Consider the following 57,671-nt stretch of genomic DNA (forward strand, 5'->3'; position numbering starts at 1 on the left):
TCTCTTTGGTTACTTTCTCTTTGGGCCAGCAAAGAGAAAGTGACCCGGGCGCCGGCAGGCGCACGGAATGCCCGCTGCATAAGCGGCCAAATCGCGGCCACGCGACAACCGAGCGATACAGAAACCGGATCCCGGCCTACGCCGGGATGACGAGTAGGAGTGGCCACGCCAGGATCACGAGCGCCCCACATCTCGCCAACACAAAAAAGAGGCCCGCTTACGCGGGCCCCAAAACCAAAACCATCCAAATAACCGTTACGCCCCGTGCGCCTTCAGCCACGCATCGATCGCGGGCAACCGCTCACCCTTCACCTTGACGCGATACTCAATATTCGCCACCGCCGTATCCGCATCCCGACGCGACCCCGCCGCCACATACTTCTCCGCGTAAGCCTTCACCTTGGCGATCATCGAAGGATCCAGCGACCGCGAAGCCAGCTGCGGGTAATAGCGGCTGCTTGCGCTGGAATCCACCTTCTTGTCCACCTCGGCCTTGTGCGCCACGGCGAAATCGAACGCCAGCTCCGGATGCTGCCCGGACACCACGCTGATCATGCTGGCGCTGTTGGTGGCGCCGGGCTCGTCGGTCAGCGCCAGGTCCAGCGCCTTCTGCGCCAGCGCCTTGTCGCGGCTGATCGACAGCAGCGTGTACAGCTGGTCCTTCACCAGCGGGGTCTTCTCGGCCTTGGCCATGGCGTGCAGGCGGTCCCAGGTGGCGGCGTCCGCGTTGCGGGCGACCACGCCCAGGATGGTGCGGCGCAGGGCGGCCGGCATCGCCTTGGGATCCTTGTCCTGCGCATCGAAGCGGCGCTGCGCTTCCTTGAGCACGGCCGGATCGCCGAGGTTGCCGAGCGTGCCGATCAGTTCCATGCGCTGGATCTTGACCGGATCGGCCTCGCCTTCCTTCGGCTCCCAGCCGACCTTGGCGAACACCGGCGCCAGCTTGGCCACGGCGAACTTGCGGAACGCGGCCTGGCGCGCGGCATCGCCCTGGTAATAGCCGTCCAGACCGCTGAGGTCACCGGCGATATCGCCCCAGATCTGCGGATCGGCGTCGGTCGGCGTCGCCTGCACCAGGTCGAGGAAGTCCGAGGACGGACGCTTGCCGGCCATGCCCAGCGCCCAGGTGTCGCCCAGCGTACCGAGCTGGTCGATCGGCTGCAGCTTGGCGAAGTTGTCCTTCAGCGCGGCGAACTGCTCGGCGCCGTACAGCGTGCGGTAGTAGCCGCTCTGGCCGGCGTTGACCACCACCGGGCCGCAGCCGGGCACTTCCAGCGTGGCCTTGCCGCCGGTCACCAGCGTGCGCGCGGGGGCCCCGCCGACGGTCTGCGCGATCACCGGCACGCGCCAGGACAGCGGCTTCTTGTCGGGGCGGTCGCGGGTGAATTCGCCCTGGCTCAGCTTCAGCGTGGTCTTGCCGCCGGCGCAGCTGGCGGAGTCGACGGTAATGAGCGGAATGCCCGGCTGCAGGGTGAAGTCGTGCGCGACGTCGGAGATCGGCTTCTTCGAAGCCTGCTCCACCGCGCGCCACAGATCGTCGGACACCGTGTTGCCGTAGGCGTGCTGCTTCATGTACAGGCGCACGCCGTCGCGCCATGCGTCGGAACCGACGTAGCCCTCGAGCATGCCGATCACCGCCTGGCCCTTGGAATAGGTGATGGCGTCGAAGGCCTGGCTGGCCTGCTCCACCGTCTCCACGTGCTGCACGATCGGATGCGTGGTGGCGATGGCGTCGCGATTCATCGCGCCTTCGCGCACATTGACCTGTTCCAGCTTGGTGTTCCATTCCGGATGCAGCTTCTCGGTGGTGCGCGCTTCCATCCACGAGGCGAAGCCTTCGTTGAGCCACAGGTCGTCCCACCAGCGCATGGTGACCAGGTCGCCGAACCACTGGTGCGCCATCTCGTGCGCCTGCACCGAGAACACGTTCTGCTTGTCGGCCTGGGTGGAGATGGTGGGGTCCAGCAGCAGCACGTATTCGAAGGTGTAGATCGCGCCCCAGTTTTCCATCGCGCCGAAGAACTGGCTGCGGCCCGGCGAGGCGATGTTGTCCAGCTTGGGCAGCGGATACGGCGTGCCGAAGTAGTCGTTGTACTCGGCCAGGATGGTCTTGGCCGAATCCAGCGCGAAGTTGGCCTGCGACAGCATGCCCTTCTGCGTGACCACGCCGACCTCGGTCTTGCCGGCCATCGCGGTGGCGCGCTCGAATTCGCCCACGCCGAAGAACAGCAGGTAGGTGGACATCTTCGGCGAGGGCTGGAACTGGATCGTCACCAGGCCGTTGCCGGCGTCGCTCTTCTTCGCCACCGGCATGTTGCTCACCGCCATGTCATCCGCCGGAACCGTGGCGGTGAGGCTGAAGGTGGCCTTGTAGTTCGGCTCGTCCCAGGACGGGATGAAGCGGCGGGCGTCGGAGTTCTCGAACTGCGTGTACAGCGCGCGCTTCTTGCCGGCCTTGGTGTCGTAGTCGATGGCGAACAGGCCGTTGGCCTGGGTGCCGATCTTGCCGGTATAGGTCATCGCCAGCGTGTAGCTGCCCTTGGGCAGCGGCTTGTCGAAGCTGAAGGTGGCGGTCTGCTTGTCTTCGTCCACGGCCACCTTGGCCGCCTGCGCCTTGCCGCCGGCCGCGGCCAGGGTGACTTCGGAGAAGCTCATGCCCATCGCGTTGAGGGTGATGCTGCTGGTCGGCTCCAGCACGTCCACCTTGATGGCGACCTTGCCGTCGAAGCTCAGCTTGTCCGCGTGCGGCGTCACCGCCACGTCGTAATGCGTGGGGCGCACGTTGCGCGGCAGCTGGGTGGTGGTCTGCTCGACGGCGTGCTTGGCCGCGGGGACGGCGGCGGCAGCGCTCATGGAAGCGCTTGCGAGCGCCAGGACGATCGCGGAAACCAGGGTGGAACGGCGCATGTCAGCTCCTTGGGAAAGGCGTGGGGTCCGGCGGGTGCCGGCGAGGCATTCGGGAGGCGGCCGGCGAAGCTCCCCTTCTACGGCACGTCCCCATGATGGTCGCCGGCCATGCCGGGCGGGAGCACGGCCCGGAAGTCATGGCGGGGTGCGGCGATGCTCGCGGGAGGGGCCGTCGGCAAAAAACGCGCGGCCACTGAAAAATCGACTTAGCGCGGGCTTAGCAAATACTTAGGCGGAGTTTGCGCGAAGCATTCGAATAAATAAGCGCCGTGCGCCATATCGCTATTTTTGAAACGCAATTAATTGCCCATCTAAAACGATTACGCAAAAAATCCATGCACACCGCTTTCACCGGCCGCGAAAGCTTCGCGCAACCCTGAAAACAGGCCGGCGTGCGCAACCGCGCGACGACTGGCGCGCCACCGCAATGAAAATAGCTTTGCGAAGCATTATCTGCGCAAGAAACCCGCGCACGAACTTGCGCAATTTCACGGAAATTAATCGCAACAAAAAGCCGGAAAAAATGCCCTGAAAATCCAATTGACCGGTGCTCCGCCGGTATTTATATCGTCGTCAATTCGCCGGCCCGGGGAGGGGTTGACGAATATCCCGGTGGAGGCGCCGCTGTGGCACGCGTCGGCTCGCCGCGCCAAGGGAAGCGGACCGGGATCCGCGGGGAGCAAGGCCGAAACCAGGTCCGGCCCAAGCCGGGCATCCACTTGTGCATGGGGTCCGAGCGGCCGCATCGGGCGCGCTTGTCCCCAGAAATCTCAACCGGGGAGTCATTCATGAAGACGTGTTCCATCGCAGTGACCGCCATGACCGCGCTGCTCGCCCTGAGCGGCGGCGCCATCGCGGCCGGCGGCAGTCCCGCCGCGGCTGGCCAGGCCGCCAGCAGCCAGGTCGCCAATCCTTACGCGCCCAACTACGACCACCCATACCGCCACGGCGCCGTGCCGACGCGCGAAGCGCACGCGCAGATGAAGCAATGGGCGGCCTTCCATCTGGCCACGCCCGCGGCCACCGGCACGCAGACGCTGAGCTACGGCGGCGGCATCGACGGCATCGGCGTCACCAGCGGTACGCCCAAGGTCTACCTGGTGGTGTACGGCAGCCAGTGGGGCACCGCCGGCACCGACGCCAACGGCAACATGACCTTGTCCGGCGACTCCGCCGGCGCCGTGCCCTACCTGCAGCAGATGTTCAAGGGACTGGGCACCAACGGCGAGCTGTGGTCCGGCGTGATGACGCAGTACTGCGACGGCGCCGGCGTGTCCTCCGGCGCCACCGCCTGTCCCACCGGCGCCTCGTATGTCGGCTATCCCACCGGCGGCGCCACCCTCGCCGGCGTGTGGTACGACAACTCGGCAGCTTCGCCGAGCAATGCCACCGCCGCGCAGCTCGGCCAGGAAGCGGTGAAGGCCGCGGGCCACTTCGGCAATACCACCGCCGCATCCAACCGCTATGTGCAATACGTGATCCTGTCGCCCACCGGCACGCATCCGGACGGCTTCAACACGTCCAGCGGCCAATTCTGTGCGTGGCACGACTACAACGGCGACGTGGGCGTGAGCTCCTCGTACGGCGACATCGCGTTCACCAACATGCCCTATGTGCTCGACATGGGTTCCAGCTGCGGACAGAACTTCGTCAACAGCGGCAGCGCCGGCAATCTCGACGGCTTCTCGCTGGTGAACGGCCACGAATACGCCGAGACCATCAGCGACCAGAACCCGGCCGGCGGCTGGACCAACCACACCGGCTCCAGCTACAACGGCCAGGAAAACGCGGACGAATGCGCGTGGCTCAGCTCCGGCCAGGGCGCCAGCGCGAACGTGGCGATGAGCACCGGCAACTTCGCCATGCAGAGCACCTGGTCCAACGACACCAATCGCTGCGACCTGGCGCATCCGGTAGTCGGCGGCGGCGGCGGTGGCGGCGGCACGCCCACGGCCAACTTCAGCTACACCACCAACGGCCTGACCGCGAACTTCACCGACAGCTCCACCGACAGCGGCGGCAGCATCACCGCGCACGCGTGGACCTTCGGCGACGGCGGCACCTCCAGCGCCACCAACCCGAGCCACACCTACGCGGCCAACGGCACCTACAGCGTGACTGAGACCGTGACCGACGGCGGCAGCGGCAAGACCAGCAGCAAGACGGCGTCGGTGGCGGTGTCCAGCGGCGGTGGTGGCGGCAGCCAGCTGATCGTCAACCCCGGCTTCGAGACCGGCACGGCTTCGCCGTGGTCGATGAGCTCCGGCGTGCTGTGCAGCAACTCCAGCTGCAGCGGTGAAACCGCGCATGGCGGCACCTGGTTCGCGTGGCTGGACGGCTATGGCAGCAGCCATACCGACACCGTCTCGCAGAGCGTGGCCATTCCCAGCGGCAAGACCAGCGCGACGCTGACGTTCTACCTGCACATCGACACCGCCGAGACCACCACCACCACGGCGTACGACAAGCTGACGGTGCAGGTGCTCAACAGCAGCGGCACCGTGCTGAAGACGCTGGCGACGTACTCCAACCTCAACAAAGCGTCGGGCTATACGCAGCGTTCGTTCGACCTGAGCGCGTACATCGGCCAGAGCGTGACCATCAAGTTCACGGGCACCGAGGACAGCTCGCTGCAGACCTCGTTCGTGCTGGACGACGTCAACCTCAACGTGCAGTAAGACGCAAAGCTGGGGCATGAAACGCGACGGGCCCGGTCCATGACCGGGCCCGTTCTGCGTCGATGGAAGCGGTCTAGGTCTGGTCTGACTTTATGGCCGAACAGGCCTCCGGCCGACCGCGCCGGCCTTAATCTGACCTGCCCTTCCGAGCACGCCAGCCCCTTCGCCATGCGATCACCGGCGAGAGCCAGGCAATAGGTCGGGGCAAATTTCGTTTATTTCGTATATTGCATTTATTTCGATTTTGGAGGAGCATCCGCCATGAACGTAGTCAGGATCGACCGCTGGAGAGCTCCCATGACCATGCCGCGCCAAGACATCCCCTCGCTGCCACCCACCCCCGAAGAAGCCGAAGCCGCCCGCGCCAGCGGCCGCCTGCTGGCCGCCTACCTCGGCGACGGCGGCAACGGACGCATCAAGGTCATCGACGGCGACGCCACCATCGACGTGCCGGTCAGCGCCCTGCGCATGCTGGTGGAAATCCTCGCCAACATGGCCGAGGGCAAGGCGGTCAGCATCATTCCGGTGAAGGCTGAGCTGACCACCCAGCAGGCGGCCGACTTCCTCAACGTGTCCCGGCCGCATCTGGTCTCGCTGCTCGAAGCCGGCGACATCGCCTTCCACAAGACCGGCACGCATCGGCGCATCTACGCCAGCGACCTGCTGGCCTATCGGCACAAGCGCGATGCGGCGAGCAGGAACGCCCTCGACGAGCTGGCCGCGCAGGCGCAAGAGCTGGGCCTTGGATACTGACCGTGCCCTTTCCGGTGATTTACGACGCCTGTGTGCTGTACCCGGCACCCTTGCGCGACCTGCTCATGCGCCTGGCGCTTACGGGCCTGTTCCGCGCGCACTGGACCGAGCGCATCCATCACGAATGGATGCGCTCGGTGCTGGCCAGGCGTCCAGAGCTGAAGCCGGAAGCGCTGCAGCGCACGCGCGAGCTGATGGACTCAGCCGTGCCCGACTGCCTGGTCGCGGGCTACGAACAGCTCGAGGCAGGTCTGGCGCTTAAAGACCCGGACGACCGCCACGTGCTGGCCGCGGCCATCCGATGCCATGCCGGCGTGATCGTCACGTTCAACCTCAGGGACTTTCCGCAGCACGCGCTCGAACCCTTCCACATCGAAGCGCAGCATCCCGACGAATTCATCCATCACCTGTTCGACCTGCAGCGCGGCAGCGTCTGCGCGGCGGTCAAAGCTCAACGCGAAGCGCTGAAGAACCCGCCGAGAACCGTCGAGGAATGCCTGGCTACGCTGCTGGCGCAGGGGCTGCCGACCACCGTGGCGGCGCTGCGCCCGATGACGGCCTTGCTGTAAGCACGCGCAGCGGCTTACTCCCTCCCTGCCCGCAGCACCGCCAGGCCAAGCGCCGCGAACGGCGCCAGCACGGCCTCTGCCGTATCGCCCTCCACCACCAGGGTCTGCGCGGCCTGCACCGGCGCGATCACATACGGCGAGGCCGCGTGCAGTTTCTCCGCCGAAGCGAGCACCACCACTTCGGCCGCGCGTTCGATCAGCGCACGCTTCACGCTGGCTTCCTCGAAATCGCCGGTGCTCAGGCCAGCGGTGGGATGCACGCCGGTGACGCCCATGAAGTACAGGTCGACGCGCACGCGCCCGATCGCCTCCATCGCCGCGGCGCCCACCGCCACCACCGAATGCTTGAACAGGCGTCCGCCGATCAGCACCACCTCGATGCCCGCGTGATCCACCAGTTCCACCGCGATGCTGGGACTGTGCGTGACCACCGTGGCGCGCAGCGCCTGCGGCAGGCTGCAGGCGAGCTGCACGCAGGTGGTGCCGCCGTCGATGAAGACCACCTGCCCGGGCAGCACCATCTGCGCCGCGCGGTGCGCGATGGCGGATTTCGCCTCCGGGCCGATGTGCTGGCGATGGCCGAAGTCCGCCATCGCCGGCGAGGCTGGCAGCGCGCCACCATGCACGCGTTGCAGCAGGCCTTCGGCGGCCAGCTCGCGCAGGTCGCGGCGCACGGTGTCTTCGGACACGCCGAAGGTTTCGCTCATCGCTTTGGCGACGACCTGCCCGTCCCGTTGCAGGGCGGCGAGGATGGCTTGCTTGCGCTGGCTGGTCAGCATGGCGTTTGCACGAATTTAATTGACTTTGCACGAAACTGCACGATACGGTAACCAGTGTCCCCTGTCCAGCTGGATTCCCCCATGTCCACCACCGCCGACCGGGTCCGCGTGATCGACAGCCAGGTGCTGTCGAACGACTGGTACCTGCTCAAGAAGACCATTTACGACTTCCGCCGCGCCGACGGCAGCTGGCAGCGCCAGCAGCGCGAGACCTACGACCGCGGCAACGGCGCCGCCCTGCTGCTGTACCAGCGCGAGACGCGAAGCGTGGTGCTGGTGCGGCAATTCCGCTTCCCCTGCTTCGTCAACGGCCACGACGGCATGCTGATCGAAGCACCCGCCGGCCTGCTCGACCAGGCCACACCCGAGCAGCGCATCCGCGCCGAAGCAGAGGAGGAGACCGGCTACCGCGTCGGCGAAGTGCGCAAGGTGTTCGAGGCTTTCATGAGTCCCGGCTCGGTCACCGAGAAGCTGCATTTCTTCGTCGCCGAATACGACGCCTCGCAGAAGGTGGGCGACGGCGGCGGGCTGCCCGGCGAAGGCGAGGACATCGAAGTGCTGGAGCTGCCGTTCGACGACGCCATGGCCATGCTCCGCCGCGGCGAGATCGTCGACGGCAAGACCATCATGCTGCTGCAGTACGCGGCGATGCATGTATTCGGGACTTGAGCGAACGCGGCGCGAAAAAAAAGCAGGGTCGCCGTAGCGGCCCTGCTTCTGCCGGAATAGGTCCGTCGCGCGTGGGTGGCATCGCTCGGGTAACGATGCCCGCGTGACGGAGGGGAGAAACCATGCGCGAGCCAAGAGCACAGACGCACTCCGGCCCGCTGACCATCTCCGGCCGCCTGGAGCCGACCATGGCTGCGCGCAACCTTAGGTTGCGATCGATGCCTCGACTTATATCCAGCTCACAAAGCGGCCAAGAACCGGCGCGGTGGGGCTTGCAATGGTTGTGATTGTGCAGGGGCGCACATCCGGTTCACGCGCTGGATCGCATCGGTCTTCACGGCGCCTTACCGCGCGCTGCGCAGAACACGCAGGCTATACGGATAGGCGCAGCGTCCGTTCGTCATCTGTCGCGCCACGCCTTGACCCGTACGCCGGACTGATAGCTGTCGCCCACGCCCGGCTCCGGCAGCTCGCCATCCGGATCGACCGCACGCCCAAGCATCTGACTGCCCGCATCGTCGTCGAACGAGCGATGCGCCCTCGCCTGCCCCGTGCCGCTGCGCCGGCCGACACCGCCCTCCGGGGCGATCGCACGCTCCGGCGGCGTCGCCGCGCTCGCCGTGGACGACTCACCGTCACCGCCGGTCGAGCCCGACTCGTCTTCGTCCTCGTCTTCGCGCGGCAGCTGCTTGGTGGGCAATTCGCCTCCCTGCTTCGGCTCGTCCTCGGGGGCGGTATCGCGGCGGGGATGCTTGTTGTCTGCGTTGGCCATGGCATGCGCTCCTGCTGCGGAGGGCTCATGGTCCAACCTGGATGATCAGCACGGCGTGGAAGCGGCGTGGTGATTGCGGAACGGCACAGTGAACGCGCTGCTTGAGTCCATAAAAAAAGCCCCGCATTGGCGGGGCTTTCTTCGTGTCGGGCAAGCACGCCCGATCAGGCAAACGGATCATCCAGCACAATCGTGTCGTCACGATCCGCACCCGTCGCCACGATCGCCAGGCGGCAACCGGAAAGCTCTTCCACGGCGCGCAGGTAAGCACGCGCCGCGGCCGGCAGCTTGTTCCAGTCGCGGATGCCGGCGGTGGATTCTTCCCAACCCGGGAATTCCAGATACACCGGCTTGCATTCCGCCCAGCCGTCCGCGTCCAGCGGGGCCAGCTCGCGGCGCTTGCCGCGGTATTCGTAGGCGATGCAGACCTTGATGCTGGGCAGGCCGTCGAGCACGTCGAGCTTGGTGATGGCCAGGCCGTTGATGCCGTTGATCTGCACCGCGCGCTTGAGCGCCACCAGGTCGATCCAGCCGCAGCGGCGCGGACGGCCGGTGCTGGCGCCGAACTCGTTGCCGACCTTGCGCAGGCGCTCGCCCATCTCGTCGTGCAGCTCGGTGGGGAACGGACCGCCGCCGACGCGCGTCGCATAGGCCTTGCAGATGCCCAGCACGTAGTCGATGTCGCCCGCGCCCACGCCGGTGCCGGCCAGCGCGCCGCCGACCGTGGTGTTGGACGAGGTGACGTAGGGATAGGTGCCGTGGTCAATATCCAGCAGCGCGCCCTGGGCGCCTTCATACAGGATGTGGCCGCCTTCCTTGCGCACGTCGTGCAGGATGGTGGCGACGTCGTCGACCATCGGGCGGATGAACTCGCCATAGGCCAGCGCGTCATCCAGCACCTGCTGGTAGTCGACCGCCTCGGCCTTCAGCCACTGGGTGAGGATGAAGTTGTGGTACTCGACCGCGGTCTTCACCTTCTCCGGCAGCTCGTGCGGATACATCAGGTCGGCCACGCGGATGGAGCGGCGGGCGACCTTGTCCTCGTAGGCCGGGCCGATGCCGCGGCCGGTGGTGCCGATCGCGCTCTTGCCGGCGGCGGCTTCGCGCGCCTTATCCACGGCGATGTGGTACGGCATGATCAGCGGGGTGGCCGGGCTGATCTTCAGGCGCGAGCGCACTTCCACGCCCTGCGCTTCCAGTTCCTCGATCTCGGTCTTCAGCGCCTGCGGTGACAGCACCACGCCATTGCCGATCAGGCAGAGCGCGTCGTCGCGCAGGATGCCGGACGGAATCAGGTGCAGCACGGTCTTCTTGCCGCCGATGACCAGCGTGTGGCCGGCATTGTGGCCGCCCTGGAAGCGTGCGACCGCCCGCACCTGCTCGGTCAGCAGGTCGACGATCTTGCCCTTGCCTTCGTCGCCCCATTGCGCGCCGAGGATTACGACTGACTTGCCCATGATCTTTCTCGCTCGTAGGTCGTGGCCCCATCGGGGGGCCGGAGGATGTTGAATCGAAAACGTTGCAGGCAACCGCGCGTCAATGCACCAGCTGCAGGAACAGCAGTCCGGCCGCCATGACCACCGCGCCGCAGATGCGCAGGCTCCGCGGCTCCATCTTCAGCGCCTCGCGCACCATGCTCTGCCAGCCGCGCGGCGAGGCGAACAGCACCAGTCCCTCGATCACCAGGACGAGGCACAGCGCGGCGGCGAGGTCGTGCGACATGCCCGGGCTGCCTCAGCGCTTGCTCGCGCCGTCGTTGAAATACTTCAGGAACTCCGAATCCGGCTTCAGCACCAGCACGCCCTTGCCGTCGTCGAACGACTTACGGTACGCGCCGAGGCTGCGGTAGAAGGCGAAGAATTCCGGATCCTGCCCGTAGGCCTGCGCGTAGATCGCCGCGGCCTGCGCGTCGCCTTCGCCGCGGATCTTGGCCGCGTCGCGCTCGGCTTCGGCGCGGATCACCTGGCCCTGGCGGTCGGCGTCGGCCTGGATGGTTTCGGCGGCCTGGCGGCCGGTGGAGCGCAATTCGTTGGCCAGCTGCAGGCGCTCGGCGCGCATGCGCTTGTACACCGACTCGCTCACTTCGTCCGGCAGGTCGATGCGCTTGATGCGCACGTCGACCACGGCGATGCCGAGGCTCTTGCGCGCGGTGGCGTCGGTCTGCTTGCGCACGCGCTCGGTGATGTCCTTGCGGCCGCCGGCGATCAGTTCCTGCAGGGTGCGGCCGTTGAACTCGAAGCGCAGGGCGTCTTTCACGATCGGCGACAGGCGGTTGGCGGCCTGCAGCTCGGCGCCGGCGGTGGCGCGGTAATAGGCGGCGTTGTCGGCGATGCGCCACTTCACGTAGAAGTCGACGTTGACGCTCTTCTTCTCGGAGGTGAAGTAGCGCTCCGGCTGCGCCTCCAGGGTGAGGATGCGGTTGTCGAACAGGATGGCCTGCTGGATCAGCGGCAGCTTGAAGTGCAGGCCCGGCGTGTCGCCCGTGCGCACGATGCGGCCGAACTGCAGCACCAGCGCGCTCTGCCCTTCGTGCACCACGTAGGCGCTGTTGAAACCGAGCAGGACGGCGATGACGACGATGATGCCGGCGAGGAATTTCATCACTGCTTCTCCTTGCCCGAGTCGGCGGCCGGCGCCACCGTGCCCACGCCCGGCAGGTCGCGCACGGCGGCGCGGTCCAGCGGCAGGTAGATCATGTTGCGGCCGCCGGTGCCGTCCAGCACCTTGGGATTGTTGGACATCACGTCCTCGACGGTTTCCAGCCACAGGCGGCGGCGGGTCACTTCGGGCGCGCCGCGGTATTCCTTGAGGATGAGATTGAAGCGGTCGGCGTCGCCGGTGGCGCGCGCCACGCGCTCGGCCGAGTAGCCCTGCGCCTGGGCGGCGATGCGCGAGGCTTCGCCGCGTGCTTCGGGCACCACCTTGCTGGCGTAGGCGCGGGCGTTGTTCTCGGTGCCCTGCTTGTCTTCGCGCGCGGCGTTGACGTCGTCGAAGGCGTCCTTCACTTCCTGCGGCGGCGACACGTTCTGGAAGCTCACGTCGGTGACGGCGAGGCCGGCGTCGTAGCTGTCCAGGGTGGCCTGGAGGATCTCGCGGGTCTGCTGCTGCAGCGTGTCGCGCGTCTGCGCGGCGGCGGCGGCCTGGGTCACGGCGGCCTGGGCGGCGGCGACCGGCGCGGCCGCGGTGGACGGCGCGGCGGGCACGGCGGCCTGCTCCGGCGCGGAGCTGGTGAGGATGTTGTCCATCACATTGGCGCCGACCACGGAGCGTACCGCGGCCTCGGCGGCCTGGCGCAGCGTATCTTCCGGCTGGCCGCTCAGCGAGAACAGGAATTTGCGTGCGTCCGACACCTGGTACTGCACGTTGAAGTCGACCGAGATGATGTTCTCGTCGCTGGTCAGCATGCGCACCTTGTCGGACACCGAGCGCACCTCGGTCGTGCTGACCTTGGTGACGGTCTCCAGCGGACGCGGCAGCTTGAAGTGGAAGCCCGGCTGCAGGGTGCGGGCGTACTGGCCGAAGCGCAGCACCACGCCGGCCTGGCGGGCGTCGACGATGGTGTAGCTGCTCAGCAGCAGGGAGGCCAGCAGCAGGGCGAGCACGATGGTGAGCACGCCGCCGGGGCCGCCGCCTAAGCGGGACAACCGGTTCTTCAACTGCTTGAAAGCATCGTCCAGACCGGATTTACCGGGGTTCTGGCGAGGCTTGCCCCAGGGGTCACGTTGCCCGTTACCGGGTTCGTTCCAGGCCATTGTCAGTCTCCTTGAGGCCGCTGGGAGGCCGGCAGCAATAGCCGGAAGCACCTTGGTCGGAAAGCATCATGGTGGCGAGTCGCGTCCGGGCAAGGGTCCTGCCCGGCAGGGAAGCGGCACAAACGGCGGGCATTCTAGCAGAGGCGGACGGGCGAAGGCCCGTCCCGCCTCGCTCACGGCTCGTCGCGGGGCTCGCCCAGCAGGCCGCGCAGCAGCTCGGCCTCGGCCGGGCTGCCGCCGCTCAGCGGGGCGATGACGCTGCGCGGCGCGTCGATGCGCAGGCGCCAGCCATCCTCGTCCACGTCCTCGCCGGCGATGGCGCCGGCGGCCTTCAGCCGCGCATGCAGGCGGCCGGCGGTGAGCGGCAGGCGCAGCTCGGACTGCACGCGCTCGCCGCCGAGCAGTTCGCCCAGGGCCTGGCACAGCAGGTCCAGGCCCTGCCCCGTGGCGGCCGACAGCCACACGGTGGCCGGGCGGCCTTCGTCGTCGCGGTCGATGCGCGGCTCGGTGCCGGCCAGGTCGATCTTGTTCATCACGCGCAGCTGCGGCACGTCGCCGGCGTCGATTTCCTCCAGCACGCCGTCGACCACCTTGTGCAGGTATTCGCGTTCCTCGTCGGCGGCGTCGCTCACGTGCAGCAGCAGGTCAGCGTCGCGCGCCTCGGCCAGGGTGGCGCGGAACGCGGCCACCAGGTCGTGCGGAAGATCGCGGATGAAGCCCACGGTGTCGGCCAGTACGGCCGGGCCGCAGCTGAGGTCGTCCAGCTTGCGCACGGTGGGGTCGAGCGTGGCGAACAGCAGGTCGGCGGCGAACACCTCGCCGGAAGTCAGCTTATTGAACAGCGTGGACTTGCCGGCATTGGTGTAGCCCACCAGGGCCACCCGCGGCACCGTGTTGCGCAGGCGCGCGCGGCGCTGCTGGGTGCGCTGCACCTGCACCTTCTCCAGGCGCTTGCTCAGCATCTTCACGCGCTCGGCGAGCAGGCGGCGGTCGGTTTCCAGCTGGGTTTCGCCCGGGCCGCGGTTGCCGATGGCACCGCCGCGCTGGGCGTCCAGATGGGTCCAGCCCCGCACCAGGCGGGTGGCGACGTGCTTGAGCTGGGCCAGCTCTACTTCCAGCTTGCCTTCGTGCGAGCGGGCGCGCTGGGCGAAGATGTCCAGGATCAGGCCGGCGCGGTCGACCACGCGGGTCTTCAGGTGCTTCTCGAGGTTGCGCTCCTGCACCGGGCTGAGGGTGTGGTCCACCAGCACCAGGTCGGCTTCGAGCGCGCGCACCATCTCGGCGACCTCGTCGGCCTTGCCGGAACCGATGTAGTAGCGCGGGTTGGGGTCCTCGACGCGGGCGGCGACGCTGCCCAGCACTTCGGCGCCGGCGGATTTCACCAGCTCGGTGAATTCTTCGGCGCGGCGCACGGTGTCGCCCTCGCCACGGGAATGCGGCAGCACCAGTACGGCGCGCTCGCCTTTCTTTTGTCTATCGAACACGGATGCGGAATGACCTGTGCGGAATGGGCCCGGCACCGGGCCGGACGGCCGCGACGGGGCGAATGCGAAGTGTAGCGTCGCCAGCGGCCGCGGGGGTCGGAAACGACCAAGCGGCGGGACCTTAAGGCCCGCCGCCTCTTACACATGGGTCATTCCAGGCCCGTTTCAACCTTCCGTTTCGGGCGCCGTCGTAGCCTCGACGTGGCCCTCGTGGCCGGTCCCCATCCGCACGTTGCGGCTGGGCACCACGGTGGAAATGGCGTGCTTGTAGACCATCTGGCTGACCTGGTTGCGCAGCAGCACCACGAACTGGTCGAACGACTCGATCGTGCCCTGCAGCTTGATGCCGTTGACCAGGTAGATGGCAACCGGGACGCGCTCGCGGCGCAGTGCGTTCAAAAACGGATCTTGCAATGACTGCCCTTTGGACATTGTTGTTCTCCCCTCGCATCGGACGGGCCGGATAAAAGACGCTCGCGCGCCCCGGCCCAAGGCTTCGGAATATTAACCACTTTTAAATCGTTGATGAAAGGCTCCGCGCCCGCGTTGGAAAGCCTTTCCGGCAGGCTGCCCGGGAAGCGCGAACCCGTTCGCCAAAACCGCGCGCCAACCTTAGCCGGAAGCGCCCAGGAACAGTTCCAGCGCGTCGACGGCCCGGGCCTCCAGGCCGGGGCGGTCGGGGTCGAAAGTCCGCGCGTCCAGCTCGCCGCGCAGCCAGGTGATCTGGCGCTTGGCCAACTGGCGGGTGGCGAACACGCCGCGGTCGCGGAATTGTGCGGCGTCGGTGGCGCCATCCAGATGCTCCCAGGCCTGCCGGTAGCCGACCGCGCGCATCGAGGGCAGGTCCGGATGCAGGTCGCCGCGCGCGCGCAGGCCGCGCATCTCGTCGAGGAAGCCGTCGCGCAGCATGGCGTCGAAGCGTTCGGCGATGCGCGCGTGCAGCGGCGCCCGGTCCGCCGGCAGCAGGGCCAGCTTGAGCACCCGCCAGGGAAAGCGCTCGCCGCTGCCGCCGCGCTGCTGTTCGGACAGCGGGCGGCCGGTGAGTTCGATCACTTCCAGCGCGCGCTGGATGCGCTGCGCATCGTTCGGCCCGATCCGCGCGGCGGCGGCGGCATCGGTCCGGCGCAGCCGCTCGTGCATGGCGGGCCAGCCGATCAGTCCGGCCTCTTCGGTGAGGCGTTCGCGGATCGCCGCGTCGGCCTCCGGCAAATGTGACAGCCCATGTTGCAGCGCGCGGAAGTACAAGCCCGTGCCGCCGACCAGCAGCGGAACCTTGCCGCGCGCCGTGATGTCTTTCATCGCCTGCAGGGCGTCGGCGCGGAAATCCGCCGCCGAATACGGCTCGGCCGGATCGCGGATATCGATCAGCGCGTGCGGATGGCGCGCCAGCGTCGCCGCATCCGGCTTGGCCGCGCCGATGTCCAGGCCGCGGTACACCAGCGCGGAATCCACGCTCACCAGCTCAACCGGAAAATTCTCGCTCAGCGCACACGCCAACGCGGTCTTGCCCGACGCCGTAGGGCCCATCAAGAAAATGCTGGGGTGACGCGAGTCGGCAGGCATGTACGCTTCCGGAGGGCTCAAGGTGACGTGCTGGGTCAGGCTGGCATGCAGCGTTTTCCCGCCCAACGGCAACGCAACGCCATTTGGACGGTATGGGCACGTGCCTTGCTTCACATTTTGGACGAGAATCACGGTGTCTTGCACGATCGCAACCGTGGTCAGCCACAGCGAACCGCCGAGACAACGTTGAACGGGGGGAAGTACGGAATGAACAAACGCAAGTACATGGTGGCCGAACCCGGCAACCGCGCCTCGGCACCCGCTGCCGCCGCCAAGCCCGCGCGCGCGGGCGACGATGGCGCGCCACCGGTGTGGCACAAGGACAACCGCGGTTTCTGGTTCGTGGTCTGCGTCGCGGCCAGCCTGGTTTTCGCGCTGATCTATTCGGCGCTGCGCTGAGCCGCCGTGCAGGTTGGGGGGAGCGCAGCGAACCCCAACGCGGCCGCGACGCCCGGCCTTCCCTTTGATAGGACGACCTGAAACGTCTGTTGGGGTTCGCTGCGCTCACCCCAACCTACGTTCGCCGTCGGCGCGGCATCACCGCGCCGGCACGCCCAGCTCCTTCAGCAGCCACGGCGCCGGATACACCTTGTCCATCAGCCAGCGCATGTAGCGCATGTCCACGTGGATCGCGCGCTTGTAGCGCGGATCGAACATCCAGCTCGCGCTCACCGCTTCCCAGTTGCTGTCGAAATTCAGCCCCACCAGCTGGCCGTGCGCATTGAGCACGGGCGAGCCGGAGTTGCCGCCGGTGGTGTCGAGGTTGCTGAGGAAATCCACTGGCATCACGCCGGAACGCTTGTCCAGATAGCCCTCGTAGTCGCCCTTGGCGATGGCGTCCAGCAGCGGCTTGGGCGCGTCGAACGGTTCCACCCCGGTGTTCTTCTCGACGATGCCGGCGGTGCTGGTCAGCGGCGAATAGCTCACCGCGTCGCGTGCCTTCAGCGGCGTGACCTTGCCGTAGCTGACGCGCAAGGTGGAGTTGGCATCCGGATAGACCGCCCGCCCCTGCTGCTCGCGATAGGCGATCAGCGCCTGCATATAGGCCGGGCGCAGGCGCAGCAGCTCGCCGTCGCGCTCCTTGCGCTGGTCTTCGAGGCGCAGCAGCGCCGGCTGCAGCGCCGCCGCCAGCTTGAGCAGCGCGTCGTCCGACTTCGCCACTTCGTCGGGCTGCGCCTTCAGCCAATGCAGGCGCTGCGCCTCGTCGCCGAGCTGGGTGGCGCCGTAGACGCGGTCCAGCGTGCCGGCCAGTTCGGCCGGCGTGCGGCCGAAGGCGGCGTCGAATTCCGGCACGCGCTGCGGATCGGGCAACTGCTGATAGCGGATGAGCAGAGCCGTGAGGATGCGTTTTTCCACCCCCGCGTCGTAGCGGCGCTGCACCTGCTTGAGCATGCCGGCGGTGAGGTCCTCATCGCGCTGCTGGTAGCCGGTTTCGCGGTCGGCGTCGGGCTTGGCGCGTTCGTGGGCGTAGCGCTGCAAGGTGAGCGCCGAGCGCAGCAGCTGCGTCTGCGCTTGCAGGATGGCGAAGAGCAGATCGCGCTCGCGGTTGGCATTGCCGCCGGCGATCAGCTTGGCCACCGTGTCGATGTCCGGGCGCAGCGTTCTTGCCTGCGGCTGCTTGTCCAGCCACGCCAGCATGGCGTCCTCGTCCTTGCGGCGGATGTCGACCGCGTCGCTGCGCTTGAGGCCGTCGAGTTCGCCGCTGAAACGCTTGATGCCGTTCTTCAGCGACTGCAGTTGCGAGGCGTAGCGGATCGCCGCCTGCTTGTCGGCGCGGCCGGCGTCCTCGATCACGCCCTGCACCTGCTTCATCACCTCCACCGACTTGGGCAGACGCCATTGCACCTGGTCGGCGAACTCCGCCGCCGTGCGGTGGCGATAGGTGGTGCCGGGATAGCCGGCGAGCATGACGAAGTCGCCCTCGTTCACGCCTTCGCTGGCGACCTGCAGATGCGCCGGCGGGTGGTACGGCTGGTTTTCCTTGGCATAGGCCGCCGGCCTGCCGTCGGGGCCGACATAGGCGCGCAGCACGGTGAAGTCGCCGCTGTGGCGCGGCCAGACGAAGTTGTCCACTTCGTCGCCGTAGTTGCCGATGGCGCGCGGCGGCGCGTAGACCAGGCGCACGTCGCGGATCTCCAGCTGCTTCACCAGGTAGAAATCGCGCCCGTAGAACATGTTGACCACGCTGCAGCGATAGCCCGCCTCGCGCTCGCACTCGGCCACCAGCGCCTTGCCGGCGGCGTCCACCGCGTCGTAGTAGGCGCGGCCGGTCTTGCCCCGGGCCTGGGCCAGCACCTGGTCGGTGACCTTGTCGAAGCCGGTGGTCACGCGCAGGCGGAAGTCCGGATTGGCCGGCAGCTCCTGCGCGCGGTCGCCGGCGACGAAGCCGTGCTGGATCAGGTCGCGCTGCGGGTTGCTGTTGTACTGGATGACGCCGAAGGCCACGTGGTGGTTGGTCAGCACCAGGCCGTCGCCGCTGACGAAGGCGCCGGTGGCGCCGCCCACCTTGACCACCGCGCTGAGCGGCGGCCTGGTCAGGTCCGCCAGGTCGGCCGGGTTGCCCTGGAAGCCGGCGGCGCGCAGCTGCTTGCCGATCGAGGGCAGCTGCGAGGGCATCCACATGCCCTCGTCCGCCTGCGCGCCCGGGGCCAGTCCCATCGCCATGGCCGCGGCCAGGCCCATCGTCTTCTTACGCATCCGCTGTCCCTTCTGGGTGATCGCACAAACTTGCGACCTTAGACCGAAGCGGCCGGGCCGGCAACGCTGCACTGCACGAAGACGGCCCGCCGTGCCCGCACTTTATAATCGCCGCTTTCCCCGCCCGCCTTGCGGGCCAGCCGATGGATTCCCCATGCAGCAGACGATGAAAGCCCTGGTCAAGCGCTTGCCCGAGCAGGGCATCTGGATGGAAGAAGTGCCCGTGCCGGAGGTCGGCCCCAACGAGGTGCTGATCAAGATGGAAAAAACCGCCATCTGCGGCACCGACCTGCATATCTACAAGTGGGACGAGTGGAGCCAGCGCACCATCAAGCCGGGCCTGACCATCGGCCATGAATTCGTCGGCCGCATCGTCGAGATCGGCCCTGGCGTCACCGGCTACAAGATCGGCGACCGCGTCTCGGCCGAGGGCCATATCGTATGCGGCCACTGCCGCAACTGCCGCGCCGGCCGCCAGCACCTGTGCCCGAACACGGTGGGCATCGGCGTGAACCGCAACGGCGCCTTCGCCGAATACATGGCCATGCCGGCCTCCAACCTGTGGCCGATCCCGGACCAGATCCCCTCGGAGCTGGCCGCCTTCTTCGACCCCTACGGCAACGCCGCGCACTGCGCGCTGGAGTTCGACCTGATCGGCGAGGACGTGCTGATCACCGGCGCCGGCCCGATCGGCATCATCGCCGCCGGCATCGCCAAGCACGTGGGCGCACGCAACGTGGTGGTCACCGACGTCAACGACTACCGCCTGAAGCTGGCCGCCGACATGGGCGCCACCCGCGTGGTGAACGTGGCCAACCAGTCGCTGCGCGACGTGGTGAAGGACCTGCACATCGAAGGCTTCGACGTGGGCCTGGAGATGAGCGGCAACCCGCGCGCCTTCAACGACATGCTCGACTGCATGTATCACGGCGGCAAGATCGCCATGCTCGGCATCATGCCGCGCGGCGCCGGCATCGACTGGGACAAGGTGATCTTCAAGGGCCTCACCCTGCAGGGCATCTACGGCCGCCGCATGTACGAGACCTGGTACAAGATGACCCAGATGGTGCTCACCGGCTTCCCGCTGCAGAAGGTGCTCACCCACCAGATCCACATCGACGAATTCCAGAAGGGCTTCGACCTGATGGATGCCGGCCATTGCGGCAAGGTCGTGTGTTCCTGGCTTTGATGCGGAGCCGGCTCTGATCGTGGCCTGAAGGCTCCCGCGCCGGGCGTGCGCGGGAGCCCACCGAAACGTCTCATGCACGGGTAAACTCCCCCCGCGACCGGCGCTTATGGGACTGGGTTAGGCAGTGCGCGGCCGGGGTAGGACCGCACGCCGTCGGGTCGCTTAACTGACGGAGCATCGCCCGCATGGCAGATCAGATTTCTTCCGGCAGTTCCCGGCTGGCGGCGGCGCGCACACGTGCGCTCACCGTCTACCGCTCGCGGCGCACGCGCAAGACCGCGCTGATCGCCGCCATCGTGCTGGTGCTGTTCGGCCTGTTCGGCTTTCTCGCCGCGCCGTCGATCATCCGCGGCCAGATCGAAAAACACGCCAGCGCCGCGCTGGACCGGCCAGTGACGCTGGGCAAGGTGCACCTCAACCCCTACACCTTGCGGCTGCAACTGGACCAGCTGCATATCGGTGAACGCAACGGCAAGACCAGCTTCGTCGACGTCGACCAGATCGTCGCCAATACCTCGTGGACCTCGCTGTTCCGCCTGGCGCCGGTGCTGGACGAACTCTCGCTGCAGCGCCCGCGCATCCACATCGCGCGCACGGCCGACCAGCGCTTCAATTTCTCCGACATCATCGAGCGCTACGCATCGCAACCGGCCGCGCCCGACGCCAAGCCGGCGCGCTTCGCGCTGTCCAATATCAGCGTGCACGGCGGCGACATCGTGTTCGATGATCAGGCGGCGAAAGCCAGCCACCATGTCGAGCAACTGGAACTTGGCATTCCCTTCCTCGCCAACCTGCCCAGCAGCACCGACGTGTTCGTCAAGCCGCTGCTGGCGCTGAAGGTGGACGGCAGCCCGCTGCGCATCGAAGGCCAGACCAAGCCGTTCGCCAGCAACCGCGAATCGGCGATCGGCTTCCAGCTCGACCGCCTCGACCTGCCCCGCTACCTCGGCTATGTGCCCAAGCCGCTGCCGATCGCGATTCCGAAGGGCCTGCTCAGCGGCAAGCTGGAACTCAATTTCGTGCAGACACCGGATGCGCCGCAGGTGCGCCTCACCGGCAACCTGCAGCTGGACGATTTCGCGCTGGACAGCAGCAAGGGCGAGCCGATCGCGCGCCTCGGCCATGGCACGGCGGAGTTGGCGGACGTGCAGCCGCTGGTGTCGCGCTACCGGCTCGGTGCGCTGAAGCTGGAGCAGGCCCAGGTCTATTACACGGCGAGCGAAGGCGGGCACAGCAACTACGACACATTGACGGCGCCGTCGGCGCCAGCCGATCCGGCGAAGAAAGCCGCGCCCACCGACCTGCGCATCGCCTCGATCGCGCTCACCGGCAGCGCCATCCACTACACCGACGCCACGCAGAACAAGCTCGATCTCGCCAACCTGCACGGCAGCCTGCTCGGCCTGAGCATGCTTGCCGCGCCGCCGGCGAAGCTCGATCTGGCCGGCCAGCTGTTCGGCGGCGACATCGGCGCCAAGGGCACGCTCGACCTGGCCGCGGCCACGCTGAAGGCGGCGCTGTCGCTCAAGCAGGTGGACATGGTGCCGCTGCAGGCGATGGCCGGCTCCGCCATGGCCGCGCGCGCCGCCAAGGGCAAGCTCGATGCCAACGGCCAGTTGCAGCTGGACTGGGGCAAGGCCACCAATGTGCACCTGGCGCCGGCGCAGGCCACGGTGAGCGATTTCGCGCTGGAAGCCGGCGGCAAGGGCCAGGCCGCACCGGTGGTCTGGGGCAAGCTGCAGGCGGACATCGAACAGATCGACCTGGCGTCGCGCCAGGCGCGCCTGAAAAGCCTGGTCGGCACCGGCCTTAGCCTGGACGTGCAGCGCGCGGCCAACGGCACTATTTCGCTCACCGAATTGTTCGCGCCGCCCAAGACCGCCGCCAAGGCAGCCGCGCCACGCGGCAAGGCCAGGCCGGCCGACGCCGGACCGGCGTGGCAATGGAGCATCGCCCACCTCGGCGTGGACAACGGCGCCGTGCGCTTCGCCGACCACGCGGTGGGCAACGGCAAGCCCGCGGTGGTGGAAGTGACGGCGCTCAAGGGCGGCATCGACGAGCTCAGCGACACGTTCAACCAGCAGCGCGCGATGAAGCTGGACGGCTCCATCGGCAAGGGCACGTTCTCGCTCGCCGGCAAGGTGCAGCCCTCCCCTGCCCTGGCCGAACTGGACGTCACCACCCGCGGCCTGGACATCGCCACCTTCGCGCCGTACATCAGCGTGCCGCTGAACGTGACCATCTCCAGCGCGCGCCTGAGCGGCAAGGGCAAGCTGCATTACGACGGACGCAGCGCGGAACCGAAGTTCGGCTTCAAGGGCAATGCCGCGCTGGAACGCGTGCGCGTGCAGGACAAGGTCACCGGCGACGACTTCCTGCGCTGGAGCGCGCTCAACGCCGGCAACCTCGACGTGGCCTACGGCAGCGGCACGCCGCGCATGCACGTGGGCAGCCTGGTGCTGAGCGCGTTCTATGCGCGCATGATCGTCAATGCGAATGGACGGCTGAATCTGGCTGACGTGGTGGCGAAGCCGGAGCAGGAAGCGCCGGTCTCGGTGACGCGCGCCGAAACCAATGCGCCGGCGGCACCCAAGGTGTCGAAGACGACGACGGAAACCGAGAAGCCCACCGAATCGATCGCTCCGGCGGCGGATATCCAGCTCGGCCAGATCACCCTGCTCAACGGCCAGCTCAACTACACCGACAACTTCATCAAGCCCAACTACACCGCCAACCTCACCAAGGTCACCGGCAAGATCGGCGCGTTCGGCACCGCGGGCGGCCCGCCGGCCGAGGTGGCCGTGCAGGCGCAGCTGGACGACAACTCGCCGGTGGACATCAGCGGCAGCATGAATCCGCTGGCGCCGGTGGCCTTCCTGGATATCCAGGGCAAGGCCAACGAAGTGGAGCTGACGCGCCTCAGCGCCTACTCCAGCAAGTACACCGGCTATCCGATCACCGCGGGCAAGCTCACCGTCGACGTGAAGTACAACCTCGACCAGCGCAAGCTCAAGGCCGACAACCACATCTACATCACCCAGCTCACCTTCGGCGACCGCATCGAAGCGCCCGGCATTTCGCACCTGCCGGTGAAGCTGGCGGTGGCGCTGCTGAAGGACACGCAGGGCAATATCGACGTCAACGTGCCGGTGTCCGGCTCGCTGGACGATCCGCAGTTCAGCATGGGCGGCCTGATCTGGCGCGCCATCGGCAACCTGATCGTCAAGGCGGTGACCTCGCCGTTCCGCCTGCTCGGCTCGGCCTTCGGCGGCGGCGACCACGAAGACCTCGGCTACGTGGAATTCGAACCCGGCTCGGCCGTGCTCAACGGCGCCGCGCAGGAGCGCCTGGGCAAGGTGGTGGCGATGCTCAACCAGAAGACCTCGCTGACCCTGGATATCGTCGGCCGCGCCGATCCGGCGCAGGACCAGAACGGGCTGCGCAAGGTGACCGTGCAGGACATGATCCGCAAGGAGAAGCTGCTGGACGACGGCGGCAAGAACGCCGACACCTCGCCCGCCGCGCTCGCCGCGGTGGCGATCACGCCGGACCAGGAAGAGCGCTATCTGGCGCGTGCGTACAAGCACGCCGACGACATCGACAAGCCGCGCAATGCGCTGGGACTGAAGAAGTCGCTGGAGCCCGACGAAATGCGGGCCTTGCTGGAGACCAACGTCAAGACCGACGACGCGGCGATGCGCGACCTGGCCGAGCGCCGCGCCAACGCGGTGCGCGACTGGCTGAAGGGCAAGCTGCCGGACAACCGGTATGGGCTGAAGGATCCCAAGCTCACGCCGGAGGGGATCGACGACAAGGGCAAGACGACGCGGGTGGATTTCGGCTTGCATTGACGCCTGCCGGCCTGCGCAGCCCGCGCAGGTTGGGGTGAGCCGCAGGCGAACCCCAACCGCGCCACGTCCAGACGCACCGCATCGTTGGGGTTGGCCTGCGGCTCACCCCAACCTACGCGGGCTTTTCGATCAGGCTCGGGTTTTCCGGCGGGCCGCAAAGGCTCACAATCGGCATCTTTCCCCCCAAGGGCCGATCCCGATGAGCTACTCCGACACCACCCGCGCGCGCTACGCCGCCGAACTGGATTCCATCCGCGAGCAGGGCCTGTTCAAGGGCGAGCGCGTGATCGTCTCGCCGCAGTCGGCGCAGATCGAGCTGGAGGGCGGGCGCAAGGTGCTGAACTTCTGCGCCAACAACTACCTGGGCCTGGCCGACCATCCCGACGTGATCCAGGCCGCCAAGGAGGCGCTGGACAGCCACGGCTTCGGCATGGCCTCGGTGCGCTTCATCTGCGGCACGCAGGACCTGCACAAGCAGCTGGAAAAGAAGATCGCCGAGTTCTTCGGCACCGAGGACACCATCCTCTACGCCGCCTGCTTCGACGCCAACGGCGGCCTGTACGAGCCGCTGCTGGGCGAAGAGGATGCGATCATTTCCGATGCGCTCAACCACGCCTCGATCATCGACGGCATCCGCCTGTGCAAGGCCAAGCGCTTCCGCTACGCCAATTGCGACATGGCCGACCTGGAAAAGCAGCTGCAGGCGGCCGACGCCGCGGGCGCGCGCACCAAGCTGATCACCACCGACGGTGCGTTCTCGATGGACGGCTTTATCGCGCCGCTGGACAAGATCGCCGCGCTCGCCGCCAAGTACGACGCGATGGTGCATATCGACGAATGCCACTGCACCGGCTTCCTCGGCGACAGCGGCCGCGGCTCGGCTGAAGTCAACGGCGTGATGGACAAGATCGACATCTTCACCGGCACCCTGGGCAAGGCGCTCGGCGGCGCGCTGGGCGGCTTCACCACCGGCAGCGCCGAAGTGATCGAACTGCTGCGCCAGCGCTCGCGTCCTTATCTGTTTTCCAACTCGCTGCCGCCGCACGTGGTGGCCGCGGCGCTGAAGGTGTTCGACATGCTGTCCAGCGCGGGCGAGCTGCGCCAGCGCGTGCAGGAGAACACCCGCTACTTCCGCGAGCAGATGAGCCAGGCCGGCTTCGACATCAAGCCGGGCGTGCACCCGATCGTGCCGGTGATGATCTACGACGCCAAGAAGGCGCAGGCCATGGCGGCGAAGCTGCTGGAGGAAGGCATCTACGTCACCGGCTTCTTCTATCCGGTGGTGCCACAGGGCCAGGCGCGCATCCGCACGCAGATGAGCGCGGCGCATACGCGCGAGCACCTGGACCGCGCGATCGCGGCGTTCACCAAGGTGGGCCGCGAGCTTGGGGTGATCGGCTGAGCATCGACGGGGGAGCGGTTGCGCTCCCCCGCTTTCGCTATTGCAGCGCGCTGAGTTCGGCGCGGTAGCGCCAGGTTTCGGTAGTGGCCGATTGCACGGCATCGCCGATGTCGCGCTGTGCAGCTTCGTCGTTCGCCAGCAGCGAACCGAGGCTGCGTTCGAAACCGTCATAGCTGGCCCAGCGATCGCGGGCCACCAGCAGCATGTATTGCGCCGAGTCGCCGCCGGTGACCAGGCGATACCAGGTATGGGCCGGTGCGCCGGGTTCCTGCTGCAAGGCCTGGCGTGCGACGGCCAGCGCGCGTTCGAAACGCGCCTCTATGCCAAGCCGCACGTGCACGTGCGTCACCTGCATGGTGGCGCTGGGCTTGCGGTTCTCCAGTGGCGTACCGGTGCTGGCTTCGCGCAGCAGCACATAGGTGGGCTGTCCCATCGGGATGGCATACGCAGACACGTTGGCGCGGAAATCGGCGCCGTCGCCCGCTACGTCCACCCGATGATCGAAGGCGGCGAACGGCTCGCCCACGCTGGCGTCGACGAACCAGCCGCTGCGCTCGCCGTCCTCGATGGTCCAGCCGTACCAGGACAGCGGATCGCGGTGGGCGCGATGCCATGCGAGGTGCTGGCGGTAGCCCTGCTCGAACTTATCGGCGGCGCCGGTTTGCATGCGGTAGAGGTAGAAATGTGCGGCATGGCCCGGGGTGGCCTGGCTTGGGGTGGCCTGGCCCGGGGCGGCCTGGCTCGGGGCAGCATGGGCGGGCAAGGCCAGGCACAGGGCTAGCAGAAACGGGTGGCAGCGGCTCATGGGGATTCCTGGCGGGTGGGCGGCTGCGATTCTCGGCTTGCCGCTGCCTTCGCGGCCATGCGAATCTTTTTGGGCTTGCGGCGAAAATTTTTCGCCCCTCATCCCCTCCTCGCCCAGGGTTCCGCGCATGAATGTGGAGTTGCGTTATCTGCACGCGTTCCGCGCCGTCTGCGAAGGCGGCAGCCTGCGCGCTGCCGCCGCGTCGCTGCACCGCACCGAGCAGGCGGTGAGCTACCAGCTGCGCAAGCTGGAGGAAGCGCTGGGCATGCCGCTGTTCCGCCGCGGACAGGGTCCGCTGGTGCCCAACGCCGCCGGCGAGCGGCTGCTGGCGTTCTGCCGCGACATGGGGCGCGACCTGGCCAAGGTGCACGAGGCGATGCGCGACGAGCCGGCGCAACCGCTGCGCATCGCGGCGGTGAGCGGCTTCGGGCGCTATGAACTGCTGCCGCTGTTCCGCGAAGGGCCGCTGGCGGATGTGCCGATCCGCATGAGCTTTCCCACCGCGGAAGAAGTGGTGCGGCAGGTGGAAACCGGCGCCAGCGATCTGGGCTTCGTGCATCTGATGCTGCCGCATGGCGCCTTGCGCCTGGTTGCGGTCGGCATGGAGCAGGCGGCCTTGATCGCATCCGCACGGCAGAGTTTGCCAACGCTGGATATCGCCGCGCTGGCCCAGGCCGATTACGTGACCTATGACGAGAGCGACTACGTGTTCGCCACCTGGTTCACCCAGGTGCTGGGCGAGAAGCCCGCACGGCTGCGCAGCGTGGCGCATTTCGAGGAACTGGAAGAAGTGCTGGACTGGGTGGCGGCCGGCCGGGGGCTGTCGGTCGTGCCGTATGCGTGCGCGCGGGAGGCCGAGGCGCGCGGCGACGTCGTCGCCGTGGGGCGCGAGAGCAAGCCTTGCTTCAATACGATCTATGCGGTGATGGATCCGGCGCGCACGCATCCGCTGCAGGAGCGCACGCTGGACGTGGTGCGGGAGCAGTTGCGCGGCTGATCAGCGCGATAGCGCGGCGACTTCCTCGGGGCGCAGGTGGCGCCACCGGCCCTTGGCGAGTTCGCCCAAAGGCAGCGTGCCGATGGCCACGCGGATCAGCCGCAGCACGCCGATGCCATGCGCTTCGAGCAGGCGGCGGATATGGCGGTTGCGGCCTTCGTCGAGGACGATCTCCAGCCAGGCGTTCTTTTCGCCCGTGCGCAGCAGCGTGGCCTGCTTCGCGGCAAGGCGTTCGCCTTCGTCCACTACGCCTTCGGCCAGGCGCTCCAGCAGCGCGGCGTCCGGCACGGCGTCGATCTGCACGTGGTAGGTCTTGTCAACGTGGTGGCGCGGCTCGGTGAGGCGAGCGGCCCAGGCGCTGTCGTTGCTCAGCAGCAGCAGGCCTTCGCTGGCCTTGTCCAGGCGGCCGACCGGGCCGAGCCAGGGCAGGCCGGCGTCCTTCAGCAGGTCGTAGACGGTGTCGCGGCCGCGCTCGTCGGCGGCGCTGACCACGATGCCGCGGGGTTTGTTGAGGATGATGTAGACGCGCTGCGTCTCGCTGACCGGGGCGCCGTCGAGCAGGATGCGTTGGCGGGCGGCGTCGGCGGGGCGTTCCGGGTCGAGCACCACGCGGCCGTCCACGCTGACGCGGCCTTCGCGTATGGCCTTCTCCGCCCGGCTGCGCGAGCACACGCCAAGCTTGCTGAGCACGCGGGCCAGGCCGTGCTTCGGCGCGGCTGCGGCACCGCGGCCCGGCGTGATTCGCCTGCCCTGCCCTTGCTTTCGGTCCATGCCGGTCATCGTGCCCCAGTCCGCCCAAAAGAAAAGCCCGGCTTGCGCCGGGCTTTTCCACGCGACCTTGCGGTCGTGATTACTGCTGGACCTGCAGCTCGGTGCGACGGTTACGGGCGCGGCCCGAATCCGTGTCGTTGCTGTCGATCGGGTCGTTCTTGCCGTGACCGATCGGGCCCTGCAGGCGGCTGGCGTCGACGCCGTGGCCGGTCAGGTAGTCGAACACGATCTGCGCGCGACGCTCCGACAGGCTCTGGTTGTAGGCGTCCTTACCGACCGAGTCGGTGTAGCCGGCAACCGTCACCTTCACCTGCGGGTAGCGCTGCAGGGTGTCGATGGCCTGGTCGAGGATGGCGATCGAGTCGGCGCTGGGCTCAGCCAGGGCCTTCTTGATGTCCTTCTCGCCCTTCTTCGGACGGTCGAACTTGAAGTTCACGCCGCGCAGGTCGATGACGACCTGCTTCGGGCAGCCGTCCGGACCGACGATGGTACCGGCGGGCGTACCCGGGCACTTGTCGTCGCAGTCGTTCACGCCGTCACCGTCGCTGTCCAGCTTGGAGCAGTCCGGAGCCGGCGGCGGCGGCGGGGTGGCGGCCACCGGGGCAGCCGGCGGAGCGCCGAAGCGCGACACCACGCTGAAGCCCAGGAACCAGTCGCCGTAGCCGTTCTTCTCCGGCTGGGTCTTGTCGTCCCAGTCGTAGCGGTAGCCGGCTTCCGCACGGATGTCGCTGCTGTCGGTGATCGACTTGGAGATACCGACGCCCAGCTCGGCGGCCGGCGACCAGGCCTTGTCGAAACGGCTGTGGTGGTAGCTGCCCATCACGCCGGCAAGCAGGTACGGACGCCATGCGTCGGCCGCGCCGAAGTAGTAGCGGGCGGTCACGCCGTAGTTGTTGTTGGACCAGTTGCCGCCACCGACCTTGGAGTCGATGTCGCGCTTGGTGCGATCGATGAACAGGTCGATCGAGGTGTTCGGCGCGATGAACTTGCCGACGCCCAGGCCGTAGTAAACCTGACGGCTGTTGGTGTTGCGGTCGGTGTCGTTGTAGTAGCCGCCGACGGTCGGGGCAATGTACCAACGGTCATCGAAACCGGCGGGTGCGCTGGAGCTGCTGTCCTGCGCGTGAACGGCACCCACGCCGCCCAGGGCCAGGGCAATCAGAAAATACAAGCCCTTACGATTCATCAGGTGTCTCCTCGTTTATTGGTTTTCGCGTCCGTTCCACCCCAGACGGAAATCGCGCGTCAGAACTTCAGGGTTCGACATTCGGGGGCCTCATGGCTCCCTGCTTGGCGTTCCTAACAGCAAGCGGCGCAGAGTGTAGCAAAACCGTTAAGAGATACACACGTCCCTTAACAGGTAAACGTGACAGCTTAAGCTTTTGGTGGGTTCTCGTTCAGGCAAATTCGCGTGAAAACGCGCCTCACCGAAAGTTCTTCGCACATGGCTGCGAGGCAAAAGAAAAGCCCGGCTCGCGCCGGGCTTTTCTGACGACCATGCGGTCGGTTACTGCTGGACCTGCAGCTCGGTGCGACGGTTGCGGGCGCGGCCGGCATCCGTGTCGTTGCTGTCGATCGGGTCGTTCTTGCCGTGACCGATCGGACCCTGCAGGCGGCTGGCGTCGATGCCGTGCGAGGTCAGGTAGTCGAACACGATCTGCGCGCGACGCTCCGACAGGCTCTGGTTGTAGTCGTCCTTGCCGACCGAGTCGGTATAGCCGGCGACCGTGACCTTCACGTTCGGATAGCGGCCCAGGGTGTCCACGGCCTGGTCCAGGATCGCGATCGAGTCGGCGGTCGGGGTGGCCAGGGCCTTGCCGATCTCGCCAGCCTTCACGTGGCCCTTCTTCGGATAGTCGAACTTAAAGTTCACGCCGCGCAGGTCGATCACGACCTTCTGCGGGCAACCATCCGGACCGACGATGGTGCCGGCCGGCGTACCCGGGCACTTGTCGTCGCAATCGTTCACGCCATCGCCGTCGCTGTCGAGCTTGGAGCAATCCGGCGGCGGCGGCGGGGGCGGCGTGGTGGTCGGGGCAGCCGGCGGAGCGCCGAAGCGCGACACCACGCTGAAGCCCAGGAACCAGTCGCCGTAGCCGTTCTTCTCCGGCTGGGTCTTGTCGTCCCAGTCGTAGCGGTAGCCAGCTTCCGCGCGGATGTCGCTGCTGTCGGTGATGGTCTTGGAGATACCGACGCCCAGCTCGGCGGCGGGCGACCACGCGTTGTCGAAGCGGCTGTGGTGGTAGCTGCCCATCACGCCGGCCAGCAGGTACGGACGCCATGCGTCCCACGCGCCGAAGTAGAAGCGCGCCGCGGCGCCGAAGTTGTTGTTGGACCAGTTGCCGCCACCGATCTTGGAATCGATGTCGCGCTTGGTGCGGTCGATGAACAGGTCGATCGAGGTGTTCGGCGCGATGAACTTGCCGACGCCCAGGCCGTAATAGACCTGGCGGCTGTTGGTATTGCGGTCGGTATCGTTGTAGTAGCCGCCCACGGTGGGGGCGATGTACCAGCGGCCGTCGTAAGTGGGCGTGGCGCTGGCAGTGTCCTGCGCGTGAGCGGCACCTACGCCGCCCAGGGCAAGCGCGATCACGAAGTACAAGCCCTTACGTTTCATCAGGTGTCTCCTCGTTTATTGGTTTTCGCGTCCGTTCCACCCCCAGGCGAACGACCCTGCGGGCCGTGCCGCCATGAGTCCCGGCCGATGCCGGCCTTGAAGCCAAACCACCCGAAACGGGCGCAGAGAGCTTAGCAAAAAACAAACAATTCTCCGAACGCCCGTTCAGTTTTTAGCTCACACCGTCTTTACAACGTGAAGAGTTCCAGGAATTCCTGAACAGGCATGGCGTCCAGCCTGCTCGGGTCTGCTATCGCGTGGAGGATCGCCCCGACCTTGTGCCCGGGCAAGTGCCCGCGCATCGCCGCCTCGAATTTGCCGAGCAGCACCGGGATGCCTTCCGCCCGGCGCCGGCGATGGCCGATCGGATAATCGACGGTGATCTTTTCCGTACTGCTGCCATCTTTAAAGAACACCTGCACCGAGTTGCCGATAAAGCGCTTGTCGGGGTCGTAGTAGTCGCGGGTGAAGCGCGGGTCCTCGCTGACCGCCATGCGGGCGCGCAAGGCATCGATGCGCGGGTCGGCGGCGACCTCGTCGCCGTAGTCCTCGGCGGTCAGGCGGCCGAAGATCAGCGGCACGGCCACCATGTACTGGATGCAGTGGTCGCGGTCCGCGTAGTTGGCCAGCGGGCCGGTCTTGTCGATGATGCGCGCGCCCGCCTCCTGGGTCTCGATCGCCACCTGGTCGATCTCGTCGAGGCGGCCGGCCACCTGAGGGTGCAGCCGCATGGCGCACTCCACCGCGGTCTGCGCGTGGAACTCGGCCGGGTAGCTGAGCTTGAACAGCACGTTCTCCATCACATAGCTGCCGAACGGCCGCTCGAAGCGGAAGGCGCTTCCCTTGAACGCCACGTCGTAATAGCCCCAGGTCGCCGCGCTCAGCGCGGATGGATAGCCCGCCACGCCGCGGTAGACCGCATGGATCGCATGGGTCACCGCGCGCCGGCAGGCGTCGCCCGCCGCCCAGCTCTTGCGCGGGCCGGTGTTCGGGGCGTGGCGGTAGGTGCGCAGGGCGCCGTTGTCGATCCAGCTGTGCGAGACGGCGGTGACGATCTGCTCCCTGCTGCCGCCCAGCATGGCGGCGGCCACCGCGGTGGAGGCCAGCCGGACCAGGATCACGTGGTCCTGCCCCACTCTATTGAAGCTGTTGAGCAGGGCGTAGCAGCCCTGGATCTCGTGCGCCTTGATCGCCCAGCCCAGCACCTCGCGCACGGTAAGCGCCGTGCCGCCCTCGCGCTGGGCCTTGCGGCCGAGATAGTCGGCCACGGCCAGGATCGCGCCGAGGTTGTCGGAGGGGTGGCCCCACTCGGCCGCCAGCCAGGTGTCGTTGAAATCCAGCCAGCGGATCTGCGTACCGATGGCGAATGCCGCCTGCACCGGGTCCAGCTCGTAGCTGGTGCCCGGCACGCGCGCACCGCCCGGCAGCACGGCGCCCGGCACCAGCGGGCCGAGGTGCTTGACGCATTCGGGAAACTTCATCGCCAGCATTGCCGCAGCCAGCGAATCCAGCAGCATGTAGCGCGCCGTGTCGTAGGCCTCGGCGGAATCGATGCGGTAGTCGAGGACGTAGTCGGCGACGTCGACCATCGCCTGGTCGGGCGACGGCCGCTCGGCGGAGCGGATGTCATGCGAACTCATGAAGCCCCTCTCCTGGCAAGCCTGATCGAGACCACTAACCATGTCGCCGCATCCGGCGGCAGTCAACGCCCGCCCCCGCCGAATCAGACTGCAGGCAGGCGCACCCAACCTTCCATCAGCACGCGCGCGCTGCGGCTCATCACCGCCTTGGTCACCGTCCACGCACCGCCGACCTGCGCCGCTTCGGCGCCGACCCGCAGCGTTCCCGAGGGATGGCCGAAGCGCACCGCATGGCGCTCGCCGCCGCCGGCCGCGATGTTGACCAGGGTGCCGGGAATCGCCGCCGCCGTGCCGATCGCCACCGCCGCCGTACCCATCATGGCGTGGTGCAGCTTGCCCATCGACATGGCGCGCACCAGCAGATCGATGTCGCCCGCCTTCACCGCCTTGCCGCTGGAAGCGACGTAGTCCGCCGGCGCGGCGACGAACGCCACCTTCGGCGTGTGCTGGCGCGTGGCGATCTCCTCCAGCGAACCGATCAACCCCATGCGCAACGCGCCATGCGCGCGGATGGTCTCGAACATCGCCAGCGCCTTCGGATCGCCGTTGATCGCGTCCTGCAGCTCGGTGCCGGTGTAGCCGATCGCCGCGGCCTCGACAAAGATGGTGGGGATGCCGGCATTGATCATGGTCGCCTTGAGCGTGCCGACGCCCGGCACATCCAGGTCGTCCACCACGTGGCCGGTGGGGAACATCGCCCCGCCCGCACCCTCTTCGTCCGCGGCCGGATCCATGAATTCCAGCTGCACTTCCGCCGCCGGGAACGTCACGCCGTCGAGTTCGAAATCGCCGGTCTCCTGCACCGCGCCGCCGGTCATCGGCACATGGGCAATGATCGTCTTGCCGATATTGGCCTGCCAGATGCGCACCACGGCCACGCCGTCGCGCGGCACACGTGCGGGGTCGACCAGGCCGCCCGCGATAGCGAACGGACCGACCGCCGCCGACAGGTTGCCGCAGTTGCCGCTCCAGTCGACGAAGGCCTGGTCGATCGCCACCTGGCCGAACAGGTAGTCCACGTCATGGTCGGCGCGCGTGCTGCGCGACACGATCACCGTCTTGCTGGTGCTGGAGGTGGCGCCGCCCATGCCGTCGATCTGCTTGCCGTACGGGTCGGGGCTGCCGATCACCCGCTGCAGCAGCGCATCGCGCGCGGCGCCGGGCACCTGCGCGGCTTCGGGCAGGTCCTGCAGGCGGAAGAACACGCCTTTGCTGGTGCCGCCACGCAGATACGTGGCGGGAATGCGCAGCTGGGGAGCGTGGGCCATGGTCATGCCGCCTGCGAAGCTTCGAGGAAGTCCTGCGCGAAACGCTGCAGCACGCCGCCCGCTTCGTAGATCGACACTTCTTCGGCGGTGTCGAGGCGGCAGGTCACCGGCACGTCGACGCGTTCGCCGTTGCGGCGGTGGATCACCAGCGTAAGTTCCGCACGCGGCGTGCGCGCGCCGATCACGTCGAAGGTTTCGCTGCCGTCGATGCCCAGGGTCTTGCGGTCGGTGCCGGGCTTGAACTCCAGCGGCAGCACACCCATGCCGATCAGGTTGGTGCGATGGATGCGCTCGAAGCCTTCCGCCGCGATCGCTTCCACGCCGGCCAGACGCACGCCTTTGGCAGCCCAGTCGCGCGACGAACCCTGGCCGTAGTCGGCGCCGGCGATCACGATCAGCGGCTGCTTGCGTTCCATATACGTCTCGATCGCTTCCCACATGCGCATGACCTTGCCTTCCGGCTCCACGCGCGCGAGCGAGCCCTTCTTCACCGCGCCGTCGACCACCGCCATCTCGTTGAGCAAGGTGGGATTGGCGAAGGTGGCGCGCTGCGCGGTGAGGTGGTCGCCGCGGTGGGTGGCGTAGGAATTGAAGTCTTCTTCCGGCAGGCCCATCTTCGCGAGGTATTCGCCCGCGGCGCTGTCCAGCAGGATCGCGTTGGACGGCGACAGATGGTCGGTGGTGATGTTGTCGCCCAGCACCGCCAGCGCGCGCATGCCCTTGAGCGTGCGCTCGCCGGCCAGGGCGCCCTCCCAGTACGGCGGACGGCGGATATACGTACTCTGCGCGCGCCAGTCGTACAGCGGCGCGGCCGTGGTGCCGCCCTGGCCGCTGCGCGCGAACATCGGCTCGTAGACTTTGCGGAACTGTTCCGGCTTCACGCTGGAGGACACGATCGCATCGATCTCCTCGTCGCTGGGCCAGATGTCCTTGAGCAGCACCGGCTGGCCGTTGGCGTCGACGCCGAGCACGTCCTTCTCGATATCGAAGCGGATAGTGCCGGCAATGGCGTACGCCACCACCAGCGGCGGCGAAGCGAGGAAAGCCTGCTTGGCGTACGGATGAATGCGGCCATCGAAGTTGCGGTTGCCGGAAAGCACCGCGGTGGCGTACAGGTCGCGCTCGATGATTTCCTGCTGGATCTTCGGATCCAACGCACCGGACATGCCGTTGCAGGTGGTGCAGGCGAAGGCCACGATGCCGAAGCCGAGCTGTTCCAGTTCCGGCAGCAGGTTCGCTTCCTTCAGGTACAGCTCCACCGCCTTGGAACCGGGCGCCAGCGAACTCTTCACCCACGGCTTGCGGGTAAGGCCGCGCGCATTGGCATTGCGCGCGAGCAGCGCCGCGGCGATCACGTTGCGCGGATTGCTGGTGTTGGTGCAGCTGGTGATGGCCGCGATGATCACCGCGCCATCGGGCATCTGGCCCGGCTGTTCCTGCCACTCGCCGGCGATGCCGCGCGCGGCGAGATCGGCCGTCGGCAGGCGCTTGTGCGGGTTGGACGGGCCCGCCATGTTGCGTACCACCGAGGACAGATCGAAGCTCAGCGTGCGCTCGTACTGCGCGGCGGCCAGCGTATCGGCCCACAGCCCGGCGGCCTTGGCATAGGTTTCCACCAGCTTGACCTGCTCGTCGCTGCGGCCGGTCAGGCGCAGGTAGTCGAGGGTCTGGCCGTCGATAAAGAACATCGCGGCGGTGGCGCCGTATTCGGGCGCCATGTTGGAGATGGTGGCGCGATCGCCCAGCGTCAGGCTGGCCGCGCCTTCGCCGCGGAATTCCAGGTAGGCGCCGACCACTTTCTCCTTGCGCAGGAATTCCGTCAGCGCCAGCACGATGTCGGTGGCGGTGATGCCGGGCTGGCGCTTGCCGGTCAGTTCCACGCCGACGATGTCCGGCAGGCGCATCCACGAGGCGCGGCCGAGCATCACGTTCTCTGCTTCCAGGCCGCCGACGCCGATGGCGATCACGCCCAGTGCGTCCACGTGCGGCGTGTGGCTGTCGGTGCCGACGCAGGTGTCGGGGTAAGCCACTCCCTCCTGCACCTGGATCACCGGCGACATCTTCTCCAGATTGATCTGGTGCATGATGCCGTTGCCCGGAGGAATCACGTCGACGTTCTCGAACGCTTGCTTGGTCCACTCGATGAAGTGGAAGCGGTCCTCGTTGCGGCGATCCTCGATCGCGCGGTTCTTGGCAAAGGCCTGCGGATCGAAACCGCCGCATTCCACCGCCAGCGAGTGATCGACGATCAGCTGCACCGGCACCACCGGATTGACCTTGGCCGGATCGCCGCCGCGCTCGGCGATCGCATCGCGCAGGCCGGCGAGGTCGACCAGGGCGGTCTGGCCGAGGATGTCGTGGCAGACCACGCGCGCCGGGAACCACGGGAAGTCGCGCTCGCGCTTGCGCTCGATCAGCTGCCGCAGCGAATCGGCCAGGATCGCCGGATCGCAGCGGCGCACCAGGTTCTCGGCCAGCACGCGCGAGGTGTACGGCAGCGTGTCGTAGGCGCCCGGCTGCAGCGCCTCCACGGCGGCGCGCGCATCGAAGTAATCCAGCGAGGTGCCGGGAAGGGGTTTGCGGTAGTCGCTATTCATATGTGTCGAGAACCCAGGAAGAGATTGCCCGGCCCGCGTCCGCCGGGCGGCGGCCGCTCGCGTCGATGCAAAACCGCCACATTGTAGCGAGGGAAAGCCTTTTGCTTAAGGGTGTTGGCTTGACTGGTATGCACGGCGCCACCGACAATGGCGGGCACTAATCCCAAAGGGGAGTAGTTCCGGACGCGCCGCAGCGGGCGTCCGTGCAGTGGTCGTCATCACGGGCGGAGCACCGCCCCGGTCACTGCAACGGTTCTGCCGGGAACGAGACTTTTGCGGTAATCACGAGGCTGCGTGCGCTCGTGGTTGCTGCATTCGTCCCGCGCGCAGGAACATGAACCGCCATGGATTTCCTCACCCCCGAATTCTTCTCCGGCCTGCTGGCCATCGTCCTGCTCGACCTCGTGCTGGCGGGCGATAACGCCATCGTCATCGCCATGGCCGCGCGCAACCTGCCCAAGCAGCTGCAGAAGAAGGCGGTGTTCTGGGGCAGCTTCGGCGCGGTGGCGGTGCGCGTGGCGCTGACCGCCGTGGTGGTCTACCTGCTCAAGCTGCCCGGCCTGATGCTGGTCGGCGGCCTGCTGCTGCTGCCCATCGCCTGGAAGCTGCTGCGCTCGGACGAGGGCGACGGACACCAGGTGAGCGCCGCGGCGGGATTCTGGACGGCGATCCGCACCATCGTGGTGGCCGACGCACTGATGGGCCTGGACAACGTGCTGGCGATCGCCGGCGCCTCCGGCGGCCACATGGTGCTGGTGATCATCGGCCTGGCCATCAGCGTGCCGCTGGTGGTGTGGGGCTCCACCCTGATCCTGAAGCTGATCGAACGCTTCCCGGTCATCGTCTACATCGGCGCCGGCGCGATCGCCTGGACCGCCGCGCGCATGATCGCGCACGACCACCTGCTGCACGACTGGTTCGATGCGCACGGCTGGGCGCGCTACGCGCTGGACGTGCTGCTGGTGGCCGCGGTGTGCGGCGGCGGGTGGTATGTGCAGAAGCGGCGCGCGAAGCTTGCGTGAGTCGAAAACGGGCGGCCACGAGTGTGCCGCCCACTCCAAACCCCGTCATTCCGGCGCAGGCCTGAATCCAGTGACGACGACGTCCGATGGTCGCGTCGACGCAAAAGCGGCACGTGCGGCGTGATCTCTCGATCCAGCGCGGCCGCTACTGGATTCCGGCCTGCGCCGGAATGACGAGCTTTTAGCACCGCCGCGGCGCGCTCAATACATCATCGGCACCCGCACCGTCACCGTCGCATCCGGCGTATCGCGCGTCACGCCCACGCCCAGGGTGAAGTTGAGCGTGCGCTTGTCGCTGAAGCGGTACGAGCCGCCGATCAGCAAGGTGCCCAGCACCGTCTTCACCGAACCGGCCACCCGACGGTTGTTCTGCTTGGTCACGCCTACCCAGCTCTGGTCGTAGCCGATGCTGAAGGAGGCCTTCTCGTTGAGCGCCAGGCCCATGCCCACGCTGACGTCGGCCACGTCGCCGACCTGGATCTTGCCGAGGTTCTCCTTGCCCGCCAGCACCAGGGTGCGGCTGACGTTGTTGCGCGCGAAGTTGTGCAGGTAGCTGACGTTGCCGAAGAACACCACCGGGTCGGACGGATACAGCCAGGTCACGCCCGGCTGCAGCGAGTAGAAGCCGCTGCCGGTAGGCAATTGCAATGGCAGGCCGGTGCCGGTGGCGTTCTGCACGCAGCGCTGCACGCAGTCGGTGGTGACCTCGAACGGATCGCGGCCGGTGCGCGATTTCGCGCGCAGCCAGGCCACGTAATAAGCCTTGTCGGCGCCGCCGTCGTTGAGCTGGTAGCGCAGCGTCGCCTCGATGTCGCCCAGGCCGCTGCCGCTGGCGCCGAAGGCGCGGTCGGTGGCGCTGCCGGTGAAAATCTCGCGGCTGATGGTGTCGGTGTGCCCATGCACGAAGGGAATGCGCACCTCCGCTTCCATCCGGTTGGTGATGCCGTAGCGCAGCGCGATCGCACCGGTCTGCGTGGTGGTCTTCACCTGGCGCACGTCGACCAAGCCAATCAGGATCGCCGGAATGATGGTGTAGCCCACCAGGGCCACGCGGTCCGCCGAGGAATAACCGAACTGGTACGAGGGCTCGACGATCAGCTTGCCGGGCGGCGTCAGCACGCCGGGCTGGTCGAAGATCGGCGCCACTTCGGGCGGGCGCGAGTCGCGCTGCGGCGCCTGGCCGACGGGCTGCGTGTCTTCCGGGCCCGCAGCGGCCACCGCATCGGCCGGCATCGGCAAGGCCGTGGCCGAACTGCCGGCCGCGCGGATATTGCCGGCGCGCTGACGGTCCAGCACATCCAGGCCCACTGCCTGGCGCAGCTCGCGGTATTGGGCTTCCTGCGCGGCGAGCGTGCGCTTCATCAATTCGAGCTGTTCCATCTGGGCGGCGATCTGGCTGCGCATGGCATCCAGGCGCTCGCCTTGCGCCTTCACCTGCTGGTGCAGTTCGTCGGATTCCGCTGCGGGCGCTTGCTGCGCGGCGACTGTGCTGGCCATGAGCGCCAAGCCCACGGCTGCGGCGACGCTATGCCTTACCCCACGATTCCCGATCATCACCCTCTCCCCGGTTCCTTGATTGGCACCTTCTTCTCTCACTCTCCAAGAGCAAACCCTTCTCCCTCTGGGAGAAGGTGGCGGCAGCCGGATGAGGGTTCGGGCGGAGTGGTGCGCTTCGCTCCGCGCGTACCCTCACCCCAACCCCTCTCTCCCACAGGGACTACCTTCGGGTCGCCGATGGGAGAGGGGCTCACCCTCAGCGGCCGAGCGGATTGGCCAGCGCCGATTGCAGGCTCTGGCCCAGGTTCAAGTTGCGGAACGCGCCGAGCGTGTTCACCGAAACATTGAGCGTGGTCATCGCCGCGATACGCTGGTTGTCGAGCGTGTTCTGCACCACGGTGGTCGCGGCGTTCTGGCCGAGCGCAGCCGGGTCGACCGCGTTGCCGGGTCCCACCTGCACCACGGCGGCCGTATTGATGGCTGCCGATAAAGCACTGGCCTGCGCCGGCGTGAGATGCGCGACGTCGGGAATCTGGATATGCGTGGACGCGACCAGGTTGCCGTCGACGTACACCACGCGGTCCAGCCCCAGCGACGCCACCAGGCCCGTGCCGAGATCGAAGCCGCCGCGCGCCGCATCGAGGCGCGCCTCGCTTACCGGCGTCCACTGCGCGACCACCTGTTCGTCCGCGTAGGCGCGCGGCGCCGCCAGCGCCGTCGCGACCAGCAGCGCCAACCCCAGGCCGGCGCGATGCGTGCGCATGCTCATATGTCCCCCGGCCCCCGCTTGGGGAGGGTGATGCCGTCCAGGCCGCGGCGGTCGATGCTGGTGCCGAGCGGCGCCAGCGGCGCGGCGCGCCAGTCGGACGGGCTGTTGAAGACCGCCAGCGTGCGGCGGTTGTGGATGACGAAGACCAGGCGGTTCTTCCACATCGCCTCGAAGCGTGCCCGCGGCAGCGAGCGCGTGCCCAGCGCGGGATCGCCGATCAGCACGCGGTCGTAGAGCAGGCCTTTCACCACCACGAAATGGTGATAGCCGCGCTCGTCGATCAGCACGATCGCCGGCAGGCGTTCCTGCTGCAGCTTGTCCAGCGGCACTTCGAAACCATCGGCGTCGAAGCCGTTGGCGGCCAGATAGCGCTTGATGTCCAGCAGCGAGAAGCCTTCGCGGCCGATCTTGGCGCGGTCGCCGTGCGCATACATCTGCGCGAACGCGGCTTGCTCGTCGACCGGATAGCCGTATTGATAGGTAAGCAGCGTCGCCACCGCCGCCGAGCCGCAGCTGAAGTCGTACTTCTGCCGGATGGTGTTGCGGAAGCGCGCTTCCTTCAGGCTAGTGAGCCTGAGGCTGAGGCTCTGCCCCTGCGCGCCCGGCACCGTGATCGACGCAGCCGGCGCCGCGCCGTGCCAGCACAGCGCGGACAGCAGCAGCACCGGCAGCCATGGCCTCATGGCGCTACTGCCGGAACTGCACGTTGATGATGGTGGCGTTCTGGATCAGCACATTGTTGCCGGTGTTCTGGATCACCATCGGCACGCCGGCGGCCCCCTGGAAGGAGCCTGCGCTGATCGAGTTGGCGCCGGTGGCCACGTCGTCGGCCTGGTTGTTGCTCACCGTGCCGTCGAGGGTCATTTTCGCGCTGACGTCGGCGCCGCCGCTCAAGCTCGCGAGCACCTTGCTGTCGACGCGCGCGCCCAAGCCGTTCACTTCATCGGGATGCGCTGCCGCGGCCGCGCGATAGGCCGATGCGGGCGAGGCGGACAGATACGTGGGCGCCGCTTGCGCCTGCGCCAGCCCCCATGCACCCAGCGACAGGCACGCCATGCCGACGCCGCATGCAGCTGTGATCTTCCTCATGGCGGTTCTCCCTTGCGCGAACGTGGCGGGGCGCGGGCCCCGCCACGCGGTTGCACATCAATGGCCGACGTTGAGGTTGGCCTGCACGTTCACGCTCTGCTGCGTGAGCGCGGCCACGCCGCTGTTCTGCGCCATCACGGTCACGCCTGCCGCCGCTGCCGCGGCGCCTTCCATGTGGTTGGACATGTCGAAGGTGCCCGCCGTAGCCCACGACGCGCCGCCCGCCGCGCCCGCGCCGCCGGCGCCGCCGGCCGCACCGCCGCCCGTGCCCACGCCGCCCTCGCCGCCCATGCCGCCCGCACCCGCGGTGGCATCGGCCGCGCCGCTCGCGCCGCCGGTGGCGGTGGCGCTGCCGCTGGTCGAAGTCGAGGTGCCGCCCGTCGCCGAGCCGCCGGCCCATGCGCCGCTGCCGCCGGTCGAGGTGCCGCCGGTGCTGTTGCGGCGCGCATCCGCGCTGGCGTTGCCGTAGTTGTCGCCGTCGCTTCCGCCGCCCCACGCGCCCGCGCCTGCCGCTGCGCCGCCGCTGGTGCCCGAGCTGTCGCCGACGCGGCCGCTGCGCGCATGCGCGTTGCCGCCGCTGCCGCCTGAGCCGCCGCCGCCGCCCGTGCCGTAGCCGCCATAGGCATCGCCGCCGGAACCGCCGCGTGCGCCATTGGCATTGCCCCAGTTCTGCGCGACGTTGCCGATGCCGCTGACCTGGATATCGGTCACCGTGCCGTCGAGCCGGCTGACCGCCACCGCCTTGCTGTTATTGAACGAGTTGGTGACCGCCGAAGTGGCCGTGCCGCCGTTGTTGGCGGATGCCGCGCCCACTGCCGATGCATTGGCATCGCCCACGTTGTTGCGGTCGTTGCCCTGGCTCGAATTGGTCCGGGTATGAGTGGAGCTGTTGTTGTGCGAGTTGGTCGAATTGTCGTCGTCTGCCATGGCGGGTAGCGTCAAGCCGATGCCAAGCAGAATTGCCGTGGCGATGAGTGTCTTGCGCATGGACTCTCTCCTGCGGAACAGTGGCCCCCTGGTACGCCGAGCTACGCGGCTTCCAGACGTGGCAACATGCATGCCACTGGCTTCCACCGTTTCGCATCGCGCGAAATCCTTGCGCGCAGTCAAGCACTTGCATGGCGCGAAACCGATCGCGCCGCTGAACGCCGGGAATGGCAGCGGGTCCGAGTGCATCAATCGTGTTACGCCGCGCAGACGCGCGCAGGCCCCAAAGGGCTGAAAACAAGGGCGCACGCAGCCCGCCACCACTCGGTGCAGGCCACGCTTCGCTACGCTGTAACAGCGGCGTTACGCCCTGTGCCTGCCGGTCAGCAACAAAGCATTACGCGCCGCGAAGAAAGCGGCGCTGATCCCGCTGCCGGATAAAAACATCCGCGGGCGCCGCAACCGGCGCGCCCGCGGACGATGACCGCCTGCCGGCTCAGTACACCAGCGTGGTGTTGGACGCCGTGGCGGTGATGCCGTAGTTGCACTGCGGGCTGGTCGAACCCACCGGGAAGTCCTTGGTCCACGGCGGATTGGCGATCTGCACCTGGTTCAGGTTATAGACCGCGATATTGGTGAAGGCGATCGAGCCGTTGCTCGGATAGTGATTGCAACTGCTGACGCCATAGGCCTCCAGCACGCCGCCGAACACCCAGTTGAGCGTGGCGTAAGGGTTGGTGGTGAGCGTGGTGCTGGTGCCCTTGGTCACGTCCTTGGACACGATCTTCCAGGTCGAGCAGGTCACGCCGGGCGAACAGTTGGAATACGTGTCGCCGGTGATGCTGTCGCCCACCGACACGTTGATCGGCGAGCTGTGGTACGTGGTGCCGCTGACGCAGCAGTTCCAGCTGGCCAGGGTCCACTTGTGGTCGTTGTAGCCGTTCCAGCCCAGCACCGGCTGCAGGATCGACTGCACGTTCGGCAGCTGCTCGAGTCCAGGGAAGAAATAGATCACTTGGCTGGCCGAGGTGGTCGGGTTGCTCGGCACCTTCCAGCTGGCCACGATGCGGCCGATCGCCACGCTGCTGGAATAATTGGTGTCGATCACCCAGCCGTTGATGGTCGGGTTGTGCGCGGCCGGGAAGCTCACCGCCCCGTTCGGCTCGATCCGCGTGCCGTTCAGCGCGAAGTGCGGCTGCGAGCACAGCGCGGGCTTGCGCAGCGAACCGTCGACGCGGCGGATATTGCCGTCCTTGTGCAGCTCCTCGCCTTCATGCACTTCCTGCACGCAGGCAGGATCGAAGTAACCATTGGGTGTCACCACGAAATTGCTTGGCACGCCCTGCGGGCGCAGCTGCAGCTCCATCGCGCTCACCGAGGTGAGAGCCGCGTCGGGCTTCAACGCGGCCTGCTCGGCGGCTTGCGCGCCGACGGCGACGGCCAGCAAGGACAAGACGGCGATCAACGATGCGCCGAACCTGCTCCGGCGCGTTCTTCCGATGAATCTATTCATGGGTCGCACACTCCTGATGACGGTTGGGATAGCGCCCTCCTGGCGTGGTGCGCAACGTCTTCGCACGCGGCGTGCGGGTGCGAAGACAGGCCGCGCGTATGGCCGTCCAGATGGCCGGGGAAGTTGACACCGAATGCGGATTCCTTGCTGCGAAGCACGCGTACAACCGGTGTGAATGGAAGGCCGCCACTTCTTCACCGGCCGCAGACGATGCTGACGCGAACGCAAGAACATGCGAAATGCCATGCGGCGGAAACAAAAAAGGGAGCCCGCGGGCTCCCTTCTTTCCGTGCCGGACGGCTTGCGCTCAGCGCTTTTCGATCGGCACGTAAGCCTGGTCTTCCGGACCGGTGTAGTTCGCGCTCGGGCGGATGATCTTGCCGTCCTGGCGCTGCTCGATCACGTGCGCGCTCCAGCCGGAGGTGCGCGCGATGACGAACAGCGGCGTGAACATCGCGGTGGGCACGCCCATCATGTGGTACGCGCTGGCCGAGAACCAGTCGAGGTTGGGGAACATCTTCTTCAGTTCCCACATCAGCTTCTCGATGCGCTCGGACACCTCGAACAGGGTCGGGTTGCCGCCTTCGGTGCACAGCTTGCGCGAGACCTCCTTGATGATCTCGTTGCGCGGGTCGGACACGGTGTACACCGGATGGCCGAAGCCGATGATGATCTCCTTGCGCTCGACGCGGGCGCGGATGTCGGCTTCCGCCTCGGCCGCGTTGCGGTAGCGCGCGATGATCTCCATCGCCACTTCGTTGGCGCCGCCGTGCTTGGGACCGCGCAGCGCGCCGATCGCGCCGGTGATGGCGGAATACATGTCCGAACCGGTGCCGGCGATGACGCGCGCGGTGAAGGTGGACGCGTTGAACTCGTGCTCGGCGTACAGCACCAGCGACTTGTCCAGCGCGTGCGCGTGCAGCTCGCTGGGCTTCCTGTTGTGCAGCAGGTGCAGGAAGTGGCCGGCGATCGACTCGTCGTCGGTCTCGGTCTCGATGCGCTTGCCGTTGTGGCTGAAGTGGTACCAGTACAGCAGCATCGAGCCGAAGCTGGCCATCAGGCGGTCGGCGATGTCGCGCGCGCCGGTGAGGTTGTGGTCGTCCTTCTCCGGCAGCACGGTGCCCAGCACCGAGCAGCCGGTGCGCATCACGTCCATCGGATGGGTGGCGGCCGGCAGCAGTTCCAGCGCGCTCTTCACCGGCGCGGGCAGGCCGCGCAGGCGCTTGAGCTTGGCGCGGTAGGCGTTGAGTTCGGCCCAGTTCGGCAGCACGCCGTGCACCAGCAGATAGGCGACCTCCTCGAAGCAGCCCTTGGCGGCCAGGTCGTGGATGTCATAGCCGCGGTAATGCAGGTCGTTGCCGCTGCGGCCGACCGTGCACAGCGCGGTATTGCCCGCGGCCACGCCCGACAGGGCGACGGATTTCTTGGCCTTGGGGAGGACTTGCTCGCTCATCGATGGTTCTCCTGCACGCATGAATCTTTATGGACGAAGGCGGCGCGCGCCTCCGTGGGGAAAGCGGCGCTCAGCCCTTCTTGGCGAAGAGCTCGTCCAGGCGGCGCTCGAAATCGTGATAGCCGATGCGGTCGTACAGCTCCTCGCGCGTCTGCATGGTGTCGATCACGTTGCGCTGGTGGCCGTCGCGGCGGATCGCCTGGTAGACGTTCTCGGCGGCCTTGTTCATGGCGCGGAACGCGGACAGCGGATACAGCACGATGCCGACGCCGGCTTCGCGCAGTTCGTCGACGCTGAACAGCGGCGTCTTGCCGAACTCGGTGATATTGGCCAGCACCGGCACCTTCACCGCATCGGCGAAACGGCGGTAAGTCGGCAGGTCGTAGACGGCCTCGGCGAAGATGCCGTCGGCGCCGGCTTCGACGCAGGCGATGGCGCGCTCGATCGCCGCATCCACGCCTTCGGTCTGGATGGCGTCGGTGCGCGCGATCAGGAAGAAGTCCGCATCGGTCTTGGCGTCCGCCGCCGCCTTCACGCGGTCGGCCATCTCGCCGGAAGAAACGATTTCCTTGCCCGGGCGGTGGCCGCAGCGCTTGGCGCCGACCTGGTCCTCGATATGGCAGGCGGCCGCGCCGAACTTGATCAGGCTCTTCACCGTGCGGGCGATATTGAATGCGCTGGGGCCGAAGCCGGTGTCGATGTCCACCAGCAGCGGCAGGTCGCACACGTCGGTGATGCGGCGCACGTCGGTGAGCACGTCGTCCAGCGTATTGATGCCCAAGTCCGGCAGGCCCAGCGAGCCGGCCGCGACACCGCCGCCGGAGAGATAGATCGAACGGTAGCCGGCGCGCCTGGCGAGCAGAGCGTGGTTGGCATTGATGGCACCGATGACCTGCAGCGGCTGCTCTTCGGCCAGTGCGGCGCGGAAGCGCGCGCCGGGGGATGCGTTGTGGGTCATGGAACCTCCGCGTAAAGCGGCGATTTTAGCGCGCGGAGCGGGTCCAACCCGTGCTGCGGCGCGTCAAAGATCGCACCAATCGCGTACCACAGGCGTCGATATGCGTATCGCCGGGCGCCGTATCGCTACCTACATTCGCTTGCATGAGTACACCCACCCGACTTGCCACACGCATTCTCCAGGGCCTGCTGATCGGCATTGCCGCCGCGGTGCTCACCCTCGCCATCGGCCGCTTTTATCCGGGTGCGCTGAAGGCCATGCAGGCCTTCGCCGCCACCGTGCTCGATCCGCTCGGCCAGGTGTTCCTGCGCCTGCTGTTCTTCGTAGTGATCCCGCTGGTATTCGCCTCGCTCGCTTCCGGCGTGGCGCAGCTGGGCCGGCTCGGCCGCCTCGGGCCGCTGGCCGGGCGCACCTTTGCGCTGTTCGCGGCCAACATGCTGATCGCGGTGGCGCTGGGCCTGCTGATGATGAACCTGCTGCAGCCGGGCCATCAGCTGGAACCGGGTTCGCGCGAGCGGCTGATGCAGGAATACGGCGGCAGCGCGCACCTGGCGGTGGAGCGCCAGCAGCAGCGACCGGCGCTGACGCCGGCCGCAGTGGTGGACATGTTCATGCCGCGCAATCTGTTCGGCGCCTTCGTCGGTAACGATCGCGGCATGCTCGGCGACGTGCTGCCGCTGATCCTGTTCGCCATCCTGGTCGGTGCGGCGGCCACCCTGCTGGACGATGAAAAGCGCCGCCGGCTGCAGGCGGGGCTGGATCTGGTGAGCGAGCTGATGACCGGCATCGTCGGCTTCGCGCTGCGGCTGGCGCCGGTGGCGGTGCCGGCGATGATCTACAGCGTGATCGTGAAGATCGGCACCGATGCGCTGCTCACCCTGGCCGTGTTCGCCGCCGGTTGCGCCTTCGCGCTGGCGCTGCATCTGTTCGGCACCATGTCGCTGTGGCTGCGCCTGCTGGCCGGGCGCTCGCCGCTGGCCTGGTTCCGGCAGGTGCGGCCGGTACTGATCACCGCGTTCTCCACCAGTTCCAGCAGCGCCACCCTGCCCGCCTCGCTCGCACTGGCCCGCGATCAGCTCAAGCTCTCGCCCAGCACCGCCGGCTTCGTGCTGCCGCTGGGCGCCACCATGAATATGAGCGGCACCGCCCTGTTCGAAGGCTGCGTGGTGCTGTTCGTGGCCCAGGCCTTCGGCGTGGAACTGGCGCTGGGCCAGCAGTGCGTGCTGATGCTGCTGGCCGTGCTCAGCGCGGTGGCGGTGGCCGGCATCCCCGGCGGCTCCATGCCGTTGATCGCCGGCCTGCTTGCCACTTTCGGGGTGCCGCCGGACGGCATCGGCCTGGTGCTGGGGGTGGACCGCATCCTGGACATGCTGCGCACCACGGTGAACGTGGGCGGCGACCTGGTCGCCGCCACCGTGGTGGACGTCCAGGCCAGCCGCGCTGGCACCTGACCAGGCTCGCGTTCCTGTCACGATGGCGGGCGCAGACTTCAGGTCTTGCGCCGGGGTCGGCTATCGATAGTCGCCATCTATCACCACCATCCCGACAATCGATTAGATAAATCCCGTTGCCGGCGCTAATCTTTGCTGCTTCCAACCACCACAACACGGGAAAACAACCGATGTCGTTGATCAACACCGAAATCAAACCGTTCAAGGCGCAGGCTTACAAGGACGGCAAGTTCATCGAAGTGACGGACGCCAGCCTCAAGGGCAAGTGGTCGGTGGTGGTGTTCTACCCGGCGGACTTCACCTTCGTCTGCCCGACCGAGCTCGAGGACCTGGCCGACCATTACGCCGAATTCCAGAAGCTGGGCGTGGAGATCTACGGCGTGTCCACCGACACCCACTTCGCGCACAAGGCATGGCACGACACCTCCGACGCGATCAAGAAGGTGAAGTACACCCTGATCGGCGATCCGACCGGCACCATTACCCGCAACTTCGACGTGATGATCGAAGAGGAAGGCCTGGCGCTGCGCGGCACCTTCGTGATCAATCCGGAAGGCCAGATCAAGCTGTGCGAGATCCATGACAACGGCATCGGCCGCGACGCTTCCGAGCTGCTGCGCAAGGTGAAGGCCGCGCAGTACGTCGCCTCCCACCCGGGCGAGGTGTGCCCGGCCAAGTGGAAGGAAGGCGACAAGACCCTGAAGCCCTCGCTCGACCTGGTTGGCAAGATCTAAGCCACGCTTTTCCGCGATACGCGGCCCGCTGCATCGGGCCGCTCCGGACCCGGCGTCCTGCCGGGTCCGCTTTCCGAAGACGCAAGTTGCCCGCGACGCCTGGCTCCGGCCAAGTGCTCGCGGCGCTCACCCCGAATTCCCCGAAACAACGGAGCAACCACCATGTTGGACGCCGATCTGAAGACCCAATTGCAGGCCTACCTCGAAAAGGTCACGCACCCGATCGAGCTGGTGGCCTCCCTCGACGACAGCGCCGCCTCGCAGGAACTGGCCGGGCTGCTGGAAGACATCGCCTCGCTGTCCGACAAGGTCAGCCTGAGCCGCGCCGGCAAGGATGCGCGCAAGCCTTCGTTCGCGATCAGCCGCGTCGGCACCGACGTCGAAGTGCGCTTCGCCGGCATCCCGCTCGGCCACGAATTCACCTCCCTGGTGCTGGCCCTGCTGCAGGTCGGCGGCCATCCGTCCAAGGCCGCGCCGGAGCTGCTGGAGCAGGTGCGCAACCTCGAAGGCGAGTACCGCTTCGAGACCTTCATGTCGCTCTCCTGCCACAGCTGCCCGGACACCGTGCAGGCGCTGAACCTGATGAGCGTGGTCAACCCCAATATCAAGCACGTGGCCATCGACGGCGCGCTGTTCCAGGACGAGGTGAACGAGCGCCAGGTGATGGCCGTGCCCACCGTGTTCCTCAACGGCGAAGCCTTCGACCAGGGCCGCATGACGATCGAGCAGATCGTCGCCCGCCTCGACACCGGCGCCGCCCAGCGCGACGCCAGGAAGATCGACGCCAAAAAGCCATTTGACGTGCTGGTGGTCGGCGGCGGCCCGGCCGGCGCCGCGGCGGCGATCTACGCCGCGCGCAAGGGCATCCGTACCGGCGTGGCGGCGGAGCGTTTCGGCGGCCAGGTGCTGGACACCATGGCGATCGAGAACTTCATCTCGGTCACCTATACCGAAGGCCCCAAGCTGGCCGCCTCGCTGGAGCAGCACGTGCACGAGTACGACGTGGACGTGATGAACATGCAGCGCGCCGAGAAGCTGGTCGCGCCGGCCGATCCGAACGGCCTGTTCGAAGTGAAGCTGGCCAACGGCGCCACGCTGAAGTCCAAGACGGTGATCCTTTCCACCGGCGCGCGCTGGCGCAACATGAACGTGCCGGGCGAACAGGAATACCGCAACAAGGGCGTGACGTATTGCCCGCACTGCGACGGCCCGCTGTTCAAGGGCAAGCGCGTGGCGGTGATCGGCGGCGGCAACTCCGGCGTGGAAGCGGCGATCGACCTGGCCGGCATCGTCGGCCACGTCACCCTGCTGGAATTCGACGGCAAGCTGCGCGCCGACGAAGTCCTGCAGCGCAAGCTGCGCAGCCTGCCCAACGTAAGGATCATCGTGAACGCGCAGACCACCGAAGTGCTGGGCGACGGCCAGAAGGTCACCGGCCTGGCGTACACCGATCGCCAGAGCGGCGCCGGCGAGCGCGTGGAACTGGAAGGCGTGTTCGTGCAGATCGGACTGCTGCCGAATACCGAATGGCTGAAGGGCACGCTGAAGCTGTCCCCGCGCGGCGAGATCGAAGTGGATGCGCGCGGCGAGACCTCGATCCCCGGCGTGTTCGCCGCCGGCGACGTCACCACCGTGCCGTACAAGCAGATCGTGATCGCCATGGGCGAAGGCGCCAAGGCCTCGCTCAGCGCCTTCGATCATCTGATCCGCATGCCGGTGATCGAAGCGGAAGCTGTCGCGGCCTGATCGTTGCTTAGAACTCGCCCGCCCGCAGCCCCCGGTACGCCAACAGGCGGGGGTTTGTCGGGCGGGCGATTTTTTATGCCCGTCATTCCGGCGCAGGCCGGAATCCAGTAACCACAACGCCAGGTTGTCGACTCACCGCAAACAGGCCTGATGCCCATCGCCCGAACTGGCGTGATCGTCAATGGATTCCGGCCTGCGCCGGAATGACGAGCTAGCCCTGATCCGGCCCACGCTCCAGCGCACGCCGGATCTCTTCCAGCGCGCCCGGATCGTCCAGCGTCGACAGATCCCCGGATCCCGCTGCTCCGCCAGCGCCTGCAGCGAGCGCCGCAGCAATTTCCCCGAGCGCGTCTTCGGCAGCGCATTCACCACGTACACGCGCGACGGCTTGGCGATGCCGCCGAGCTGGTCGACCACGCGCTGCTGCATGGCATGCGCCACCTGCCCCGCCTGCGCGCCCGCGTCCTGCTTGAGCGTGGCGAATACCACCGGCACCTGGCCTTTCAGTTCATCGCGCACGCCGATCACTGCCGCCTCGGCCACCGCCGGATGGGTGGCGACGGATTCCTCGATCTCGCGCGTACCTAGGCGATGGCCCGCCACATTGATTACGTCGTCGGTGCGGCCGAGGATGGTGGTGTAGCCGTCGGCATCGCGGATCGCCCAATCCAGCGAGCTGTACAGCAGCTCGTTGAAATGGGCGAAGTAGCTGCTCAGGTAACGCTCGTCGTCGCCCCATACCGTGGTGAGGCAGCCCGGCGGCAGCGGTGGCTCGAACACCAGCACGCCCTTGCTGCCCGCCGCGGCTTCCGCGCCGCTGGCTTCGTCGATCACCTTCATGCGGTAGCCCGGCGCGGGCAGGCCCGGCGAACCGAACTTCACCGGCTTCAGATCCAGGCCCGGCATCAGGGTGATCGCGGGCCAGCCGGTTTCGGTCTGCCAGTAGTTGTCGATCACCGGCACGCCCAGGCCTTCGGTGATCCAGTGCGCGGTCGGCTCGTCCAGCGGCTCGCCGGCGAGGAACAGCCACTTGAGCGCGGACAGGTCGTACTTGCGCAGCCACTCCGGGTCCTGCTTTTTCAAGACGCGGATGCCGGTGGGCGAGGAGAACATGGTGCGCACCGCATAGCGCTCGCACAGATACCACCAGATGCCCGGGTCCGGCCGCGTCGGCAGTCCTTCGTACAACAATGAAGTGGCGCCGCCGATCAGCGGACCGTAGACGTTGTACGAATGCCCCACCGCCCAGCCCACGTCGGAGGTGGAGAACATCACCTGCCCCGGCGCGATATCGAAGATGCAACGCACCGACATCGCCATGGCCACCGCATAGCCGCCGACGTCGCGCTGGATGCCCTTGGGCTTGCCCGTGGTGCCCGAGGTATAGAGCAGATAGCTCGGCTCGTTCGATTCCAGCCAGGCCACCGGCACCTCGGCCCGCTCGTGCGCCTTGCGCAGTTCGGCGTAGTCCAGATCGCGGCCGGCCACGCGGGTCATCTGGGGATCGAGTCCGCGGTCGACGATCAGCACGTGCGGCGGCGGCGACGACGCTTCTTCCAGCGCGGCATCCACCAGCGGCTTGTACGGAATCACCTTGCCGCCGCGCATGCCGGCGTCGGCGGCGATCAGCAAGCGGGGCTGTGCATCGTCGATGCGCAATGCAAGGTTGTGCGCCGCAAAGCCGCCGAACACCACCGAGTGGATCGCGCCCAGGCGCGCGCAGGCCAGCATCGCGAAGACCGCCTCGGCCATATTGGGCAGGTAGATCACCACACGGTCGCCGCGCTGCACGCCCAATGCGGCCAGCACCGCGGCGAACACATTCACTTCGCGATGCAGCTGGCGATAGGTCAGCTCGCGGGTAATGCCGGTCTCGGTGGAAATCGCCACCAGCGCCAGCTGTTCGCCGCGCTCGGCCAGGTGCCGGTCCACCGCGTTGTAGCAGAGGTTGGTGGTGCCGCCGACGAACCAGCGGCGGAACGGCGGGCGCGAATAATCGAGCACCTGCTGCGGCGGGGTCTGCCAATGGATCAGCCGCGCCTGCTCGGCCCAGAAGATCTCGGGCTCTTCGATCGAGCGCCGGTAAAAAGCCTCGTAATCCATGTCCGCATCCGCCCGCCGGGTATGGACGGCAAGACTCGCCCAAGCCGCGCGGAGGGTTGCACTAGACCTTGGTCGTACCGAATGAAGGGATTAATGGACTTGGCGGGTATTAGGCCAAAAGGCTTATTAGAACGATGCAATAAGCATAGGCATTAAAATCCATAAAGCATGGAAAATGCCAAATACCCATCCTTCACAAATGTGTTTCCGGCACTGAGAAACAAATCATGCGAATATCAAAAATAATCCGGAATTAACACGCTATTTTCACATTTCTTCACAGAGTATCGGCCTCGCCCAGCAACGCGCGTTGAGGTGCTCGGATGGGCATGGGGAAACGACGCGCACATGCCACTGGGACAGGGGAGTGGCTAATCCGGAAACGACACACGCGGCATTAATCATCTGCCTGGATCCAGGACGGAATCGGGCGGCGCGCGTGCCCCTTCGGAAGCCCTATTACCAGCGACTCGGTTGCGTTTCTCGGAGGAAATGGCGATGAGTAAGCGACATGTGAGCACCGTGTTGAAGCAGACCCTATTGATTACCTGCATGCTGGCCGCCGGCATTTCGCTGACGGCCTGCTCGGGTCACAGTTCCTATAAATCCGGAGGCGGCGGCGGCGTCGTGAATCCCGGCGGCGCCGGTGGCGGCGATGGCGGTGGTTCCGGCGGTGGCGGCGATGGTTCTGGCGGCGGCGGCGGTGGCGGCACCGGCGGCGGTGGTGGTGGCACTGGCGGCGACGGTGGTGGCACCGGCGGCGGCGGTGGTGGCACCGGCGGCGGTGGTGGTGGTGGCACCGGCGGCGGCGGTGGTGGCACCGGCGGTGGTGGCACCGGCGGCGGCGGCGGCGGCGGCGGTGGCGGCACCGGCGGTGGCGGTGGAGATGGCGGCGGCGGCACCGGAGGCGGTGGCGGCGGTACCGGCACACCTGCACCCACGGGTGTCGTCGGCGCGGTGGCGACCGGCGGTGGCGGCATCGTCACGGCGGTAGGCAACACCGTCGTCGGCATCGGCCAGCAGATTCCCAACACTACCATCCTGGGCAATACGCCGGTGACGCAGGGCCTGGCGGGCGTGGTGACCAACACCGGCGAAGCCGTGGTCGACGTCGGCAACGGCCTGAAGAGCGGCCTCGGCCAGATCGGCAACACCAGCGATCCCGTCGGTACCACGGTGCTCGGCACCAGCAGCGCTGTCGGCGATCTTGGCCAGGCGGTGACCAGCCTCGGCGGCACCGTGAAGGCAGCCGGCGCGTTCCAGGGCTCGCCGATCACGCCGATCACTTCGCTGGTCGGCAACGTGGTGTCCACCGTCGGCACCGACGTCAGCAAGCTCGACACCGGCCTCAACGGCCAGCTCGCCAGCGGCCTGCCGAAGCAGTTGACGCAGACGCTGAGCAACACGCTGACGCCGATCGCCCTGGTCGGCCAGAACGGCAGCGCGACGGGCAATCCGACCAACCTCGTCGCCGCCGTGTCGACGGCGGGCGGCGGCGCTGCCACGGGCCTGGGCAACGGGCTCAGCGGCATCGGCGCTTCGCTCGGCACCTCCCTGCCGGGCGGCCTGAGCAATCCGACCACCGTCGCGCTGGGCAATACCGTCAGCGACGTCGGCGGCACGGTCAGCGCGCTCGGCGGCGGCCTCAGCAACGGCCTGGGCAAGGCGGGCAGCATCGCCAACCCGGTCGGCGTGACGCTGGCCAGCACCGGCGGCGTGGTCTCCGGCGTGGGTGCCACCACCAGCGGCGTGGCCGGCGTGGTAGGCAGCCTCGGCAGCGGCCAGCTGTCGGGCCTGAACCCGCTGACCAGCACGCTCGCTTCGGCGGTCAACCAGGTGGGCGGCGGCGTGACCAATCTGGGCGGCGCGGTGACCAATACGGTCAACGGTCCGCTGCAGCCGGTCACGCAGGGCCTGAGCAACGTGGTCAACACGGTCGCCAGCGCCACCACCGTGCCACTGGGCACCAACGCCACGGCCGGCACCGGCAGCCTGGGCGGACTGGGCAGCCTGGTGAATACGGTGACGGCGCCGATCACCGGAGCCGTATCCGGCGGTACGTCGGGCACCGGCAGCAACCCGGTCAGCGGCCTGGTCGGCTCGCTCACCAGCACGGTGGGCAGCGTGACCTCCGGCGTCGGCAGCACCGGCGGCAGCACCTCGAACAACAACGGGGGCCTGCTGGGCGGATTGCTGAAGAAGTAAGCGGCAACGGAGAGGCGGCCGCAGGGCCGCCTCTTCGCATGAGGCATCGCTTCGCTGCACACTGGCCGTGTGCAGTGAAGATCCAGCGACACGAAGGAGCGTCATCGCATGAGGAGATGGTTGGTGTTCGCCACCGCCGCCGCAGCCTCGACCACGGGCTGGGCGCAAAGTCGTCCTCCGGTTCCCAATCCCCTGCAGACCCTGCCGCGCGTGGAAGCGCCCACGCGGCAACCGAGCGTCACGCTCAACGTGGAGCAGCAGCGCAACGACCAGCTCGCCGCGCTGATGGCGCTCACCCTCGCGCCGACGCGCATCGACATCGACGGCGTGCACTCCGTGCCGTTCGACCAGGTGGCCGCGCTGTTCAAGCCGCTCACCGGCAAGACCGTGCGCATCGCCGACCTGGTCGCCGCGGCCAATGCCTGCACCAAGCTCTATCAGGATCGCGACTACGCGCTGTCGTTCTGCTTCATTCCCGCGCAGAACTTCCAGGACGGCGTGGTCAAGGTCAGCGTGGTGGAAGGCTATGTGGCCGAAGTGGACGTCGGCGGCGCCCCCGGCAACATGGAGCGGAAGATCCGCGCCATCGCCAGCCACATCACCGCCGACCGCCCCCTGCGCCGCAGCACCTTCGAGCGCTATATCCAGACGCTGGGCATGCTGCCCGGCGCCAAGATCGACGCCGACATCCCCGCGCCCACCACCACCGACGGCGCCACGCGCCTGAAGCTGAAGGTGAAGCGCCAGCGCTACGACATGAGCACCGGCATCGACACCAACCACCCCGGCGTGCAGGGCATCTTCGCCGGCACGCTCAACGGCATGACGCCCCTAGCCGAACAGCTCACCGGCTCGGTGCTCTACCCGCCCGGCCGCGGCAAGCAGCAGTTCTACAGCGCCGGCTATGCGCAGATGCTCGGCTCCAGCGGCCTGATGGGCCGGCTCAACGCCTCGAGCTACTACGGCAACCCGGATATCGACAACCAGCTGCCGTCGTACCTGCGCCATCGCCTTTCACAGAACCGCCTCGACTTCAGCCTCAGCTACCCGCTGCTGCTGAGCAATACGCGCAGCCTGATGCTGGGCGCCGGCCTGTACGGTTCCAACCAGAACGACAAGTACCGCAACCTGATCAACGGCGCGCAACTGGAACTGAAGAACGACGTGCGCGTGCTGCACAGCGAACTGGACTTCACCCAGGCCGGCGAAAAACGCACGCGCAAGCTCGGCATCGGCATCGCCCAGGGCTTCGACATGCTCGGCGCCGGCAGCCGCGGCCTTACCAATATCCCCGGCGCGCTGGTGGCCAATCCCACCGACGTGCGCTTCACCCGCTACGACCTCAACGCGATGCAGAGCGATACCTGGCCGGCTCACCTGGTGACAGTGGCCAGCGTGGTGGGCCAGTACAGCCACTATCGCCTGCCGTCGACCGAGCAGATCAGCTTCGGCGGACCGCGCTTCGCGCTGGGCTACGACCCGGGCTCGGTATCGGGCGACAGCGGCTGGGGCGCCTCGCTGGAACTCAACCGGCCGTTCAAGGTGAACGCCAAATGGGTGAAGGTGCTCACTCCGTACGTGCTGGGCCAGATGGCGCGCGTGTATCTCAACGGCGCGCGCCCGGCCGCCGACAAGCTGCAGACGGCCGCGCTGGGCCTGCGCCTGACCGACGGCAAGCACTACACGGTGGACGTCTCCGCCGCGCAGCCGGTGGGCGACAAGACGCAGGACAACCTGGCGCGGCATACGCGGTATGACCTGACGTTCTCGTATCAATTGTTCCCGTAACGCATGCCGATGCACGCTTCTCCCCTCCGGGGAGAAGATGCCGGCAGGCAGATGAGGGGCGGGTGCTCGCGGTGGCGCTGGTACGAAGAGAAGAAAAGCTTTTGAGCTTTCTCGGCCTTCCGCTCACCGCTCCGCCCGCCCCCTCACCCCAACCCTCTCCCCGGAGGGGAGAGGGGGCAAAGAGCCGGGCCTAGTAGGTATGTGTTATTTGCCCCCCGCCCCCCGCCTGACAAGCTCCCGGACACCCTCCACCGGGATGCCGTCATGCCTGCGTTTTTCCGCCGCTTCTACTTCTGGGTGCTGGCCGCGATCGTCGCGGGCGGGCTGATCGGCCATTACGCGCCGGAGACCGGCGTGGCGATGAAACCGCTCGGCGACGGCTTTATCTCGCTGGTGAAGATGCTGATCGGGCCGATCATCTTCCTCACCGTGGTGCTGGGCATCGCCGGCGTCTCCGACGTGAAGAAAGTCGGCCGCGTCGGCGCCAAGGCCATCCTGTATTTCGAAGTGGTGTCGAGCTTCGCGCTGGTGATCGGCCTGGTGGTGGTCAATACGCTCAAGCCCGGCGCCGGCTTCAACGCCACGCCCGCCTCGCTCGATGCCGCCGCGGTGGCCAAGTACGCCAATGCCGCGCACGAGCAAGGCACCGTCGCCTTCCTGCTGCACCTGATCCCCAAGACCTTCACCGACGCCTTCAGCGGCGACGGCGACCTGCTGCAGGTACTGCTGCTCGCGCTGCTGTTCGGCTTCGCCATGATCCACCTGGGCGAACGCGCCAAGCCGGTGATGAACCTGCTGGAAGCGCTGTCGAAGGTGTTCTTCCGCATCATGGGCATGATCATGCGCCTGGCGCCGCTGGGTGCGATGGGCGCCATGGCCTTCACCATCGGCAAGTACGGCGTGCACAGCCTGGGACCGCTGCTGAAGCTGATGGGCAGCTTCTACCTGGCCTGCATCCTTTTCGTGGTGGTGGTGCTGGGCGCCATCGCGCGCGCCACCGGCTTCAGCATCTTCAAATTCCTGCGCTATATCCGCGACGAGCTGCTGCTGGTGCTGGGCACCTCCTCGTCGGAGTCGGCGCTGGTGCCGCTGATGCAGAAGCTCGAGCGCCTGGGCTGTTCCAAGTCGGTGGTCGGCCTGGTGGTGCCGAGCGGTTATTCGTTCAACCTGGACGGCACCAATATCTACCTGACCATGGCCGCGATCTTCGTGGCGCAGGCGCTGGGCGTGGAACTCACGCTGACGCAGGAGCTGACCCTGCTCGCGGTTGCCATGCTCACCTCCAAGGGCGCCTCCGGCGTCACCGGCGCGGGCTTCATCACGCTGGCCGCCACCCTGGCCGTGGTGCCATCGGTGCCGGTCGCGGGCCTCTCGCTGATCCTCGGCATCGACCGCTTCATGAGCGAAGCGCGCGCGATCACCAACATCATCGGCAACGGCGTGGCCACCGTGGTGGTCTCGCACTGGGAGAAGGAACTCGACCACGCCAGCCTGCAGGCCGCGCTCGACGGCCGCCCGCCCTCGCCCGCCGCGGACGAGGCTCCCCTGCTTACCGATGCCGGCTGAGCCGGCCCTACCCGCCATCCACGAGGCTGCGATGAACACCTTCCCGATCAAGTCCCTGAGTGCCGTCATGCTGTGCGCGCTGGGCCTGGTGCCGGCGGCGCGGGCGGCCGACATCAACAACTGGCCGATCAAGTACACCACCGGCGACGGCACCGAGTGGGCGCTGTACGGCAACTACCAGTACGACTGGATGGACGTGCGCCACAGCGACACCATCGAGGACTCGCACACCAACCGCCGCAAGGAACTCGGCTTCACCGCCAAGAAAAAGGGCGAGTGGGACGCGCTGGTCTATTTCGATTTCCAGTCCAAGCAATGGCTGGACGTGTACTGGCGCATGGAAACCAAATGGCTGTTCGGCCAGGACTACGGCAAGCTGCGCTTCGGCTACAGCAAGCTGCCGGTGGGCTTCGAAGGCGCCACCAGCGCGCGCAATGACAGCTTCGTGGAGATCGCGCTGCCGCTGCAGGCCTTCTACGAGACACGCCGCACCGGCGTCGACTGGGCCTATGAGCGCCCCACTTACCTGGTCAATGTCGGCTACTACTTCGGCGAAGACCTGCAAGGCGACAACGACGGCACCACCGTCGCCGCGCGCGCCGCGTGGACGCCGCTCAAGCAGGAAGGCGACGTGGTGCATCTTGGCCTGTCCGCATCGATCGAAAATCCCGACGGCACCACCGACGGGCGCGGCGTCTACCACTCGCCCTCGGCACGCTGGCGTTCGCGCCCCGAAGTAGGCCTCACCACCGTGCGCCTGATCGACTCCGGCTCGCTCACCCACGTCGACAGCAATCGCCGCCTCGGCTTCGAAGGCCTGTGGATCCACGGCCCGCTGTCGTTCCAGGGCGAATACCTGCAGGCGCAGACCAAGCGCACCGACGGCCTGGCCGACTACACGGCGGACGGCTACTACGTGTTCGGCAGCTACGTGCTCACCGGCGAGTCGCGCCCCTACACCGCCGGCAACGTCGCCAACATCAAGCCGCGCAGCCCCTGGGGCGCGGTGGAACTGCTGCTGCGCTACAGCGCGCTGGACCTGGACGACGGCAAGGTGCGCGGCGGCCGCGAACACGACCTCACCTTCGGC

43 protein-coding genes and 1 pseudogene (1 of these 44 running past the window's edge) are annotated in these 57,671 nt (G+C 67.3%); 17 read left to right on the top strand and 27 right to left on the bottom strand.

Annotation, left to right across the window (positions count from 1 at the left end):
- Positions 1-255: 255 nt before the first annotated feature.
- Positions 256-2,907, bottom strand: coding sequence for a M1 family metallopeptidase (locus FHW84_RS21865; RefSeq protein ID WP_167258399.1), 2,652 nt, complete (start codon positions 2,905-2,907; stop codon positions 256-258).
- Positions 2,908-3,695: 788 nt separating this feature from the next.
- Between FHW84_RS21865 and FHW84_RS21870 the strand changes: the two genes are divergently transcribed.
- The 3 genes from FHW84_RS21870 (at position 3,696) to FHW84_RS21880 (ending at position 6,907) form a co-directional block, all read left to right on the top strand.
- Positions 3,696-5,585 carry a PKD domain-containing protein gene (locus tag FHW84_RS21870; protein ID WP_243868248.1) on the top strand — a complete coding sequence of 630 codons (1,890 nt, stop codon included), beginning with the start codon at positions 3,696-3,698 and terminating at the stop codon, positions 5,583-5,585.
- A gap of 297 nt (positions 5,586-5,882) precedes the next feature.
- Complete coding sequence (locus tag FHW84_RS21875) at positions 5,883-6,338, top strand: helix-turn-helix domain-containing protein (protein WP_167258401.1); 456 nt, start codon at positions 5,883-5,885, stop codon at positions 6,336-6,338.
- A gap of 2 nt (positions 6,339-6,340) precedes the next feature.
- On the top strand, positions 6,341-6,907 hold the full coding sequence (locus FHW84_RS21880) for a PIN domain-containing protein (RefSeq protein WP_343203637.1): 567 nt from the start codon (positions 6,341-6,343) through the stop codon (positions 6,905-6,907).
- Between the two features lie 14 nt (positions 6,908-6,921).
- On the opposite strand, the gene FHW84_RS21885 is transcribed toward FHW84_RS21880, so the two are convergent.
- The gene (locus FHW84_RS21885; protein ID WP_167258403.1) at positions 6,922-7,686 is read right to left on the bottom strand and encodes a DeoR/GlpR family DNA-binding transcription regulator; all 765 of its coding nucleotides are present in this window, start codon (positions 7,684-7,686) and stop codon (positions 6,922-6,924) included.
- 81 nt (positions 7,687-7,767) lie between these two features.
- On the opposite strand from FHW84_RS21885, the gene FHW84_RS21890 reads away from it, so the two are divergent.
- On the top strand, positions 7,768-8,355 hold the full coding sequence (locus FHW84_RS21890) for an NUDIX domain-containing protein (RefSeq protein ID WP_167258405.1): 588 nt from the start codon (positions 7,768-7,770) through the stop codon (positions 8,353-8,355).
- 400 nt (positions 8,356-8,755) lie between these two features.
- Here the strand turns inward: FHW84_RS21890 and FHW84_RS21895 are convergent, their stop codons facing one another.
- The 8 genes from FHW84_RS21895 to miaA form a co-directional block, all read right to left on the bottom strand.
- Positions 8,756-9,127 carry a hypothetical protein gene (locus FHW84_RS21895; RefSeq protein WP_167258408.1) on the bottom strand — a complete coding sequence of 124 codons (372 nt, stop codon included), beginning with the start codon at positions 9,125-9,127 and terminating at the stop codon, positions 8,756-8,758.
- Between the two features lie 164 nt (positions 9,128-9,291).
- Positions 9,292-10,584, bottom strand: a complete 1,293-nt coding sequence (locus tag FHW84_RS21900) for an adenylosuccinate synthase (RefSeq protein WP_167258410.1) — start codon at positions 10,582-10,584, stop codon at positions 9,292-9,294.
- Positions 10,585-10,663: 79 nt separating this feature from the next.
- The gene (locus FHW84_RS21905; RefSeq protein ID WP_167258412.1) at positions 10,664-10,849 is read right to left on the bottom strand and encodes a DUF2065 domain-containing protein; all 186 of its coding nucleotides are present in this window, start codon (positions 10,847-10,849) and stop codon (positions 10,664-10,666) included.
- Positions 10,850-10,861: 12 nt separating this feature from the next.
- A complete protein-coding gene (hflC, locus tag FHW84_RS21910; protein WP_167258414.1) occupies positions 10,862-11,728 on the bottom strand; it encodes a protease modulator HflC in 867 nt (288 codons plus the stop codon).
- Entirely contained in the window at positions 11,728-12,879 is a 1,152-nt protein-coding gene (gene hflK / locus FHW84_RS21915) for an FtsH protease activity modulator HflK (protein WP_167258416.1), read from the bottom strand. Before hflK ends, hflC begins: the two co-directional genes overlap by 1 nt.
- Before the next feature lie 173 nt (positions 12,880-13,052).
- Positions 13,053-14,363: a ribosome rescue GTPase HflX gene (gene hflX, locus FHW84_RS21920; protein ID WP_167258418.1), complete on the bottom strand. Its 1,311-nt coding sequence runs from the start codon at positions 14,361-14,363 to the stop codon at positions 13,053-13,055.
- A 165-nt stretch (positions 14,364-14,528) separates the two neighbouring features.
- Positions 14,529-14,795 (bottom strand): RNA chaperone Hfq, encoded by a 267-nt coding sequence (gene hfq / locus FHW84_RS21925; RefSeq protein WP_167258420.1) that lies wholly within the window; start codon positions 14,793-14,795, stop codon positions 14,529-14,531.
- Between the two features lie 180 nt (positions 14,796-14,975).
- Entirely contained in the window at positions 14,976-15,926 is a 951-nt protein-coding gene (miaA, locus tag FHW84_RS21930) for a tRNA (adenosine(37)-N6)-dimethylallyltransferase MiaA (protein WP_167258422.1), read from the bottom strand.
- Positions 15,927-16,133: 207 nt separating this feature from the next.
- Between miaA and FHW84_RS21935 the strand changes: the two genes are divergently transcribed.
- Complete coding sequence (locus FHW84_RS21935) at positions 16,134-16,325, top strand: hypothetical protein (RefSeq protein ID WP_167258424.1); 192 nt, start codon at positions 16,134-16,136, stop codon at positions 16,323-16,325.
- Between the two features lie 138 nt (positions 16,326-16,463).
- Here FHW84_RS21935 and FHW84_RS21940 read toward each other — a convergent pair whose 3' ends face one another.
- Positions 16,464-18,623 (bottom strand): S46 family peptidase, encoded by a 2,160-nt coding sequence (locus FHW84_RS21940; protein WP_167258426.1) that lies wholly within the window; start codon positions 18,621-18,623, stop codon positions 16,464-16,466.
- 154 nt (positions 18,624-18,777) lie between these two features.
- Here FHW84_RS21940 and tdh point away from each other — a divergent pair, with 154 nt between their 5' ends.
- The 3 genes from tdh to kbl all read left to right on the top strand — a co-directional run bounded on the left by tdh (position 18,778) and on the right by kbl (position 25,065).
- Positions 18,778-19,812, top strand: a complete 1,035-nt coding sequence (gene tdh, locus FHW84_RS21945) for an L-threonine 3-dehydrogenase (RefSeq protein ID WP_208399922.1) — start codon at positions 18,778-18,780, stop codon at positions 19,810-19,812.
- Between the two features lie 185 nt (positions 19,813-19,997).
- Positions 19,998-23,663 carry a DUF748 domain-containing protein gene (locus FHW84_RS21950; RefSeq protein ID WP_167258428.1) on the top strand — a complete coding sequence of 1,222 codons (3,666 nt, stop codon included), beginning with the start codon at positions 19,998-20,000 and terminating at the stop codon, positions 23,661-23,663.
- A gap of 199 nt (positions 23,664-23,862) precedes the next feature.
- Positions 23,863-25,065, top strand: a complete 1,203-nt coding sequence (gene kbl / locus FHW84_RS21955; protein WP_167258430.1) for a glycine C-acetyltransferase — start codon at positions 23,863-23,865, stop codon at positions 25,063-25,065.
- A 37-nt stretch (positions 25,066-25,102) separates the two neighbouring features.
- Here kbl and FHW84_RS21960 read toward each other — a convergent pair whose 3' ends face one another.
- Positions 25,103-25,870 carry a hypothetical protein gene (locus FHW84_RS21960; RefSeq protein WP_167258432.1) on the bottom strand — a complete coding sequence of 256 codons (768 nt, stop codon included), beginning with the start codon at positions 25,868-25,870 and terminating at the stop codon, positions 25,103-25,105.
- A gap of 127 nt (positions 25,871-25,997) precedes the next feature.
- Here FHW84_RS21960 and FHW84_RS21965 point away from each other — a divergent pair, with 127 nt between their 5' ends.
- Positions 25,998-26,867, top strand: a complete 870-nt coding sequence (locus FHW84_RS21965) for a LysR family transcriptional regulator (protein ID WP_167258434.1) — start codon at positions 25,998-26,000, stop codon at positions 26,865-26,867.
- On the opposite strand, the gene FHW84_RS21970 is transcribed toward FHW84_RS21965, so the two are convergent.
- The 6 genes from FHW84_RS21970 to acnD form a co-directional block, all read right to left on the bottom strand.
- Complete coding sequence (locus FHW84_RS21970; protein WP_167258436.1) at positions 26,868-27,638, bottom strand: pseudouridine synthase; 771 nt, start codon at positions 27,636-27,638, stop codon at positions 26,868-26,870.
- A 79-nt stretch (positions 27,639-27,717) separates the two neighbouring features.
- Positions 27,718-28,824 (bottom strand): OmpA family protein, encoded by a 1,107-nt coding sequence (locus FHW84_RS21975; protein WP_167258437.1) that lies wholly within the window; start codon positions 28,822-28,824, stop codon positions 27,718-27,720.
- A 321-nt stretch (positions 28,825-29,145) separates the two neighbouring features.
- A complete protein-coding gene (locus FHW84_RS21980) occupies positions 29,146-30,255 on the bottom strand; it encodes an OmpA family protein (protein ID WP_167258439.1) in 1,110 nt (369 codons plus the stop codon).
- A gap of 188 nt (positions 30,256-30,443) precedes the next feature.
- Positions 30,444-31,895, bottom strand: coding sequence for a bifunctional 2-methylcitrate dehydratase/aconitate hydratase (locus FHW84_RS21985; RefSeq protein WP_167258441.1), 1,452 nt, complete (start codon positions 31,893-31,895; stop codon positions 30,444-30,446).
- 83 nt (positions 31,896-31,978) lie between these two features.
- Positions 31,979-33,163: a 2-methylaconitate cis-trans isomerase PrpF gene (gene prpF, locus FHW84_RS21990; RefSeq protein ID WP_167258443.1), complete on the bottom strand. Its 1,185-nt coding sequence runs from the start codon at positions 33,161-33,163 to the stop codon at positions 31,979-31,981.
- A gap of 2 nt (positions 33,164-33,165) precedes the next feature.
- Positions 33,166-35,760 carry a Fe/S-dependent 2-methylisocitrate dehydratase AcnD gene (acnD, locus tag FHW84_RS21995; RefSeq protein WP_167258446.1) on the bottom strand — a complete coding sequence of 865 codons (2,595 nt, stop codon included), beginning with the start codon at positions 35,758-35,760 and terminating at the stop codon, positions 33,166-33,168.
- Between the two features lie 344 nt (positions 35,761-36,104).
- On the opposite strand from acnD, the gene FHW84_RS22000 reads away from it, so the two are divergent.
- Positions 36,105-36,782 carry a TerC family protein gene (locus FHW84_RS22000; protein ID WP_167258448.1) on the top strand — a complete coding sequence of 226 codons (678 nt, stop codon included), beginning with the start codon at positions 36,105-36,107 and terminating at the stop codon, positions 36,780-36,782.
- Positions 36,783-36,983: 201 nt separating this feature from the next.
- On the opposite strand, the gene FHW84_RS22005 is transcribed toward FHW84_RS22000, so the two are convergent.
- From FHW84_RS22005 to prpB, 8 genes are all read right to left on the bottom strand, one after another.
- Positions 36,984-38,279 (bottom strand): acetate kinase, encoded by a 1,296-nt coding sequence (locus FHW84_RS22005; protein ID WP_243868249.1) that lies wholly within the window; start codon positions 38,277-38,279, stop codon positions 36,984-36,986.
- Positions 38,280-38,535: 256 nt separating this feature from the next.
- Positions 38,536-39,042, bottom strand: a complete 507-nt coding sequence (locus FHW84_RS22010) for a hypothetical protein (protein ID WP_167258451.1) — start codon at positions 39,040-39,042, stop codon at positions 38,536-38,538.
- 2 nt (positions 39,043-39,044) lie between these two features.
- Entirely contained in the window at positions 39,045-39,731 is a 687-nt protein-coding gene (locus tag FHW84_RS22015; RefSeq protein ID WP_167258453.1) for a C39 family peptidase, read from the bottom strand.
- Between the two features lie 4 nt (positions 39,732-39,735).
- The gene (locus tag FHW84_RS23335) at positions 39,736-40,137 is read right to left on the bottom strand and encodes a hypothetical protein (RefSeq protein ID WP_243868250.1); all 402 of its coding nucleotides are present in this window, start codon (positions 40,135-40,137) and stop codon (positions 39,736-39,738) included.
- A 57-nt stretch (positions 40,138-40,194) separates the two neighbouring features.
- Positions 40,195-41,124, bottom strand: a complete 930-nt coding sequence (locus FHW84_RS22025; protein ID WP_167258455.1) for a hypothetical protein — start codon at positions 41,122-41,124, stop codon at positions 40,195-40,197.
- Between the two features lie 436 nt (positions 41,125-41,560).
- Positions 41,561-42,517 (bottom strand): hypothetical protein, encoded by a 957-nt coding sequence (locus tag FHW84_RS22030; protein ID WP_167258457.1) that lies wholly within the window; start codon positions 42,515-42,517, stop codon positions 41,561-41,563.
- Positions 42,518-42,884: 367 nt separating this feature from the next.
- On the bottom strand, positions 42,885-44,030 hold the full coding sequence (gene prpC, locus FHW84_RS22035) for a 2-methylcitrate synthase (RefSeq protein WP_167258459.1): 1,146 nt from the start codon (positions 44,028-44,030) through the stop codon (positions 42,885-42,887).
- Between the two features lie 70 nt (positions 44,031-44,100).
- A complete protein-coding gene (prpB, locus tag FHW84_RS22040; RefSeq protein ID WP_167258461.1) occupies positions 44,101-44,988 on the bottom strand; it encodes a methylisocitrate lyase in 888 nt (295 codons plus the stop codon).
- A gap of 143 nt (positions 44,989-45,131) precedes the next feature.
- Between prpB and FHW84_RS22045 the strand changes: the two genes are divergently transcribed.
- The 3 genes from FHW84_RS22045 (at position 45,132) to ahpF (ending at position 48,919) form a co-directional block, all read left to right on the top strand.
- On the top strand, positions 45,132-46,439 hold the full coding sequence (locus FHW84_RS22045) for a dicarboxylate/amino acid:cation symporter (protein WP_167258463.1): 1,308 nt from the start codon (positions 45,132-45,134) through the stop codon (positions 46,437-46,439).
- A 170-nt stretch (positions 46,440-46,609) separates the two neighbouring features.
- The gene (ahpC, locus tag FHW84_RS22050) at positions 46,610-47,173 is read left to right on the top strand and encodes an alkyl hydroperoxide reductase subunit C (RefSeq protein WP_167258465.1); all 564 of its coding nucleotides are present in this window, start codon (positions 46,610-46,612) and stop codon (positions 47,171-47,173) included.
- A 162-nt stretch (positions 47,174-47,335) separates the two neighbouring features.
- The gene (gene ahpF, locus FHW84_RS22055) at positions 47,336-48,919 is read left to right on the top strand and encodes an alkyl hydroperoxide reductase subunit F (protein ID WP_167258467.1); all 1,584 of its coding nucleotides are present in this window, start codon (positions 47,336-47,338) and stop codon (positions 48,917-48,919) included.
- Positions 48,920-49,130: 211 nt separating this feature from the next.
- Here ahpF and prpE read toward each other — a convergent pair.
- A pseudogene (gene prpE / locus FHW84_RS22060) lies at positions 49,131-51,022 on the bottom strand (propionate--CoA ligase).
- A gap of 498 nt (positions 51,023-51,520) precedes the next feature.
- Between prpE and FHW84_RS22065 the strand changes: the two are divergent.
- The 4 genes from FHW84_RS22065 to FHW84_RS22080 all read left to right on the top strand — a co-directional run.
- Complete coding sequence (locus FHW84_RS22065) at positions 51,521-53,227, top strand: collagen-like triple helix repeat-containing protein (RefSeq protein WP_167258469.1); 1,707 nt, start codon at positions 51,521-51,523, stop codon at positions 53,225-53,227.
- A 108-nt stretch (positions 53,228-53,335) separates the two neighbouring features.
- Positions 53,336-55,015 carry a ShlB/FhaC/HecB family hemolysin secretion/activation protein gene (locus tag FHW84_RS22070; protein ID WP_167258471.1) on the top strand — a complete coding sequence of 560 codons (1,680 nt, stop codon included), beginning with the start codon at positions 53,336-53,338 and terminating at the stop codon, positions 55,013-55,015.
- A gap of 264 nt (positions 55,016-55,279) precedes the next feature.
- Complete coding sequence (locus tag FHW84_RS22075; RefSeq protein ID WP_167258473.1) at positions 55,280-56,581, top strand: dicarboxylate/amino acid:cation symporter; 1,302 nt, start codon at positions 55,280-55,282, stop codon at positions 56,579-56,581.
- A 67-nt stretch (positions 56,582-56,648) separates the two neighbouring features.
- On the top strand, positions 56,649-57,671 hold the 5' portion of the coding sequence (locus tag FHW84_RS22080; protein ID WP_167258489.1) for a porin. Its footprint extends 123 nt past the window's final position; the window shows 1,023 of its 1,146 coding nt (coding positions 1-1,023); it begins with the start codon at positions 56,649-56,651; its stop codon lies beyond the right edge, outside the window.

The organism is Dyella sp. SG562, assembly GCF_011759495.1.
GTDB lineage: Bacteria > Pseudomonadota > Gammaproteobacteria > Xanthomonadales > Rhodanobacteraceae > Dyella_D > Dyella_D marensis.

Bases quoted from the DNA above. Each gene is read 5' to 3' on its own strand.
- FHW84_RS21865 (WP_167258399.1), bottom strand. From the start codon at position 2,907: ATGCGCCGTTCCACCCTGGTTTCCGCGATCGTCCTGGCGCTCGCAAGC.
- FHW84_RS21870 (WP_243868248.1), top strand. From the start codon at position 3,696: ATGAAGACGTGTTCCATCGCAGTGACCGCCATGACCGCGCTGCTCGCC.
- FHW84_RS21875 (WP_167258401.1), top strand. From the start codon at position 5,883: ATGACCATGCCGCGCCAAGACATCCCCTCGCTGCCACCCACCCCCGAA.
- FHW84_RS21885 (WP_167258403.1), bottom strand. From the start codon at position 7,686: ATGCTGACCAGCCAGCGCAAGCAAGCCATCCTCGCCGCCCTGCAACGG.
- FHW84_RS21890 (WP_167258405.1), top strand. From the start codon at position 7,768: ATGTCCACCACCGCCGACCGGGTCCGCGTGATCGACAGCCAGGTGCTG.
- FHW84_RS21895 (WP_167258408.1), bottom strand. From the start codon at position 9,127: ATGGCCAACGCAGACAACAAGCATCCCCGCCGCGATACCGCCCCCGAG.
- FHW84_RS21900 (WP_167258410.1), bottom strand. From the start codon at position 10,584: ATGGGCAAGTCAGTCGTAATCCTCGGCGCGCAATGGGGCGACGAAGGC.
- FHW84_RS21905 (WP_167258412.1), bottom strand. From the start codon at position 10,849: ATGTCGCACGACCTCGCCGCCGCGCTGTGCCTCGTCCTGGTGATCGAG.
- hflC (WP_167258414.1), bottom strand. From the start codon at position 11,728: ATGAAATTCCTCGCCGGCATCATCGTCGTCATCGCCGTCCTGCTCGGT.
- hflK (WP_167258416.1), bottom strand. From the start codon at position 12,879: ATGGCCTGGAACGAACCCGGTAACGGGCAACGTGACCCCTGGGGCAAG.
- hfq (WP_167258420.1), bottom strand. From the start codon at position 14,795: ATGTCCAAAGGGCAGTCATTGCAAGATCCGTTTTTGAACGCACTGCGC.
- miaA (WP_167258422.1), bottom strand. From the start codon at position 15,926: ATGCCTGCCGACTCGCGTCACCCCAGCATTTTCTTGATGGGCCCTACG.
- FHW84_RS21935 (WP_167258424.1), top strand. From the start codon at position 16,134: ATGAACAAACGCAAGTACATGGTGGCCGAACCCGGCAACCGCGCCTCG.
- FHW84_RS21940 (WP_167258426.1), bottom strand. From the start codon at position 18,623: ATGCGTAAGAAGACGATGGGCCTGGCCGCGGCCATGGCGATGGGACTG.
- tdh (WP_208399922.1), top strand. From the start codon at position 18,778: ATGCAGCAGACGATGAAAGCCCTGGTCAAGCGCTTGCCCGAGCAGGGC.
- FHW84_RS21950 (WP_167258428.1), top strand. From the start codon at position 19,998: ATGGCAGATCAGATTTCTTCCGGCAGTTCCCGGCTGGCGGCGGCGCGC.
- kbl (WP_167258430.1), top strand. From the start codon at position 23,863: ATGAGCTACTCCGACACCACCCGCGCGCGCTACGCCGCCGAACTGGAT.
- FHW84_RS21960 (WP_167258432.1), bottom strand. From the start codon at position 25,870: ATGAGCCGCTGCCACCCGTTTCTGCTAGCCCTGTGCCTGGCCTTGCCC.
- FHW84_RS21965 (WP_167258434.1), top strand. From the start codon at position 25,998: ATGAATGTGGAGTTGCGTTATCTGCACGCGTTCCGCGCCGTCTGCGAA.
- FHW84_RS21970 (WP_167258436.1), bottom strand. From the start codon at position 27,638: ATGGACCGAAAGCAAGGGCAGGGCAGGCGAATCACGCCGGGCCGCGGT.
- FHW84_RS21975 (WP_167258437.1), bottom strand. From the start codon at position 28,824: ATGAATCGTAAGGGCTTGTATTTTCTGATTGCCCTGGCCCTGGGCGGC.
- FHW84_RS21980 (WP_167258439.1), bottom strand. From the start codon at position 30,255: ATGAAACGTAAGGGCTTGTACTTCGTGATCGCGCTTGCCCTGGGCGGC.
- FHW84_RS21985 (WP_167258441.1), bottom strand. From the start codon at position 31,895: ATGAGTTCGCATGACATCCGCTCCGCCGAGCGGCCGTCGCCCGACCAG.
- prpF (WP_167258443.1), bottom strand. From the start codon at position 33,163: ATGGCCCACGCTCCCCAGCTGCGCATTCCCGCCACGTATCTGCGTGGC.
- acnD (WP_167258446.1), bottom strand. From the start codon at position 35,760: ATGAATAGCGACTACCGCAAACCCCTTCCCGGCACCTCGCTGGATTAC.
- FHW84_RS22000 (WP_167258448.1), top strand. From the start codon at position 36,105: ATGGATTTCCTCACCCCCGAATTCTTCTCCGGCCTGCTGGCCATCGTC.
- FHW84_RS22005 (WP_243868249.1), bottom strand. From the start codon at position 38,279: ATGGCCAGCACAGTCGCCGCGCAGCAAGCGCCCGCAGCGGAATCCGAC.
- FHW84_RS22010 (WP_167258451.1), bottom strand. From the start codon at position 39,042: ATGCGCACGCATCGCGCCGGCCTGGGGTTGGCGCTGCTGGTCGCGACG.
- FHW84_RS22015 (WP_167258453.1), bottom strand. From the start codon at position 39,731: ATGAGGCCATGGCTGCCGGTGCTGCTGCTGTCCGCGCTGTGCTGGCAC.
- FHW84_RS23335 (WP_243868250.1), bottom strand. From the start codon at position 40,137: ATGAGGAAGATCACAGCTGCATGCGGCGTCGGCATGGCGTGCCTGTCG.
- FHW84_RS22025 (WP_167258455.1), bottom strand. From the start codon at position 41,124: ATGCGCAAGACACTCATCGCCACGGCAATTCTGCTTGGCATCGGCTTG.
- prpC (WP_167258459.1), bottom strand. From the start codon at position 44,030: ATGAGCGAGCAAGTCCTCCCCAAGGCCAAGAAATCCGTCGCCCTGTCG.
- prpB (WP_167258461.1), bottom strand. From the start codon at position 44,988: ATGACCCACAACGCATCCCCCGGCGCGCGCTTCCGCGCCGCACTGGCC.
- FHW84_RS22045 (WP_167258463.1), top strand. From the start codon at position 45,132: ATGAGTACACCCACCCGACTTGCCACACGCATTCTCCAGGGCCTGCTG.
- ahpC (WP_167258465.1), top strand. From the start codon at position 46,610: ATGTCGTTGATCAACACCGAAATCAAACCGTTCAAGGCGCAGGCTTAC.
- ahpF (WP_167258467.1), top strand. From the start codon at position 47,336: ATGTTGGACGCCGATCTGAAGACCCAATTGCAGGCCTACCTCGAAAAG.
- FHW84_RS22065 (WP_167258469.1), top strand. From the start codon at position 51,521: ATGAGTAAGCGACATGTGAGCACCGTGTTGAAGCAGACCCTATTGATT.
- FHW84_RS22070 (WP_167258471.1), top strand. From the start codon at position 53,336: ATGAGGAGATGGTTGGTGTTCGCCACCGCCGCCGCAGCCTCGACCACG.
- FHW84_RS22075 (WP_167258473.1), top strand. From the start codon at position 55,280: ATGCCTGCGTTTTTCCGCCGCTTCTACTTCTGGGTGCTGGCCGCGATC.